52 protein-coding genes, 4 tRNA genes and 1 pseudogene (1 of these 57 running past the window's edge) are annotated in these 57,671 nt (G+C 28.2%); 30 read left to right on the forward strand and 27 right to left on the reverse strand.

Going from position 1 to position 57,671, the window contains the following annotated elements:
- Positions 1 to 482, reverse strand: a 482-nt coding sequence (locus CQA42_RS00005) for a hypothetical protein (RefSeq protein WP_147289237.1), incomplete at its 3' end; no start/stop codon positions are given.
- 113 nt (positions 483 to 595) lie between these two features.
- Between CQA42_RS00005 and CQA42_RS00010 the strand changes: the two genes are divergently transcribed.
- Positions 596 to 1,525, forward strand: a complete 930-nt coding sequence (locus CQA42_RS00010) for an alpha-1,2-fucosyltransferase (protein ID WP_258865508.1) — start codon at positions 596 to 598, stop codon at positions 1,523 to 1,525.
- A gap of 109 nt (positions 1,526 to 1,634) precedes the next feature.
- Here CQA42_RS00010 and CQA42_RS00015 read toward each other — a convergent pair whose 3' ends face one another.
- On the reverse strand, positions 1,635 to 3,071 hold the full coding sequence (locus CQA42_RS00015) for a catalase (protein WP_115582668.1): 1,437 nt from the start codon (positions 3,069 to 3,071) through the stop codon (positions 1,635 to 1,637).
- Between the two features lie 145 nt (positions 3,072 to 3,216).
- Here CQA42_RS00015 and CQA42_RS00020 point away from each other — a divergent pair, with 145 nt between their 5' ends.
- Both CQA42_RS00020 and CQA42_RS00025 read left to right on the forward strand, forming a co-directional pair.
- A complete protein-coding gene (locus tag CQA42_RS00020; protein WP_147289249.1) occupies positions 3,217 to 3,699 on the forward strand; it encodes an ankyrin repeat domain-containing protein in 483 nt (160 codons plus the stop codon).
- 61 nt (positions 3,700 to 3,760) lie between these two features.
- A complete protein-coding gene (locus CQA42_RS00025; protein ID WP_115582670.1) occupies positions 3,761 to 4,090 on the forward strand; it encodes a YnfA family protein in 330 nt (109 codons plus the stop codon).
- A gap of 36 nt (positions 4,091 to 4,126) precedes the next feature.
- Here CQA42_RS00025 and CQA42_RS00030 read toward each other — a convergent pair whose 3' ends face one another.
- Together CQA42_RS00030 and CQA42_RS00035 are read right to left on the reverse strand one after the other, a co-directional pair.
- Positions 4,127 to 5,338: a glycosyltransferase gene (locus tag CQA42_RS00030; RefSeq protein WP_115582671.1), complete on the reverse strand. Its 1,212-nt coding sequence runs from the start codon at positions 5,336 to 5,338 to the stop codon at positions 4,127 to 4,129.
- An 84-nt stretch (positions 5,339 to 5,422) separates the two neighbouring features.
- Positions 5,423 to 6,253 (reverse strand): glycosyltransferase family 2 protein, encoded by an 831-nt coding sequence (locus tag CQA42_RS00035; RefSeq protein ID WP_115582672.1) that lies wholly within the window; start codon positions 6,251 to 6,253, stop codon positions 5,423 to 5,425.
- Positions 6,254 to 6,386: 133 nt separating this feature from the next.
- Here CQA42_RS00035 and CQA42_RS00040 point away from each other — a divergent pair, with 133 nt between their 5' ends.
- The 3 genes from CQA42_RS00040 (at position 6,387) to CQA42_RS00050 (ending at position 10,813) form a co-directional block, all read left to right on the forward strand.
- A complete protein-coding gene (locus CQA42_RS00040; RefSeq protein ID WP_115582673.1) occupies positions 6,387 to 7,700 on the forward strand; it encodes an MATE family efflux transporter in 1,314 nt (437 codons plus the stop codon).
- Positions 7,701 to 7,786: 86 nt separating this feature from the next.
- Positions 7,787 to 9,010, forward strand: coding sequence for an ankyrin repeat domain-containing protein (locus tag CQA42_RS00045; protein ID WP_181881429.1), 1,224 nt, complete (start codon positions 7,787 to 7,789; stop codon positions 9,008 to 9,010).
- Between the two features lie 21 nt (positions 9,011 to 9,031).
- Entirely contained in the window at positions 9,032 to 10,813 is a 1,782-nt protein-coding gene (locus CQA42_RS00050) for a pyruvate/oxaloacetate carboxyltransferase (RefSeq protein WP_115582675.1), read from the forward strand.
- 61 nt (positions 10,814 to 10,874) lie between these two features.
- Here CQA42_RS00050 and CQA42_RS00055 read toward each other — a convergent pair whose 3' ends face one another.
- From CQA42_RS00055 to acnB, 4 genes are all read right to left on the reverse strand, one after another.
- The gene (locus CQA42_RS00055; RefSeq protein ID WP_115582676.1) at positions 10,875 to 11,822 is read right to left on the reverse strand and encodes a hypothetical protein; all 948 of its coding nucleotides are present in this window, start codon (positions 11,820 to 11,822) and stop codon (positions 10,875 to 10,877) included.
- Entirely contained in the window at positions 11,807 to 12,802 is a 996-nt protein-coding gene (locus CQA42_RS00060; RefSeq protein ID WP_115582677.1) for a hypothetical protein, read from the reverse strand. Before CQA42_RS00060 ends, CQA42_RS00055 begins: the two co-directional genes overlap by 16 nt.
- Before the next feature lie 57 nt (positions 12,803 to 12,859).
- Positions 12,860 to 13,972 carry a GGDEF domain-containing protein gene (locus tag CQA42_RS00065; protein WP_115582678.1) on the reverse strand — a complete coding sequence of 371 codons (1,113 nt, stop codon included), beginning with the start codon at positions 13,970 to 13,972 and terminating at the stop codon, positions 12,860 to 12,862.
- Positions 13,973 to 14,042: 70 nt separating this feature from the next.
- Positions 14,043 to 16,574, reverse strand: a complete 2,532-nt coding sequence (gene acnB / locus CQA42_RS00070) for a bifunctional aconitate hydratase 2/2-methylisocitrate dehydratase (RefSeq protein WP_115582679.1) — start codon at positions 16,572 to 16,574, stop codon at positions 14,043 to 14,045.
- A 94-nt stretch (positions 16,575 to 16,668) separates the two neighbouring features.
- Between acnB and cysK the strand changes: the two genes are divergently transcribed.
- From cysK to CQA42_RS00100, 6 genes are read left to right on the forward strand one after another with little or no spacing between them, the layout of a single operon-like run.
- A complete protein-coding gene (gene cysK, locus CQA42_RS00075) occupies positions 16,669 to 17,580 on the forward strand; it encodes a cysteine synthase A (RefSeq protein WP_115582680.1) in 912 nt (303 codons plus the stop codon).
- 50 nt (positions 17,581 to 17,630) lie between these two features.
- Positions 17,631 to 18,353 carry a hydrogenase nickel incorporation protein HypB gene (gene hypB, locus CQA42_RS00080; RefSeq protein ID WP_258865533.1) on the forward strand — a complete coding sequence of 241 codons (723 nt, stop codon included), beginning with the start codon at positions 17,631 to 17,633 and terminating at the stop codon, positions 18,351 to 18,353.
- 10 nt (positions 18,354 to 18,363) lie between these two features.
- Entirely contained in the window at positions 18,364 to 18,609 is a 246-nt protein-coding gene (locus CQA42_RS00085) for a HypC/HybG/HupF family hydrogenase formation chaperone (RefSeq protein WP_115582681.1), read from the forward strand.
- Positions 18,610 to 18,612: 3 nt separating this feature from the next.
- Positions 18,613 to 19,425, forward strand: coding sequence for a glycosyltransferase family 25 protein (locus CQA42_RS00090; RefSeq protein WP_115582682.1), 813 nt, complete (start codon positions 18,613 to 18,615; stop codon positions 19,423 to 19,425).
- 2 nt (positions 19,426 to 19,427) lie between these two features.
- Positions 19,428 to 21,086 carry a DUF4153 domain-containing protein gene (locus CQA42_RS00095; protein WP_115582683.1) on the forward strand — a complete coding sequence of 553 codons (1,659 nt, stop codon included), beginning with the start codon at positions 19,428 to 19,430 and terminating at the stop codon, positions 21,084 to 21,086.
- Positions 21,086 to 22,123, forward strand: coding sequence for an ATP-binding protein (locus tag CQA42_RS00100; RefSeq protein ID WP_115582684.1), 1,038 nt, complete (start codon positions 21,086 to 21,088; stop codon positions 22,121 to 22,123). Before CQA42_RS00095 ends, CQA42_RS00100 begins: the two co-directional genes overlap by 1 nt.
- 33 nt (positions 22,124 to 22,156) lie before the next feature.
- On the opposite strand, the gene CQA42_RS00105 is transcribed toward CQA42_RS00100, so the two are convergent.
- The gene (locus CQA42_RS00105; RefSeq protein WP_115582685.1) at positions 22,157 to 22,798 is read right to left on the reverse strand and encodes a superoxide dismutase; all 642 of its coding nucleotides are present in this window, start codon (positions 22,796 to 22,798) and stop codon (positions 22,157 to 22,159) included.
- Positions 22,799 to 22,836: 38 nt separating this feature from the next.
- Positions 22,837 to 23,364 (reverse strand): LolA-like outer membrane lipoprotein chaperone, encoded by a 528-nt coding sequence (gene lolA / locus CQA42_RS00110; RefSeq protein WP_115582686.1) that lies wholly within the window; start codon positions 23,362 to 23,364, stop codon positions 22,837 to 22,839.
- 89 nt (positions 23,365 to 23,453) lie between these two features.
- On the opposite strand from lolA, the gene secA reads away from it, so the two are divergent.
- From secA to CQA42_RS00140, 6 genes are all read left to right on the forward strand, one after another.
- Positions 23,454 to 26,030, forward strand: coding sequence for a preprotein translocase subunit SecA (secA, locus tag CQA42_RS00115; protein ID WP_115582687.1), 2,577 nt, complete (start codon positions 23,454 to 23,456; stop codon positions 26,028 to 26,030).
- A 9-nt stretch (positions 26,031 to 26,039) separates the two neighbouring features.
- On the forward strand, positions 26,040 to 27,233 hold the full coding sequence (locus CQA42_RS00120) for an ABC transporter permease (protein WP_115582688.1): 1,194 nt from the start codon (positions 26,040 to 26,042) through the stop codon (positions 27,231 to 27,233).
- Positions 27,234 to 27,326: 93 nt separating this feature from the next.
- A tRNA-Gly gene (locus CQA42_RS00125) sits at positions 27,327 to 27,401 on the forward strand.
- Between the two features lie 16 nt (positions 27,402 to 27,417).
- Positions 27,418 to 27,505, forward strand: a tRNA-Leu gene (locus CQA42_RS00130).
- Positions 27,506 to 27,512: 7 nt separating this feature from the next.
- A tRNA-Cys gene (locus tag CQA42_RS00135) sits at positions 27,513 to 27,587 on the forward strand.
- Between the two features lie 18 nt (positions 27,588 to 27,605).
- Positions 27,606 to 27,693 (forward strand) — tRNA-Ser (locus CQA42_RS00140).
- 268 nt (positions 27,694 to 27,961) lie between these two features.
- On the opposite strand, the gene CQA42_RS00145 is transcribed toward CQA42_RS00140, so the two are convergent.
- From CQA42_RS00145 to CQA42_RS00205, 13 genes are read right to left on the reverse strand one after another with little or no spacing between them, the layout of a single operon-like run.
- Positions 27,962 to 28,777 (reverse strand): 3'(2'),5'-bisphosphate nucleotidase CysQ, encoded by an 816-nt coding sequence (locus CQA42_RS00145; protein WP_115582689.1) that lies wholly within the window; start codon positions 28,775 to 28,777, stop codon positions 27,962 to 27,964.
- A complete protein-coding gene (locus CQA42_RS00150) occupies positions 28,774 to 29,520 on the reverse strand; it encodes a sugar phosphate nucleotidyltransferase (RefSeq protein ID WP_115582690.1) in 747 nt (248 codons plus the stop codon). The genes CQA42_RS00145 and CQA42_RS00150 overlap by 4 nt, the downstream gene beginning before the upstream one ends.
- Before the next feature lie 2 nt (positions 29,521 to 29,522).
- Entirely contained in the window at positions 29,523 to 30,113 is a 591-nt protein-coding gene (locus tag CQA42_RS00155; protein WP_115582691.1) for a gamma-glutamyl-CDP-amidate hydrolase, read from the reverse strand.
- The gene (locus CQA42_RS00160) at positions 30,107 to 32,428 is read right to left on the reverse strand and encodes a PEP-utilizing enzyme (RefSeq protein WP_115582692.1); all 2,322 of its coding nucleotides are present in this window, start codon (positions 32,426 to 32,428) and stop codon (positions 30,107 to 30,109) included. The genes CQA42_RS00155 and CQA42_RS00160 overlap by 7 nt, the downstream gene beginning before the upstream one ends.
- Before the next feature lie 10 nt (positions 32,429 to 32,438).
- Positions 32,439 to 33,218 carry a class I SAM-dependent methyltransferase gene (locus CQA42_RS00165; protein WP_115582693.1) on the reverse strand — a complete coding sequence of 260 codons (780 nt, stop codon included), beginning with the start codon at positions 33,216 to 33,218 and terminating at the stop codon, positions 32,439 to 32,441.
- A 20-nt stretch (positions 33,219 to 33,238) separates the two neighbouring features.
- Positions 33,239 to 34,012: a class I SAM-dependent methyltransferase gene (locus tag CQA42_RS00170; protein WP_115582694.1), complete on the reverse strand. Its 774-nt coding sequence runs from the start codon at positions 34,010 to 34,012 to the stop codon at positions 33,239 to 33,241.
- Positions 34,013 to 34,019: 7 nt separating this feature from the next.
- Positions 34,020 to 35,192 (reverse strand): hypothetical protein, encoded by a 1,173-nt coding sequence (locus CQA42_RS00175; protein ID WP_147289238.1) that lies wholly within the window; start codon positions 35,190 to 35,192, stop codon positions 34,020 to 34,022.
- A complete protein-coding gene (locus CQA42_RS00180; protein WP_181881430.1) occupies positions 35,189 to 36,364 on the reverse strand; it encodes a DUF2972 domain-containing protein in 1,176 nt (391 codons plus the stop codon). Before CQA42_RS00180 ends, CQA42_RS00175 begins: the two co-directional genes overlap by 4 nt.
- On the reverse strand, positions 36,357 to 37,487 hold the full coding sequence (locus CQA42_RS00185; protein ID WP_115582697.1) for a DUF2972 domain-containing protein: 1,131 nt from the start codon (positions 37,485 to 37,487) through the stop codon (positions 36,357 to 36,359). The genes CQA42_RS00180 and CQA42_RS00185 overlap by 8 nt, the downstream gene beginning before the upstream one ends.
- A complete protein-coding gene (locus CQA42_RS00190) occupies positions 37,487 to 38,719 on the reverse strand; it encodes a DUF2972 domain-containing protein (protein ID WP_115582698.1) in 1,233 nt (410 codons plus the stop codon). The genes CQA42_RS00185 and CQA42_RS00190 overlap by 1 nt, the downstream gene beginning before the upstream one ends.
- 50 nt (positions 38,720 to 38,769) lie before the next feature.
- Positions 38,770 to 39,843, reverse strand: coding sequence for a DUF2972 domain-containing protein (locus CQA42_RS00195; RefSeq protein WP_115582699.1), 1,074 nt, complete (start codon positions 39,841 to 39,843; stop codon positions 38,770 to 38,772).
- Complete coding sequence (locus CQA42_RS00200; RefSeq protein ID WP_115582700.1) at positions 39,844 to 40,371, reverse strand: adenylyl-sulfate kinase; 528 nt, start codon at positions 40,369 to 40,371, stop codon at positions 39,844 to 39,846.
- Positions 40,368 to 42,074 (reverse strand): ABC transporter ATP-binding protein, encoded by a 1,707-nt coding sequence (locus CQA42_RS00205; protein ID WP_115582701.1) that lies wholly within the window; start codon positions 42,072 to 42,074, stop codon positions 40,368 to 40,370. Before CQA42_RS00205 ends, CQA42_RS00200 begins: the two co-directional genes overlap by 4 nt.
- A 94-nt stretch (positions 42,075 to 42,168) precedes the next feature.
- Here CQA42_RS00205 and CQA42_RS00210 point away from each other — a divergent pair, with 94 nt between their 5' ends.
- Complete coding sequence (locus CQA42_RS00210) at positions 42,169 to 42,678, forward strand: pyridoxamine 5'-phosphate oxidase family protein (RefSeq protein WP_115582702.1); 510 nt, start codon at positions 42,169 to 42,171, stop codon at positions 42,676 to 42,678.
- 1 nt (position 42,679) lies between these two features.
- On the opposite strand, the gene murI is transcribed toward CQA42_RS00210, so the two are convergent.
- The 4 genes from murI to CQA42_RS00230 form a co-directional block, all read right to left on the reverse strand.
- Entirely contained in the window at positions 42,680 to 43,417 is a 738-nt protein-coding gene (gene murI / locus CQA42_RS00215; RefSeq protein WP_115582703.1) for a glutamate racemase, read from the reverse strand.
- Positions 43,418 to 43,425: 8 nt separating this feature from the next.
- A complete protein-coding gene (gene rho / locus CQA42_RS00220; RefSeq protein ID WP_115582704.1) occupies positions 43,426 to 44,742 on the reverse strand; it encodes a transcription termination factor Rho in 1,317 nt (438 codons plus the stop codon).
- 132 nt (positions 44,743 to 44,874) lie between these two features.
- On the reverse strand, positions 44,875 to 45,966 hold the full coding sequence (gene dxr, locus CQA42_RS00225; RefSeq protein ID WP_115582705.1) for a 1-deoxy-D-xylulose-5-phosphate reductoisomerase: 1,092 nt from the start codon (positions 45,964 to 45,966) through the stop codon (positions 44,875 to 44,877).
- Positions 45,967 to 46,746, reverse strand: coding sequence for a phosphatidate cytidylyltransferase (locus tag CQA42_RS00230; protein ID WP_115582706.1), 780 nt, complete (start codon positions 46,744 to 46,746; stop codon positions 45,967 to 45,969).
- Between the two features lie 134 nt (positions 46,747 to 46,880).
- Here CQA42_RS00230 and mnmG point away from each other — a divergent pair, with 134 nt between their 5' ends.
- The 11 genes and pseudogenes from mnmG to CQA42_RS00285 form a co-directional block, all read left to right on the forward strand.
- Positions 46,881 to 48,746, forward strand: a complete 1,866-nt coding sequence (gene mnmG, locus CQA42_RS00235; protein ID WP_115582707.1) for a tRNA uridine-5-carboxymethylaminomethyl(34) synthesis enzyme MnmG — start codon at positions 46,881 to 46,883, stop codon at positions 48,744 to 48,746.
- 3 nt (positions 48,747 to 48,749) lie between these two features.
- Positions 48,750 to 49,400, forward strand: coding sequence for an amino acid ABC transporter permease (locus tag CQA42_RS00240; protein ID WP_115582708.1), 651 nt, complete (start codon positions 48,750 to 48,752; stop codon positions 49,398 to 49,400).
- Positions 49,393 to 50,058: an amino acid ABC transporter permease gene (locus CQA42_RS00245; protein ID WP_115582709.1), complete on the forward strand. Its 666-nt coding sequence runs from the start codon at positions 49,393 to 49,395 to the stop codon at positions 50,056 to 50,058. The genes CQA42_RS00240 and CQA42_RS00245 overlap by 8 nt, the downstream gene beginning before the upstream one ends.
- Positions 50,059 to 50,070: 12 nt before the next feature.
- On the forward strand, positions 50,071 to 50,802 hold the full coding sequence (locus CQA42_RS00250) for an amino acid ABC transporter ATP-binding protein (protein ID WP_115582710.1): 732 nt from the start codon (positions 50,071 to 50,073) through the stop codon (positions 50,800 to 50,802).
- Positions 50,803 to 50,867: 65 nt separating this feature from the next.
- Entirely contained in the window at positions 50,868 to 51,842 is a 975-nt protein-coding gene (locus CQA42_RS00255) for an asparaginase domain-containing protein (protein WP_115582711.1), read from the forward strand.
- A gap of 58 nt (positions 51,843 to 51,900) precedes the next feature.
- Positions 51,901 to 52,932 (forward strand): uroporphyrinogen decarboxylase, encoded by a 1,032-nt coding sequence (hemE, locus tag CQA42_RS00260; protein WP_115582712.1) that lies wholly within the window; start codon positions 51,901 to 51,903, stop codon positions 52,930 to 52,932.
- A 49-nt stretch (positions 52,933 to 52,981) separates the two neighbouring features.
- The gene (locus CQA42_RS00265; RefSeq protein WP_115582713.1) at positions 52,982 to 53,269 is read left to right on the forward strand and encodes a Rod binding protein; all 288 of its coding nucleotides are present in this window, start codon (positions 52,982 to 52,984) and stop codon (positions 53,267 to 53,269) included.
- Positions 53,270 to 53,275: 6 nt separating this feature from the next.
- Entirely contained in the window at positions 53,276 to 54,298 is a 1,023-nt protein-coding gene (locus CQA42_RS00270) for a PAS domain-containing sensor histidine kinase (protein WP_115582714.1), read from the forward strand.
- Between the two features lie 70 nt (positions 54,299 to 54,368).
- Entirely contained in the window at positions 54,369 to 56,846 is a 2,478-nt protein-coding gene (gene gyrA, locus CQA42_RS00275; RefSeq protein WP_115582715.1) for a DNA topoisomerase (ATP-hydrolyzing) subunit A, read from the forward strand.
- A complete protein-coding gene (locus CQA42_RS00280; protein ID WP_115582716.1) occupies positions 56,830 to 57,234 on the forward strand; it encodes a hypothetical protein in 405 nt (134 codons plus the stop codon). The genes gyrA and CQA42_RS00280 overlap by 17 nt, the downstream gene beginning before the upstream one ends.
- Positions 57,231 to 57,671: pseudogene (locus tag CQA42_RS00285) on the forward strand (sigma-54-dependent transcriptional regulator); it runs 848 nt beyond the window's last position. Before CQA42_RS00280 ends, CQA42_RS00285 begins: the two are co-directional and overlap by 4 nt.

The raw sequence follows: 57,671 nt of genomic DNA on the forward strand, positions 1-57,671 counted from the left end.
GCCTTTGTATAGACTAAATTTGCAGGTGCTGCTGTCCCAAAAATATTATTTATTTCTTCTACGATTAAATCTTTTGGTTTTTCAGGTTTCTCTGGTTTATCAGGAGGTGTAACTCCAGTGCTTTTATAAAAGCAACCTGCCCAATTGTTGTTTGTATCACCCTGTCTTGTGCAGCTATTGTCCTTATAAGTTTTTAAATTATAAGCATTACCAATATTGTTGCCATTAGGTTGCCCTGTGCAAGTATAAAATCCTATTGTCTTACATGTTTCATCATTTATTTTATCTTGTTTAAATGATAATTGACTACCACTATTATCCATTACGGTGTTTATATCACCATGCCATATACAATTATAGTATGAAGTATCATTAGTTTTATATGTATCTATACATACCCTAGTTTCATCTCTACCACCACCAGCAGCCCAGATATAGTTTATACAAACTAATAAAATACCAAATAAATTTAATAGTTTCATTTGCACTCCTTATTAAATGGTTTAGTTTTATAAATGAAATATAACAAAATTTAACTTTAATATTTTTATTAATATCATTACTTTTGTTTATAAATACTTAAAGGAAATATTATATGGTAGTAGTAAATCTTATGGGAGGACTTGGCAATCAACTATGCATGTATGCCTATGGCATGTATCTAAAACAAAAATATAATTATGAAGTAGTGCTAGATTCTTCGTGGTTTGATAAATATGGCTTTGATTGTGATAATAAAGAAAAAAGAGAAATGCTATTAAATGAATTTAATATCAAGATTCCAATTATCTCTTTTTCTACCATTGACAAGATAAAGATTCTGCCATGTAATGCCAAACTTAGATATGTGTTTAATGCTATTGCATTTAGGACTTTTTATAAAGGTTTGAATTTGATTAAAAATCAATATATGCCTATTGAAGATACCAAAAAAGCTTTTGATAAAAATATGCTAGATATTAAAGATAATTCATATATTAGTGGTTATTTTACAAGCTATGAGTATTTTAAAGATGTATATTTAGATCTAAAATTTATTGGTAGTTTAGATTCTAAAAACTTACAAATATTAGAGATTATAAAAAATACTAAAGATTCTATAGCTTTGCATATACGAAGAGGTGATTATATCAATATACATGGATATGTAAAGCTTGGTGGGACATATTATAATAGTGCGATTAATTTTATGAATAATAAGCTAAAAGATTGTCATTATTTTATTTTTAGTAATGACATAGATTTTATAAAAAATGATTTTATTAGATATTTAAATAGTGATATAAAATATAGTATCGTTGATATACAAGATAATAATCCAGCTTTTGAGATGTATCTTATGAGCTGTTGTAATCATCAAATAATTGCTAATTCTACTTTTTCATTTTGGGCAGCTTTGTTAAATACAAATAAAAATAAGATTGTAATTACTCCAGATAGATTTGCATATGATAGAAATAAAGATTTTTTTCCAAAAGATTGGATTATCATCAATCATTTATGGGGGGGGGTGGAAAAGAAATAATATTTTGCAGAATCTATGGAATCTTTATTATTTCAAATCTTAGAGTTTTATCTAAAATATTTGCATGTTTGCAAATTGCTTAAAAAGGTGGGATTCCACCTTTTTAGCTTTATAATCCTAATAGTTCTGCTACTCTTTTGCCATAATTTTCATCAGCTTTTTTGAAATGCTCTAGTTGGCGTTTTTTTATTTCAACTGGCACACCTTCCATTGATTCTTTTATATTTTGGCAAAGTACTTCTTTTTGCTCTGCACTCATAAGACGATATAAATCTCCTGCTTGCACGAAATAATTATCTTCGTATTCTCTATGATTATATCTATCCATAGTATCACCATCTTTTATATGCAATGGTGGCTCAATAGCATTTGTATCCTCTGTATAATCATCATAATAGCTTGGATTATAATTTCTCTCTCCGCCAAATTTACCCATTTGCATAAATCCATCTCTATGTGTATTACTTACAGGCGCTATGCTAGCATTTACAGGCAATAAAGAGTGATTTATGCCAAGTCTATATCTTTGTGTATCACCATAGCTAAATAGCCTTCCTTGAAGCATTTTATCAGGGCTATATCCAATACCTGGCACGATATTTGCTGGATTGAATGCTGCTTGTTCTACTTCTGCAAAATAATTTTCTGGATTTTTATTTAGTTCTAAGATTCCAACTTCAATAAGTGGATAATCTTTGTGACTCCATATTTTTGTCAAATCAAATGGATTGAAGCGATAAGTTTCTGCGTCTTTTTCAGGCATAACTTGAATGCAGAATCTCCATTTTGGAAAATTACCTTTTTCTATATTGTCAAACAAATCTTTTTGATGAGATTCTCTATCTTTTGCGACAATCGCTTCAGCTTCTCTATTTGTTAGATTATGAATTCCTTGCATTGATTTGAAGTGGAATTTCACCCAGAATCTCTCGTTTTTTGCATTGATGAAGCTATAAGTATGACTTCCAAATCCATGCATTTCTCTATAACTTCTTGGGATTCCTCTATCACTATGAAGAATTGTTACTTGATGAAGTGATTCAGGATGTAAGCTCCAAAAATCCCACGCAGCAGTAGCAGATCTTAAGTTTGTCTTTGGATCTCTTTTTTGAGTGTGGATAAAATCAGGGAATTTAACAGCATCTTTTATAAAAAATACTGGTGTATTATTACCAACTAAATCCCAGTTTCCTTCATTTGTGTAAAATTTAAGTGCAAAGCCTCTTACATCTCTTTCTGCATCAGCTGCTCCTCTTTCACCTGCAACTGTTGAAAACCTCAAAAATACTTTTGTTTTTTTGCCAACTTTATTAAAAATATCTGCTTTTGAATATTGTGTAATATCATTTGTAATTGTAAGTTCTCCATATGCACCGCTTCCTTTTGCATGTACAACGCGTTCTGGAATCCGTTCTCTATCAAAATGTGCTAATTTTTCTAAAAGCCAAGTATCTTGAATAAGTGTTGGTCCTCTTTTGCCTGCTGTAATTGAATTTTGATTATCACCTATTGGCGTGCCTGTTGCTGTAGTAAATTTTTTACTCATTCATTCTCCTTTATTTTGTGATTATGAAGTTATAATTATTACATAATTTTCATAATAAATAAAAATTATTAACTAATAATTTCTATTTATTGAATAAAATTATTTTAGTATGTAGAATCTAAACAATATAATAAATAAGGAATTGATTATGAAAATTAATGCAGAAGAAGAGCAAAAATTAGAAGAATTATGCGCTCTTGCCTTTGATTTTGCAAGAGAAAATGATATTGCTTCAATAAGTACTTTGATTCAATATGGGTTAAATGTCGATCTAGCAAATCATAAAGGAAATACACTACTTATGCTTGCTGCTTATAATAACTCACTTGATGTAGCAGAATTATTGCTAAAAAATGGTGCATCGGTTGATAAAAAAAATGACAAAGCACAAACTCCACTTGCTGGCGTGGTTTTTAAAGGATATATTGATATGACAAAGTTGTTATTAAAATATGGTGCAAATCCAAATGAAGATAATGGTATGGGGCTTACACCGATAAATTGTGCAATTATGTTTAGACGAAAAGAAATTTTAGATTTGTTACTAAAACACACAGATAAAAAATTATCATTTTTACAAAAAATTGGTTTTTTTATAATGCATAAATTTATCAAGCCTAAATCTTAATAATTTTTATAGCTTTGATTGCAAAATCTTTTATACAATTTTGCAATATAAAGGAATATTTATGTTAAGAGATATTTTTATTTTTTTTGTAGCAGCATTTTTTGAGATTCTTGGTTGTTTTAGCTTTTGGCTTGTATTTAAAGCAAATAAAACATATCTATGGCTTATTCTTGGAATTATTTGTGTAATTATATTTGCTTATCTTTTGACAAAAGTAGAGCTTGCATTTGCAGGGCGAGCCTATGCTATTTATGGTGGAATCTATATTGCTTCATCATTGTTATGGCTATATATCATAGAAAAACAAAGTTTAACTTATTATGATATATTGGGAAGTTTATGCGTATTTATTGGCGTATGTATTATTCTTTTTGGTGCAAAAAATATTTGAATATTTTAATAATGTTTATTTAAAAGCTAAATTTCTTTATCTTTTAGAGCTATAAATTTTTGCTGCTTTGTAAAACTCATATACGCCTTTGTCATAAAGCATTCTTGCAATAAGTAAGAATCTTATTTCATCATCTTGTGGTAGATTTTTTAAATATTCTTCTTGGGCTTTATTATTTGGTTTAAAATCTGTATTTTTTATAAAATCTATCTTAAAATATTCTAAGTCTATGCCTTCGCTTGGTAGAATAAAAGCTTTGTGAGATTCTATGATATTTAGATTGATAAATTCATCTCTATCATCTTTATTTAAAAACCAAACTTCTTTTGTATCTTTTAGTGCGATTTTATATAGTTTTACTACAAATCTTTTAAATATAGATTTTATTATGCCTTTTGGGATAAATACATATCCAAGTCCAGTTGTGATTGCAATATTTGGAATTTTTAATCTATTTGTTATAAATGAGCTATAAATAATTGGCTTTATTGTGTAATTTATGACAATGCTTGGATTTATTTTTATGATATGATTTTTTAATTCTCTTATAAATCTTAATTCTTTTAGTGGATTTAAACTTTTTGGGTCAATAAAAATATCATAACATTTAAAATTATTATCAATTAGATATTTTGTCGTATTATCAAATGGTGCGATTATGTGGATATCAAATCCTAAATCTCGTATAAATTGCAGAGTTTTTAATCTAAAATTAAACATCCCAAAACATGAATTTGACACAAAAATAATATTTTTATTTTTTAAATTACATAGGTATTTATCTAAGATTCTGTTTTTATAAATCTCATTTATTATTTTTATATCATATTTTTTAGATTCTATTAAGGCATTTAAAGCAAGGGCATTTCTATCTAGAGTGCTAAATTTTATCATAGCTTTATATAATAATCTTTCATCTTTTGGTTTGATTAAAATCCCATTACTACCGATGTTTATATCATCATTATCTATATTATTTATTTTTACTAATTCTTTACAGCCATTGTTTATTGTTGTAATAATTGGTGTTTTTAGAGCTAAAGATTCTAATAACACCCTAGGAATCCCCTCTTTATAATAACTTGGAAGCACGATACAATCAGCATATTTTATAAATTCTCTTACATCGCTATTTTCACCTAAATATGTTATGATGCCTTCATTATGCCATTTTTGAATTTGCTGTTTTGGAATTGCACTTGGATTTTTAGAATCTATTTTACCAAGCAGATAGAATCTTAGCTTCATTGCCAGATTCCAAAATTTAAGGTTTTGAGAGGTTTTTGATTAGTTTTGTATAAGTAAAGATGGTTTAATAGGATTAGTAGATAACTAGCTGCCCCCCCCCTCAGTTTTAGAAATCATATATTTTATATATTTTATAAAATTAATTTCTTTTATTTTTTTAAGTGGTTTAATGAAAATAAATAGCGGAGAAATGGCTAAATGATTTTCTTTCCAAGCCCTAAAACATTCTACATTTGCTTCATAGATATTTTTTAAGTTTTGATTTGATACGCCACCTATTTTCATTTTTACAAAATTATCATTTATGTAAAGATTATTTATATTATGTTTTACAAGAAGTCTAAGCATTAGCTCATAATCCCCAGCTATTTTATATGATAAGTCAAATTTACCATATTTATTAAATATCTCTTTTCTTGCATAAAATGTTGGGTGTGCAGGATGGAATCCTTTTTTAAAATCTTTTTTACTAATATTTCGTCCTTGCAATTTTCTTATTATTTGATATCTAGAATCTATATATTCCAAATTAGCACTAATAGTTTCTACTTTTTTATTTCCAGGTTTGTTAAATGCCCAATTTATTATGCTTAAAATATTATTGTTTGAAAAAAAATCATCAGAATTTAGAAATCCTATCAAATCACCGCTAGATAGCTCAATACCTCTATTAAATGCATCATATATTCCTAAATCTTTTTTGCTTGATATTATTAGTTTTATATTTTTTGCTTCATATATTGGTTTGTAAGATTCTATTATTTTAAGAGTATTATCATTGCTTTTTCCATCTACTATAATATGCTCTATATTTAAATAGTTTTGACTAGAGACAGAATCTAGCGTCTGCTTAATTGTAGCTTGTGAATTAAATGTAGCAGTAATAACTGATATTTTATAATTAATAAAATCCAACCCCTAATACCCCAAAAAAACTAAAAATAGATTACAAATATTAGCATAAATTTATATTTTATTTATCTTAATTAAGATACAATCTGCTCTTATCTTTCATATTTACAATGTTTACAATTCCCTAGGAGATTTAATGTCAAAACAATTATCATTAAAAGCTCTTGCTGTGCCAATTTTTTTAGAGATGTTTTTGCGATATCTCTCACTTATGGTAAATACCTACATGGTTTCTAAACATTCAGCTTATTTAGTGGGTTCTATGGGTGCAGGTAACCAAATATTAGATTTGTTTATTACAATATTTAGTTTTCTTAGTGTTGGTTGTAGTGTGGTTATGGCTCAAGCTCTTGGTGCTAGGGATTATGTCTTAGTAAATAAAGCAATTCATCAAAGTTTATTTTTAAATGCGCTTCTTGGATTTGCATGCGCTTTGCTTATCGTGTTATTTGGAGATATTTTACTATCAGTATTAAATGTCCCAAAAGGACAATTTGAACAAGCTTCTATTTATTTGCATATGCTTGGAATCTGCTTATTTTTTGATTCTATAGGTATAGTGCTTGCTGCTATTGTTAGGATTTATAATCTAGCCTATTTTGTAGCACTTACTTCACTTGTGATGAATTTCATATCAGTTGGACTAAATTATTATACATTAAATCACACAGATTGGGAGCTTTGGGGAGTAGGACTTGCGACTATTATAGGTAGGATTGGTGCTATTTTTATTTTATTACTTGTGCTTTATTTTAAATTGCATATAAAAATCATATTTAGCCAATTATTTAATCTTCAAAAGAGTGTTTTAAAAAAGATTCTAAATATCGGCTCATTTTCTGCAGGAGAGAATCTAATCTGGATTATTCAATATATGATAGCTTTGTCTTTTGTATATACTCTTGGTGAAGAAAATGCAAGTGTGCAAACAATTTACTTTCAAATCTCAATGTTTATAATGCTTACAGGTCAAGCAATAAGTCTTGCAAATGAAATTATCATAGGAAAATTAGTTGGTGCTAAGTTTTCAAATGTTGCATATAAACATACTTGGGTAGCTCTATATTTTAGCCTCATTGTTACTTTGTGTGTAGTATTGAGTGTGTTTTTTGGTAAAGAGTTTATTATGGATAGACTTGGAATAGAATCTATTTTTAGAGAAATAATGCTTCCATTGTTTACTATTTCAATTATTTTAGAGTTAGGAAGGACATTTAATATTGTCATGGTAAATTCACTTCGTGCAAGTGGTGATGCAAAATTTCCTTTTATAACAGGTATAATTTTCATGCTTGGCGTTAGTCTTCCTGTTGGTTATATATTGTGTTTTAATTTTAATCTTGGAATTATTGGTGTTTGGATAGGATTCTGTTCTGATGAGTGGCTTAGAGGACTATGCAATGCTTATAGATGGAAGTCTCGTAAATGGCAAAATAAAGCATTGGTATAGTGTAAAAATACTTAAATATTTATATATGGATTATGCTTTAATAAGCTATAATCGTTATGTAAATTCATTATTTTGGAGATGAAGATTTGGGAGCTTTAGGGCAAGATTTCATTAAGGCTGTTAATGATGATAAACCATCTATTGTAAAATACCTTTTAGATGGTGGTATTAATGTTGATTGTTGTGATAATGATGGCTGCACTGCATTGATGTGGGCTGCTAAGGGTGGCAATTTAAATATGGTCAATTTACTACTAGAAAATAATGCAGATATAAATTTTCTAGCAAATAATGGCTATTCTGTTTTAATGTTTGCTGCACTTGGTGGCAATATAGCTGTTGTAGAGAGATTGCTTGATTTCAATATAGATGTAAATAAACAAGATAAATATGGCTGGAGTGCATTAATGGGTGCTGCTAGTGAAGGGTATTTAGATATTGTTAAGTTACTTATTGAAAATGGTGCTGATGTAAATGCAAAAAGAGATGATGGCACTACTGCACTTATGCTTGCTAGTTCATTTAATCATCTTGCTATAGTAAAGTGTTTGCATAAAAATGGTGCTGATATAAATGCTGCTGATGAAAATTCTTGGAATTCACTCATGTGGGCTAGTTCGTTTAACCATATTGATATTATTAAATATTTAGTTAGTAGTGGGATTGATATAAATGCAACTAGAAATGATGGATATACTGCATTAATGAGTGCTTCATTTAAAGGGCATTTAGATGTTGTAAAGTTTTTATTAGATTCTGGTGCTGATGTAAATGCAACTAAAAATGATGGATATACTGCATTAATGAGTGCTTCATTTAAAGGGCATTTAGATGTTGTAAAGTTTTTATTAGATTCTGGTGCAAGCATCGTTCCGCGATTAAATGATGTTTGGAACGCATTTATTTGGGCTGCTGAAAAAGGACATTTGGATATTGTTAAATTATTATTGCAGTATGGTGCTAATATTGATGATATTGATAATGATGGTTGTTCGGCACTTATGCTCGCAGCTGGTGAAGGGCATTTAGATGTTGTAAAGTTTCTAATTAAAAATAATGCTTTTGTTAATGCTAGGGATTATAACCATACAACAGTATTAATGAAAGCTGTAAATAGCGGAAACATAGATGTTGTTTATTATCTTTTAGAGCATGGCGCTGATATTAATGCAGTTGATAGTCTTGGTAATAATGCACTAAGTGTAGCACTTTTAAATAATAATAAAGATATAGCACAATTTTTAAAGAGAGAGGCTCATAAATTAGAAGAATTAAATCGCAAAAAGATAGAAAGAGGAAATTTTTATTGATGGCTAAGATAGGAGAATAAAATGATAAAAATAACAGAAAATTCACTGCGTGATGGACATCAATCTTTGCTTGCAACTAGAGTGAGGACAGAGGATTTAATAGAAGCTGCAAAGATATTTGAAGATATTGGTTTTTATAGTGTAGAAGTTTGGGGTGGGGCTACTTATGATACTTGCCTTAGGTTTTTAAAAGAAGATCCATTTGAGAGACTAAAGATTCTAAAAGGTATATTTAAAAAAACTCCACTTCAAATGCTTCTTCGTGGTCAAAATCTTGTTGGTTATAGGCATTATGCAGATGATGTTGTAAAAGAATTTATCAAATTATCAAGCGATGGTGGAATAGATATTTTTAGAATCTTTGATGCATTAAATGATTCTAAAAATCTAAAAACAGCAATATATGAAGTAAAAAAGCAAGGCAAGATTGTTCAAGGTGCAATTAGCTATACGACCTCTCCTGTGCATACTATAAAAGGATTTGTAGAATATGCAAAAGAGCTAGTTAGCATGGGAAGTGATAGTATTGTTATAAAGGATATGGCAGGACTTATTACACCATTTAATGCTTATGAGCTTGTATCCGCACTAAAAGATTGTCTTGATGTTCCTATTGTATTTCATACTCATAGCACTGCTGGATTTGGATTTGCCTCACATTTAAAAGCTGTTGAGGCTGGAGCTGATATATTAGATCTTAGCAATTCAGCACTTGCTAGCGGCACTTCTCATCCTTGTACTCAATCAATGGTAGCAACCCTAAAGGGGACAAAATGGGATACAAAGCTAGATATAAAAAAGATGGAGCAAGCAGCAGAAGTATTAAGACGTGTTCGTAAAAAATATAAAAAATATGAATCTTCATATAGTTTGATTGATACTAGAGTGCTTGTAAATCAAATACCTGGTGGAATGATTTCAAATATGGCAAATCAGCTAAAAGAGCAAAATGCACTTTCACGAATGGATGAAGTGATGGAGGAGATTCCAAATGTTAGAGCAGATTTTGGGTATCCACCGCTTGTTACGCCAAGCTCACAGATTATTGGCACACAAGCTGTGTTAAATGTGCTTTCTGGCGAGCGATATAAATCTATAAGTAAAGAAGCAAAGAATCTAGCTAGAGGATTTTATGGAAAAACTCCAGCAAAAATTAGTAATGAAATAATTTCTAAGCTAAAAGAAATTGGCGAAGAATTTATAGAAGTGCGACCAGCAGATTTATTAAAAGATGAGTTAAAAATCGCAAGAGAGGAGAGTAAAGATTTTGCTTTTAGTCCAACAGATGTGATTTCTTATGCGATGTTTGATAATGTAGCAAAAGAATTTTTAATAGAGCGAAATTCAAACAATCTTAAACCAGAGAGTATAGAGAGTTTTGAAAATATTAATGAGAAATTAAATAAAGATTTCAATATCACTGTTAATGGCGAACAATATAATATTAAAATAGAAGGTAGCGGTATTACAAATAATGGAATTAAGCCATTTTTTGTTAGACTTGATGGTGAGTTAAAAGAAGTATTTGTTGAACAAAGTATTGATACTGCAATATCTAATACAACATCTAAAGCAAATATATCTTTGCAGTCAGGACATATAATCCCAAGTATGCCAGGTAGAATTATAAAAATAAATTATTCCATAGGTGATAAAGTAAAAAAAGGTGATGTAGTAGCGATAATAGAAGCTATGAAAATGGAAAATGAAGTAATATCAAATATCAATGGAGTAGTAAAAGAAATATATGTGGATATTAATTCACAAATATCAAATGATAAACCAATTATGCTAATCCAATAAAGCTTTCTAAGATTTATTATTATCCCATTAAGCGAGATATATAAATCTTATAAGAGCTAAATTACCACATAACCTTTATATTAAACATACCTGTGTTACTTATTGATTTATCGCCAAAGCTTCCTATATAATCCAAATTCAAACTAATAGTGTTATTTATATACCAATCTATTCCAAGTCTTAAATATCCTAGAATCGTATCTGCGCCAATATCAAAAGTATCATATCCACCTATAATAATTTTTGCTTGTGGTTTTGTAAATAGATATTTTGTGCCAATTCCAGCATTTACTCCAAATCTGCTAGCAAATATTTTATTATAAAAAAGATAGATATCACTATAAACTAACATGATAAAATTTTTCATATATATTTCATTTGTGAAATTAATCTCATTATTTTGCAATCCTGTAGTATTTATACCAAGCTCCAAGTTTAGATTGCCTGCATTATCAAAATTAAAGGTTTTTCCAAGATATGCATTTGCACCAAAACCAAGTGAATTTGGACTTTGTTCTTGATTGTTTAATGCAGCTTTATTTAATAAATAAAATACATCTCCAAATATCTTAAAATAAAGTCCATATACCATATCTAGCTTATAATGCAATCCTAGCAGTGTTGTTATTGTAGATATGTCTGTCTCAAATGCATCTTTTTTGCCACTTAAATTTCCATAGCTAAAGGCTGTATGGATTCCAAGTGTATTATTAGAATCTACACCAAAGTTCAATCCGCTTACAAATCCATAATTAAAACCACTTAGCCCAAATCCATTATTTTGTGTAAGTATATTGTGTGAAATAAATGGAGTAAAAAAGAAATTATTAGCTGTATTATTATTTTGGGTTCTAGCTCTACTATTTTGTCTTGTTTGTGATAGTTTTAATCTAAGATTCTCTCTTTCATTTTTATAATAGAATCTTTCATATTCTCTAAAATCTACTGCTAGATATGAATTATCTGCATTATTAGATGAAAGAGTGGATTTACCTATACCCCCCCCCATCCACTTATAGAATTGCTTGTAAAAATAAATACAGATTGCAATAGATTATTTATAGATTGAATATTGCTTTTATAGATTGCATTTCCTACACTTGAGCTTGTATCAACTCCGATTCTAAAATAAGTTCCATTTCGTTCTAAATAATATATTGGGCTTTGAGTGCTAAGATGTGAAAACAAGTCTGACACACTGCCACCATCTTTGTATGTCAAATCATATTTATTACCATCTTGTTTTGTGATGAGTTTATCTATAGAATAATTATTGTTTAGATTAAAACTGCTACCAACACTTAGGATAAATTTAGAATCTTTATTTATGGTTATATAATGATTGCTGCTTCCATTTGTATAAATTACTAAATGAGAAGTATCATTACTCCAAGTAGAATAACCATTAAAGCTATTAAAAGTATTAGAATCTTGATTTATATGTAGATGATAATTTCCCAAAGTTGCTTTTATGCTATTGGCTCCATTAGTACCACAAAAAGTTGCATAATTACCACTACCACTACCGCTACATTGCACTTGATTTACAAGATAAATATTACCGTAGTTATTTAGTAGTCCTATTTCTGAATTTCCACCGCTACTTTGTTTTATTCCTTGTATATTGCCATTATTTGTTAGTGTAGTTATTTTTGTGTTACTATCACTTAAGCTTATATATCCATTGATATTGCCATTATTTATCAAGGTTGTAATAGTTACATTAGTTTTAATATCAAAAGCATCATATCCTGTGCTTGTTGTAGGATTTATTGTTGCATTATTTATAATAGTTGTGTAGGATTTATTTATATCTATACCATCATTTACATCAGCATTTATTGTGCAAGTATCACCACTGCAATTTGGAAGTGTGCTAATATCTGTGCTATTATTTGCTGCTGCTAAAGGATTTAATGTAAAAGAAAGAGTTGTTATTTTTATCAAACTGCTGAAATTAAAGATACTATTTAGATTTGATATTTTCATAATATGCCTTGATAAGAATTTACCTTATATCCTTGATATTTGATATAAATTTTTTATTTAATTTTGCTGAGCACATCCTACACGATTTCTACCATTTCTTTTTGCTATATATAATCCTTCATCAGCTTTTTTTAGTAGATCTATATAATTTTGCATTGTATCATCTCTTGCTGCTACGCCAATACTTACACTTGCGCTAAAACATTGTTTTGTAAAGGTTAATCTAATTTGTTCTACTTGTTTTCTTATGTGTTCTGCGAGTTTTAATGTATGTAATAGATTTGTGCTATGTGATAATATTACAAATTCATCACCACCTAATCTACATATAAAATCATCATTTCTAATTGCATTTTTTATAGTATTTGCAACTATCTGCAATATTTCATCTCCAGATTTATGCCCTTCTGTATCATTTATATGTTTAAAATTATCTGCATCTATCATAATACAAGTTATCGTGGTATTATTATCATGCACTTTTTTCCACTCATTTTTTAGATATGCCAAAGCAGCTCTTCTATTTCCTAACTTTGTTAAATTATCAGTTAGTGCCATAGTTTTTAATATATTATTTGATTGTTCTAATTCTTTTGTTCTTAATTTTACTCGTTCTTCTAGGGATTTATTTAGCATTATTAGTTTGTTATTCATATTTATTGTTCTCATAAATAGCTGATTTATAGCAAACAATAATGGACCTATGTCTTTTTCTGTATCATTATAAATAGTTTCATATGCTGTTTTTGGATCTTGACCTTCTTGTATTGCTTTGATTTGTCTTGCTAGGACTTTATCTGTTCCAAGAATATGAATAAAGAGCCAATTTGATAAAAAGTGAAATAATTCCTCATAGCTTATAAAATTATTTTGTATATTTTCAAATAGTTGTGTTCCCTCTTTTATAAACATCTCATGAGCTCTTTTATGATAATTTGCATGCCTTGGATCTACATTTGCTTTTTCCATCTCTTTTTCTTCATCTTTAAAATGCTCATCAGCATATTTAGTGATTTTATTAAATATGTCGTTTAATTCTTCTTGAGATAACTTATTATTTTCCTGAATGCTTGTCCCAAAATCATTAATCAAATTCACCAAATTCTTATGTTGGTTATCAATTAAATCTATATTAGTTTCATAGTTTTCATTCCATTGAAATATAAGCACCGCTTACCCTCCATACTAAAGCACAATATCTTTAGTGTATAAACAATTTAAAAAATATATTATAACGCAATCATAAAGTAAAATTGTCTATAAGATTAAAGTTTAGATATGAATAAATACTATTATTTTTTAATTTTTTATCAACAATATCCAAATATTCATCTTTCGTAGGTATTTTACCTAGTATTGCACATACTGCTGCTAGCTCAGCACTACCTAAATATACTTTTGCACCTTTACCCATTCTATTATCAAAATTTCTTGTGCTTGTAGAAAATACTGCTGCATTATCTTTTACTCTTGCTTGATTTCCCATACATAGGCTACAACCCGGAGCCTCTATCCTAGCTCCTGCTGCACCAAATATCGCAAAATAACCTTCTTTTGTTAGTTGCTTTTCATCCATTTTTGTAGGTGGTGCTATCCAGATTCTAGTAGGTAACTGCCCTTCATTGTTTATTATTTCACCAAATGCTCTAAATAATCCTATATTTGTCATGCAACTACCAAGAAATATTTCATCAATTTTCTTTATTCTCTCATTTGATGCTAGTATTTCGCTTAATGTTGCTACATCATCAGGATCATTTGGACAAGCAAGAATTGGCTCTGTTATTTCATTTAGATTTATTTCTATGATTTCTTCGTATTCTGCATCAGAATCTGGCTCTAATAAAATTGGATTATCAATCCATTCTTGCATCTTTTTTGCTCTTTTTCTTAATGTTGCTACATCTTTATATCCATCTTTTATCATCGCCTCAATTAATGCAATATTTGATTTTAAATATTCAATGATTGGCTCTTTGTTAAGTCTCACGCTACAAGCAGCAGCACTTCGCTCAGCACTAGCATCGCTTAATTCAAATGCTTGTTCTACTTTTAGATTTGGCAATCCTTCTATTTCTAAGATTTTGCCATTAAAAATATTTTTCTTATTTTTTTTCTCTACGCTCAATAATCCTTTTTTGATAGCAAAATATGGTATAGCATTTACTAAATCTCTTAATGTAATACCTTTGTTTATCTCTCCTTTGAATCTTATTAGGACTGATTTAGGCACATCAAGTGGCATTATTCCATTTACTGCTGCGAATGCTACCAATCCACTACCTGCTGGAAAACTAATGCCTATTGGGAATCTAGTATGAGAATCTCCACCTGTGCCAAGTGTATCTGGTAATACAAATCTATTAAGCCAAGAGTGTATTACACCATCTTTTGGTCTAAGTGCCACTCCACCTCTATTTGTGATAAAATCAGGCAATGTAGCTTGAAGTGAAACATCTGCTGATTTTGGATATGCAGCAGTATGACAAAAACTTTGCATAACAAATGGGCTTAAAAATTTTAATGCTGCCATTTCTTTTATTTCATCTCTTGTCATTGCTCCCGTTGTATCTTGTGAGCCAACTGTTGTTGTCATTGGTTCGCAGTATTCACCTGCTCTTACACCTTCTTTTCCACATGCACGACCAATAATTTTTTGTGCTAGAGTGTAACCTTTGTTTGATTCTTTTGGTGGAGTTGGTTTTTTAAATATTTCTTCAGGAGCTAATCCTAAAAATGCTCTAGCTTTTGCAGTTAGTTTTCTACCAATGATTAGATTTATCCTACCGCCTGCGCGCATTTCATCAAATATTGTTACAGGCATTAGTGTAAATTTTGCAATCTCTTTGTTATCTTTTTTGATAATCCCATCATAAGGATATATTTCTATTGTATCACCTTCTTGCATTTGTGATACATCAGTTATTATTGGCAAACAACCGCTATCTTGGGCAGTATTAAAAAATATTGGTGCTATAACATTTCCTATCACAACACCACCGCTTTTTTTATTTGGAATAAATGGTATCTCATCGCCAAAATGCCACATTATAGAATTACAAGCAGATTTTCTTGAGCTTCCTGTGCCTACTACATCGCCTACATATGCAACTTTGCCTTTTTTCTTAATAGAATCTAATCTTTCTTTTGAATTTTGTATTCTATTTTTTAGCATGGCTTGTGCATGAAGTGGTATATCACTTCTTGTAAAAGCATCACTAGCAGGGCTTAAATCATCTGTATTTGTTTCACCATCAATTTTTAAAACTGATACTTCTATTTTTTTATCTAGTGGTTTTTTACTCAAAAACCATTCTGCATTTGCCCAAGATTCTATGATTTCTTTTGCAAATTTATTACTTTTACTTAGTGTGGCTATCGTATCAAAATTATCATACACAAATATTAAATGTTTTAATACATTTGCAGAATCTTGTGCTAATTCATCATTTTTCAAAGCATAAATTAAAGGCTCTATATTGTATCCTCCAACCATAGTCCCTAGAATCTTTATTGCTTCTTTTTTACAAATAGATTCTACTTTTATTTTGTCTTTTATGATGTCTCCTAAAAATTCAGCTTTTATTTTTGCACTATCATCAACACCTGGTGATACTCTATTTAAAAGCAAATCTTTTGCAAAATCTATATCTTGATTTTTCTTTAGTAATTCAATAACGCTTTTTGTATCTTCTACATTAAGTGGCAATGGCGGGACATTGTCTTTTGCTCTTATTTCAATTTGTTTTGCATAATTGTTTTTAAAATCCATTTATTTCTCCTGCTTTTAACTTAATTGTAATCTCTGTTTTACTTGTTTATGTTACAATATAAACCTTTACAAAAAAATTTATTAAAGGATATATATGAAAATTTTTCAAAATGTAACTGAATTAATAGGCAATACTCCGATTTTAAAAATCAACAATATAAATACACAAGCAAATATATATGTAAAATGTGAATTTATGAATCCAAGTGGTTCTATAAAAGATAGAATAGCTTATGCTATGATAAAAGATGCATTAGATACAGGATTGATTACAAAAGATAGCACAATAATAGAACCAACAAGTGGAAATGCAGGTGTTGGACTAGCTAGTGTTTGTGCGACTTTAGGTATCAAGCTAATTATAACAATGCCAGAATCTATGAGTATAGAAAGAAGGAAAATTATTAGTATTTTTGGTGCGAAATTGGAGCTAACTCCAAAAGAAAAAGGAATGAAAGGTGCAATTGAAAGAGCAAATGAGCTAAAAAAAGAAATACCAAATAGTGTGATTTTGGATCAGTTTTCAAATAAAGCAAATCCAAAAATTCACAAAGAGACTACTGCAAAAGAGATAATAGAATCTTTTGGTGATACAAATATCGATATATTTGTCGCAGGAGTTGGCACAGGTGGAAGTATTAGTGGTGTTGGTGAGGTATTAAAACAAAAATATCCAACTTTAGAGATTTTTGCAATAGAACCACAAGAAAGCCCTGTTTTAAGTGGTGGAAATCCTGGAGCGCATAAGATTCAAGGAATTGGAGCTGGATTTATCCCAAATACACTAAATACAAAAATATATAATGATGTAATAAAAGTAGATGTAAATAATGCTTATGATTGTGCTAGAGAATTGGCAGCAAAAGAGGGATTACTTGTTGGAATCTCATCTGGTGCGAATTTTTATGTAGCAAAACAATTAGCAAAAAAATATCCAAATAAAAATATTTTAACTATGCTAAATGATACAGGCGAGCGATATTTAAGCACAGAGCTATTTTTGTAATATAATTTTTGTATAATCTATATAGATTCTACAAAAATTATATACTCTATATAAAATATCTATTAAAATGTATTTGGAGTTTGTATTTGGATAAAAAATTATATGAAGTATCACAAAAAATTTTAAGTAAAAATGACATAAAAGCAAATGAATTACGAGAGATTTATAAAGAAAAGAATCTTTATGTAATAAATTTGATGAGTAGTCCAGGTAGTGGAAAAACTACATTGCTAGAGCAGTTTGCTATCAATAAATATTTTAGTTTTGCAGTCATTGAAGGTGACTTAGAGACAAATAGAGATAGTATGCGTTTGCAAAAAAGAGGTATTGAAGCATATCAAATTACAACAGGTGATGCTTGTCATTTAGAAGCAGCTATGATTGAGCGGGCTTATAGTGCTTTGGAATCTAGTAGAAAATTAGAGAATATAGATTTTTTATTTATTGAAAATGTTGGGAATCTAGTCTGTCCTGCTAGCTATGATCTTGGTGCAAATATAAATATCGTGCTTTTATCTACTCCTGAAGGCGATGATAAGATACTAAAATATCCTACTATGTTTATGATTGCAGATATTGTTTTAATAACAAAAAGTGATATTATGGAATATTTTGATTTTAGTATTGAAAATATCAAATCAAATATAAACAAAATCAATCCAAAATCAAAGCTATTTGTAGTAAGCAATAAAGATAAAGATTCTCTAAATAAAATAGCGGATTATTTAATATATTGTAAAACTAATAATATCATTTCAAAACATCAATATTAAAAGGAAAAATATGTGCCTTGCTATACCTTCAAAAGTAGTTGAAATAAATAAAGAAACAAATATTGCCATTGTCGATACTATGGGTGTAAGAAGAGAAGCTAGCCTTGATTTGATGCAAGAGACTTTAGAGATTGGTGATTTTGTATTGCTTCATATTGGATATATTATGAGCAAGATTGATGAAGAAAGTGCTATTCAATCTTTAAAAATATATGATGAACTAATAAAAGATATGGAAGAAGATGAAGAGTATTGATGTATGCTAATTTTTATTATTAATATAAAATATTCCATTGATAGAAAAAAATCAATGGAACAAAAGATTAAGGATCTTGCAAAAAATACGACTTATGAGGTATTTTTAGAATCTAATTTGCTAAATAAAAATATACAAGATTCTAAAGAATCTAAAAATAACAAAAGATTCTGCTTTTATTTTTTTGATGCAATTGATGCAAAAGATATAGAATCTAAAAAACTAATAATCAAAAATTATAATGCAACTTTGAGTAAATTTGTGCGAGGAAAAGAGCTTGGTTTTGGTGAGTTAGCTTGTTTTGCTTCACATTATGCTTTGTGGGAAAAATGCGTCTCTTTAGGTGAAAATATCATAATCTTAGAAGATGATATTAGCTTTGAAGATGATTTTTTAGATTCTATTATTAAAATAGAAAATTCAAAATTTGAATATGTGCGACTTTATTATTTATTTGATAGGAAAATTTGGCATTTAAGAGATGATTTTTATATAAGCTATCAAAATTTATCTGGCACACAAGGCTATTTTGTCTCTCCACATGCAGCATTGAAGTTTATTTTACACTCTAAGATTTGGTTTCATTGTGTAGATAACTATATGGATATGTTTTTTATAAATAAAGTTCAAAATATTATTTATAAGCCATTTTGTATAAGTGAAGATGAGGTTTATACTAAAAATTCTACAATCTTAGGAAGGAAAAAAATCCAAATAAAGTGGATATACAAGCTAACTCGCGAGATTTCTAGATTTTTTTTATTTAGTATTTATAAAAATTTGTATTTATTTTTTTACAAAATAAGAGGAGTTTAAATATGTTGAAACGGATTTATGATTTTATAAAAAGTGTTGATATTTATTATAAAAATGCTTTTAGAGTGTATTTTCTTGGCACGATTTTATCTATCATTGGTGGGTTGTTTTTAAGTATTTATATTTTATTTTATGATGGTTATAAATGGGAGCTAGAGATTTTTAGATTTTTATTATTAAATTTATTTCTTATTTTTATGGCTCTAAATTTAGAGAGTATTAATTTTTTAAAAGACAATAAACTACTTAGGTATTTGCTTATTTGTATTATTCTTATTGCATCTGGAATCTTTGTATATGATATCATTCCTATTGATAATAGCTCTATGGATATAAAAACATTGCAATACATTGCGATTTTGCTTGCATCAATTGCATTATTTGTATCTTTTAATTTGAGATTTAATTTTTATAGTTTTTTTGATTTTGTAGGAAGTGCATTTTTTGCTTTTGGTATTTTTATACTTTTTTTGATACTTTTTGTTATATCTTGTATTAGTATAGATTTTTTATTTAGAGTTAGTTTTGATGAAATATATTATGTTTGTTGCGTGTGTGTTGCAACTATATTTTTTGTATTTTTTATTGGAAAAGTTTCATCATTAAATCATTATTTAGCAACAAATATAGAATCTATAAGCAAAATAACAGATAAAAGAATAAATAATCTATTTCTTATTTTTAGTATTTTTTCATATTTTTATGCTTCTATTTTGATTCTCTATTTTGCATTATTATTTTTTGGGATTCTATCTCCGCAATATAGTGCAATCCATCTAATCATCTGGTTTAGTTTCTTTAGTATTACGCTTTTTTGGTTAAATCAATCTTTGGGCTCAAAATATCTAGGCAAACTTTTTGTAACATTGTTGTTTTTATTAAATATCATTGCTTTGTATTCGATTATAATTAGAATCTATGAATATGGATTTACTCCAAGTAGATATTTTGTCCTTATCTCTTGTATATTCTTGTTTGTAAGTATTATTTTGTCACTATTTGGACGCAATTATTTAAAGATAGTGTTTTATTTATTTGCCATATTATGTATTTTTTCTACATTTGGTAGTTTGAATGCGATTAAAGTATCCATAGATTCCCAGCTTCGTGCATTAAAAAGTCTAGAAATGACAAAAGAGAATCATGATCGGATTTCAAGTATATATTCGTTTTTAATTTATTATTTAGATGAAGATGAGCTTGCAGATTATAAGACTTTTTTAAATTCATATGATGATTTACATAATAAAGATAATAAAACATATCGATATTATTCTCGTATGCCACAAGTTATTAGTGTTTATGGATTTGATTTGTTTGTAGAAGGAGTTGAGCTAGATACAAAGACTTCTGTGCTAAAAGGTGGAAATATCAGCTTTGATCTAAAAAATGATAGCTTGATAATTAGTAGAAATGAAATATTTATAAAGATTGATAATTTTTATGATTTTATGAAAAAAGAAATGGATAAAATACTTAATGAACCATGTAAGATTTGCCCACTTGTAGTAGAAGTCAAAAATGGCAATAAAAAATTAAAACTCTATATAGATTATATTATCTATGATGATGAAAAGAAAATAATTTATAAAATAGGTTTTAATGCCCTATTAAAGTTAGATTCTAAAGCAAATAATCCATCAACAACAAAAGCATTATAATGCTTTTAGAATCTTCAAATATAAAAAAGCGACAATTCTTACATCTCTTCCCAAGGAGATTTGGGATAAAAGGAAGCAAGATTCATATTTATGGTCCGCCAAAAAGTGGTAAAACTTGTATTGCACTTCATCATATAAAAGATATTAAAAATTCATTTTATATTGATTGTAATGATTTTAGAAATAAAGATGAGCTAATAAAAAGCTATTTGCTAAAAATTTCTATGGAAAAAAAGATTGATTGTCTAGTGCTTGATAATATGGATTTTGCAAAATTTTTTCTTCCAGCAATAGAAAATATCATCACTATTAATGAATATAAAACTAAAAATTTGGATTTTGCAAATAAAGCTATTTTGCCACTTAGCTTTGAGGAATACATCAGTTTTGATACGCAGAATCTTGATATAAATCATTTATTTGATAGTTTTTTAAATTATGGGAATCTACCTGTAACACTAAATATCAAGGATAATAATAAGCTTGATTTTAAACAGCAAATGCTCTTAGTGATATTTAAAAAATATATTCACATTTTTATACTTCTTTGTCAATTTCAAGGTATGCAAATGACGATAAATCAAATATATTCATTGCTAAAAAAAGACTTTAAAATATCAAAAGATAAAATATATTTTTTGATGCAAGATTGGCAAGATAGGGGGCTAATATATTTTGTGCCACATTATCATAATGAAAAATTAGCAAAAAAAATATTTTTATGGGATTTTAGTTTGAAATCTTTTGTAAGCTATGAACGAAATATTCTTTGCTGTGTTGAAAATATGATTTTTTTAGAATTATTAAAAACAGAATCCAATATATACTATTCAAATAAAATAAACCTAATATGCAATAAAAAAGGATATATTATTTCACTTTTTAGCACACTTGAAAATATAAAAGAATATCTTTTAAATATAGATTTTATGGATTTAGATATTTTTGTTATTACACTTAATTTAGAAGGTGAAATAAATATAAAAAATAAAACTATAAAAATATTAAATTTTATAAATTTTGCTCTTGGAGAATAAACTTTGCATAGATTCTAAGGAATCTTAGAATCTTTATATTTGCTCTTTGTGTATATCATCCATATAAAATTTTACAGAATTCATACCTTCTTTTAATGCCCATTCATAGGCTTGTGATACAAATTCCCAATTTATATGTTTATAGAATTCTTCTAAATATTTTGCTCTTAAATTTTTATAATCAATATAATAAGCATGCTCCCATACATCAACAACAAGTATTGGAATCTTATTAGATTCAAGTGGAGTATTTGCATTTGAAGTTTGTAATATTTCTAGTTTTTTATCATGATTTAGCACGACCCAGCACCAACCAGAGCCAAATAATGTAGTTGCACTTTGGATAAAAGATTCTCTAAATTTTTCAATACTACCAAAATCTTTATTGATCGCAGATTCTAGCTCATTGCTGATTTTTGTGCTTTTTGGGGAGATACAATCAAAATAAAAATCATGATTATAAATTTGTGCTGCATTATTATAGATTCCACCTTGTGAATTCATGACTATATCATATAGCGATTTTTTTTCAAATGGTGAATCTTTTATTAGATTGTTTAGATTATTTACATAAGTTTGATGATGTTTTAAATGATGATATTCTATTGTCTTATCGCTTATAAACTCTCCATTAAACGCATTTTTGTCATATGGTAAATTTCGTAAATTAAACATAAAAACTCCTTATAAAATTTATATTATACAACTTATTGCTAAAATGTATTGGATTTTGAGTAGATGATATCTGTTCCTTTTGGTGCATTAAACACAAAAATACTATCATCAATATTTGTATTTATTTTTATATTGCTTAGTATTATTTCATTTTTGTTATCTAAAGTATCTGTATATTCTATTTTTTTTGGCATATCATTGGAATCTAAATATATAAAAAAAGTAATATTATTTGCATGGCTTATAATCTTATCTCCATCTTGTTTGGCATTGTTTAATATATCTACAAGTCCTATTCCACTTGTAAATATGATTGCTTGATTTAAGTTTGGCTCATATACTATGGTTTGTTTTTCATCTATAAATACTTCTTTTTCAAATGGTTTTGTATATTTATAATATGATTTATAACCCTTCGTTGTGACTGAATTTCCACTATATTCTATTTTATTATTATCGCTAGTTGTTATTATTTGCACAAAATCTGCTTTGATATTATTTATACTTTTTAAATCAAAAGAAAAACATATATTTATAATAAAAAACAAATAAACTAAGATTCTCATAATCCACCTTTATTAGAGATTAAGTCTAGATTTTAGCATAAAATGATAGAATCCAACATCTATTAAATAAATACGATTCAAGGCTTTCAATGATACAAAATATATTTAATAAACTTCTTGGCACTAGAAACCAAAGAATGCTAAATAAATACAAACAAAAACTAAATGCAATTAATAATCTAGAATCTAAATATCAAAATTTTAGTGATGATGAGCTAAAGGCTGCATTTAACACTTTAAAAGAAAATACTAAAAACAAATTTGATGAAATAGGACAAGGAGCGCTAGATTCTGTCTTGATAGAATCTTTTGCAATCACTAGAGAAGCATCAAAAAGAGTGCTAAATATGCGACATTTTGATGTGCAGCTTATTGGTGGTATGGTGCTACATGAAGGGAAAATTGCAGAGATGAAAACAGGTGAAGGTAAAACTCTTGTAGCAACTCTTGCAGTAATCCTAAATGCAATGATTGGTAAAAGCGTGCATGTAGTAACCGTAAATGACTATCTAGCAAGAAGAGATGCCACTGAAATGGGTGCATTGTATGAATTTTTAGGTTATAGTGTTGGTATCATTACAGGCGATGAACGAGATGAAGAAAGCAAACTAAAACAATATAGCTGTGATATTATCTATGGCACAAATAATGAATTTGGATTTGACTATCTTAGGGATAATATGAAGTTTTCGTTATCAAATCAATTCCAAAAAGATCATTTTTTTGCAATCGTTGATGAGGTGGATTCTATCCTTATTGATGAAGCTAGGACGCCACTTATTATATCTGGACCTGCAAATAGAAAGCTAGAAAATTATGGCTTAGCAAATAGCGTAGCTCAAAAAATGACAAAAGATATAGATTTTAGTATTGATGAAAAAAATCGAACCATATTGATAGCAGAATCTGGTATCAAAAAAGCTGAAGAAATATTTAAAGTAGATAATCTCTATAATATAGAAAATGCGTTTTTAGCTCATCATCTTGATCAAGCATTAAAAGCAAATTTCTTGTTTCAAAAAGACAAAGATTATATCGTGCGGGATGGTGAAGTAATAATTGTAGATGAATTTACAGGAAGACTTAGCGAGGGTAGGAGATTTAGCGATGGATTGCACCAAGCAATAGAGGCTAAAGAATTGGTAGATATAAAAGAAGAAACCCAAACTCTAGCGGATATTACATTTCAAAATTATTTTAGAATGTATGAAAAATTATCAGGAATGACAGGAACAGCACAAACTGAAGCTAGCGAATTTTTACAAATTTATAAATTAGATGTTGTTAGTATTCCTACAAATGTGCCAAATATAAGAAAAGATTATAATGATTTGATATTTAAGAGTGAAGCAGAAAAGTTTGATGCAGTTTGTAAAAAAATAGTAGAACTTCATAAAAGTGGAATCCCAGTATTAATCGGGACAGCAAGTATAGAAAAAAGTGAAAAATTACATGAATTACTAAAAAAACAAAGAATCCCGCATACCGTTTTAAATGCAAAGCAGCATACAAAAGAAGCAGAAATTATCAAAGATGCAGGTAAAATTGGTGCTGTAACAATAGCTACAAACATGGCAGGTCGTGGTGTTGATATAAAAATAGATAAAGAAGTAGCAGATCTTGGTGGATTATTTATCATTGGGACAGAGAGACATGAAAGTAGAAGAATAGATAATCAGCTAAGAGGTAGAAGTGGAAGACAAGGTGATCCTGGTGCTAGTCAGTTTTATTTAAGTCTTGAAGATAATCTACTTAGAATCTTTGGTAGTGATAAAATAAAAGGTATTATGGAAAAACTAGGATTAAAAGATGGCGAGCATATAGAATCTTCTTTTGTAACAAGATCTATTGAAAATGCACAAAAGAAAGTAGAATCTTTGCATTTTGAAACTAGAAAACATATATTAGAATATGATGATGTTGCAAATGAGCAAAGAAAAATAATATATCAATTTAGAAACAAACTTCTTGATGAAAATTATGATTTATCACAAAAAATAAAAGAAGATAGAGAATTTAGCATTCAAAATGTATTTTTAAATCTTGATTTTATGCAAGATAATAATATTGATAAAGTTGGTATTTCAAATAAGATTCTAGAAGATTTTGGAAGCAAGATTGTATTTGAAGATTCTACAGATGATATTTCTTTATTGCAAGAACAAGCAAATATTGCACTTACAAATGATTATGAAGCAAAAATGAAACCTCTTACAGACACTCAAAGAAAAGATATTGAAAGAATAGTATATTTGCAGGTATTAGATAATGCTTGGAGAGAGCATTTATACACTATGGATAATTTAAAAACTGGTATTGGACTAAGAGGATACAATCAAAAAGATCCATTGATTGAATATAAAAAAGAGAGTTATAATTTATTTTTAGAGTTTAAAGATAATCTAAAAATTGAAAGCTCAAAAATGATCCATATGATAAAGCTAAGAGAGCAGAGTAGAGATGATGAAGAGCAAGCAAAAGCGATGCTAAAACATCTCGAAGAAGAAAATAATGATGATATATCTTTCAATAAAGATGGAAACAATGATGAGATAAAAAAAAGCACAAAAGTAGCTAGAAATGATCCTTGTCCTTGTGGAAGCGGCAAAAAATATAAATTATGCCATGGTAAAAGCGGACCTAAAAAAGGCATATTAGCTAATTAAGGTGTATTATTGTTACCTAGATTCTTAGTTTTTAAATATCTTCGTTTTGATAAAACTCAACCATTTATATCAATAACAGCAATACTGGCTTTTCTTGGTGTTGGTATTGGTGTGATGGTGTTAATCGTGGCTATGGCGATTATGGAAGGTATGATAAAACATTTTGAAGATAGATTATTTACTATGAATTATCCACTTACTATCTTTCAAAAAGGATATGGTGCAGTAAATAATACATTGCTTTTAAATCTTACAGAGCAATTTAAAAATTTACAATTTAGCCCATATATAAAATCTCAAGGTGCTATTAAAATTGGTGATACACTAAATGCTGGTATTATATATGGTATAGATTTTAATAAAGAAATGAGTATAAATAAAATCTTAAGAGAATCTTATCATAATGAAAATTTTAATAGTGATAGTATAATCATAGGTAAAAGGCTGCTTGATGAAACTTCTATCGATATAAATACTAGGGTTACATTGATTTTTACTCAAATGCAAGCAGGCGGAATGGGGCTAATACCTAGTATGAAAAGATTTAATATAGATGGATATTTTAATTCTGGGCTTCATGCATATGATAATAGCTATATGTATATTAATATTAAAACATTACAAACTATCAAAAACTATCCACTAGATATATATGATGGAATCCATATATATTCAAATAATCCAATGAAAGATATTATAAAACTAAGAGAATATTTACCTCATGATGTAGGTATCGTTGGTTGGTGGGAGCAAAATGGTAATTTTTTTAGTGCAATAGCGATGGAAAAAAGAGCTTTATTTATAGTATTAATGTTAATTATTATAATGGCTTCATTAAATATTATTAGTTCTCTTATGATGGTTATTATGACAAGAAGAAGAGAGATAGCTCTTTTGTTATCACTTGGTATGGGAAAAAAAGATATACAAAAAACATTTTTTTATTTAGGAAATGTTATAGGAATTAGTGGTGTGTTTTTTGGCGTTTTATTAGCATTTATTTTGCTTTATTTATTGCAAGTATTTCCTATCATATCTCTCCCTGCTGATGTTTATGGTAGCTCAAAATTACCATTGCATATATCATTTATAGATATTTCTTTAACGATAGTTGGTGCTATTATAGTTGTCCTTTTGTCATCATATTATCCATCCATAAAAGCATCAAAAATCAATCCTTTATCCACATTAAGAAGTGAGTAGCTTATAATTAATATGGATATTTTTATATTATCATTGTATTTCTACTTTTTTTCGCTATAATTCATACTTTATTTCTTGTCTTTATACTTTTATGCGGGAATAGCTCAGTGGTAGAGCACAACCTTGCCAAGGTTGGGGCCGCGGGTTCGATCCCCGTTTCCCGCTCCAAATATAAAATAATGTTGCCCGGGTGGTGGAATTGGTAGACACAAGGGACTTAAAATCCCTCGGATATTGCTTCCGTGCCGGTTCAAGTCCGGCCTCGGGCACCATATTTATGGCGACATAGCCAAGTGGTAAGGCATGGGCCTGCAAAGCCTTGATTCCCCAGTTCGAATCTGGGTGTCGCCTCCAAAATAATAGAATCTTACTCGGGAGATGGCTGAGTGGTTGAAAGCGGCGGTCTTGAAAACCGTTGAGGGTAACACCTCCGGGGGTTCGAATCCCTCTCTCCCGGCCACTCTTTTTTACTTCAAATATTTATAATAGTTTTTAAAAGATTTTTAATTATTTATAGATTCTCATATAAAATAAAATTTTTAGCGGGTGTTAGATTAAAATAGTCAAAAATCCTATTTGAAATAATAAAAAGCAATGCAATGCTAAAAGATTTATAAGGCAGTCTGCCTTGTATTTTAGTTTTTTGATATAAAAATGAGTGAGTTTAAATAAATTACAATCTTGCTTTAAGAAAGATATAGCTTTTTTATCTTCTTTCTAAATGAAACCTACAATCTTTCTAATATAATTTTATCTTCCATAAAATCATTATAAATTTCTTTATTTATTTGTGATTTAGAAAACGCAATGAAGTAATTATTTTTTACATCTTGTTTATTGTATAAAAGTTGTTTTTTTGTATTAAAATCAAGTATTATTCCGCCACTTTCTCTTAAAATAATATCACTTGCTGCGATATCCCACTCTTTTGTCCCATTAAATCGTGGATAAATATCGGCTTTTCCTTCTGCAATAGAACATATTTTTAGTGATGAACCAAGTGTTTGTTTTATTAATTTATATTTTTTTATAAAATTATCTACATTTTTTGTGCTATGGAATCTACTATCAAGTGCTATTATAGCTGTTGTATCTTTTTGACTATAAATCCTTATTGCATTATCAATGATATTAGAATCTTCTAATACATAAGCTCCATTTTTTTCCAATGCAAAATACATTTTTTTTAATGCTGGTGCATATACTACACCAAGTATTGGTATATTGTGCTTTAATAAAGCTATATTGATTGTCCATTCATTATTTTTTGATATAAAATCTTTTGTCCCATCTAGCGGGTCTATAAGCCATAAATATTCTTCATTTTTTCTTTTACTATAATCTAATATATCTTCTTCAGAATTAATTTTAAAAGAACTAATAGCTTGCAAATTATGAGTAATTATTCTATTAGATTCTATATCAGCTTTTGTTAATGGAGAATCATCATCTTTTTTTATAAAACTTGTATCGCCATAGTATTTTAATACTATTTCTCCTGCCCTAAAGGCTATATTGATTACATTATTTAGCAAATCTTTCATAGTTTTGTTTCCAAATCCGCAATAGAATCTATCTCTATCCAGCCTCTATTGATAAAAACTGGCTCTATATTATTAAATGTATTTATTATTTCTTGCAAAAAACTAGTCATATACATATTATAAAAATCCTTTCCATCATAGATTCTGCTTTTATCCAAACTATCATAAAAATCAATCATTGTTGTTATGAAATTATGTGATATTTTAAATAACCCTATATATTGTCCTTCTATTTCATCAATAGAATCTACTTTTTTGCCTATTTCTATGATTTTATTATTTTTGATTTTTAAACTTTCTGCATCACTTAATACATCTTCAAATCTATCATTCCACAACTCTTTCCAATTTTTATCAACAATAACACCAAAATCACCATCATAGTTTTTTAATTTTTTTATAATTTCACTTTTGTATATAATATCTGCATATGTGATTATTAAATCTTGTTTATCTTTTGCACAAGATTCTAGAAATTCTCTTGCACAAAACATAGTCCATACCATATTTGTATTTTCAAATCTATCATTGATATAAAATTTATTAATATTTATATATTGCTTTAAAACATTAGATAAATATCCGCCAATAATACCTATATCAGTGATATTATTTTCTTTTAATGCCTCTAGCTCATAATCAATAATTGATTTATTATTATATTTCACCATACATTTTGGAATATCATTTGTTAGTGGTGCAAGTCTCGTGCCTTTTCCTGCTGCTAATATTAAAGCTCTCATTTCTATCCTTTTATATTTTGTAAAAAAGATTCTAAAATATCTCTACTTGGAATACTTAATATTTTTTCTCGCTCGATATGCCACATCATTCCAAAAATAGGAAATTTTTTATGTTTAAAAGATTCTATTGTATCATCATCTGCTTTTGCTGTGATTTCCAAAGTATTTCCTAATTTTGTAATACAATAATTATGAAACGAATTGACTTTGTATGTTTGATTTTTAAATTTTATTGTATGTTGTTTATTTACATGGTTTGGCATTTTTTGTAATGTAGATTTAAAATAATACGCCAGAATCTGAGCACCTCTACATACACCAAGTATCGGGATATTAGATTTTATGCAATATTTAATGATATTTTTTTCATATTTATCTCTTAATATGCTTAGATTATTTGGATTTAGATGTGATAAGTCATTTCCACCACTAAATATAACACCATTGATATTATATTTTTCTATAGGTTTTGTATAACTAAGCGGTATAAAATCAGTATCACTTAATAATTCTCCCCACTCTAGGCTCAAAGCTTCCCTAATTTCATAATAAGTGCTATTTTGTTCTAATCTTTGAGTGATACCTATCATAATATAAATACTTGATTATTAAGTGAATCTATTGTTAGTTTATTTGCATTTTTGTATGTTTTAAATCTATCTTCACCTACACCAATTACTGCTGGCAGCGATAATTCAGAACATCGTATCGCCATATGTGAATTTGCTCCACCATAGCATGTTATTAGACCTGCAATATTTTTGGTAAATAGATAATCATATCCTGGGTCTGCAGAATCTATCAAAACAATTTTATTTTCTAACTCTACATCACTTTCTAATGCAATTTTTGCTGTAATGATTTTTTGTGTAATAAAATTTGGTTGTGATTGCAGACTACTAAAATACAATATATCATTGCTATTTATTATCAATGGAGGCAGCTTTATTGCTTGTGTGACTTTATATTCTTCTTTATGTCTTTGTATTTCATTTCTAAATTTTTTGCTAGGAGGATCTTTGTATATTGTTGATTGCAAAGATAATATATTATTAATATCAAGGTGTGATAAATCCTCTTTGCTGATATTTAGCTCTTTCCCAAAAAGAGCGATAAAATCAAGTGTGCTTGATAGTAATTTTGTAAATTTAAATTTTGCTAACTCTCTTCCTTCTATTACGATTCTAAAAAAATCAAATAATTCTTTTGCACTTATTTGGATTCCATTTTGCATAAGGATTGTGTCTAATTCACTTTCTTTTTGCTTACTTAGCCTAAAAATATTATCTTGTTTTATAGTAGTATTATTTGTTGTGTTTGAGAAATAAATATCAAATGCCTCTTTATAACAAGGAGAAAGAATATTATAGCTTCCAGCACGTAAATGTCCATATTTGTCTAAAAATTCTTCTTTTTTGATACTATTATTTTGCATTTTCATCATATCAATTGATAATTCTTTATTAATTGTTTTTAGAGATAATAAAAATTGATTTTTTTCTAATACACTAAAAAACCCAATATCAACTAATGAATTTATCATTTGCATTGCTACAAATGCAGCCCTTGCGATTCCTGCAAATGGAAGTGTCCCAAATCTCTTGCAATCTTCAATAAGCCAATATATTTTATCTATAATATTTAGATTAGATTGCATTATAGAATCAAATCTACTCTCAAGCAATGCTATTTTGTTTAGATCTTTTAAATATAGACCACTTTTGGAATCTAAAATATTATTTGTAAGCGTTAATAAGCTAAATTCGATTCGCTTTAGCTCATTTTGATTAAAGCCATGTTTTTTTAATATCTGCAATTTATTTGGTAGATTAAAATCATAACATGAAAAAACTATATCAAATTCAATTTTATCATGTAAGTGTGGCTTGGATTCTAATGCTTTTAGATAATAATTCACTAGCTTATTTGCTATTGTTTCATCTAGTTTTTTTGGTATAAACGAATTAAATGATAATCTTACATCAATGTAGGGCACGCCCAAAAATGAATACATCAATGGGTGAGATCTTAGATTTCTATATCCATAATTATCCCTTTGATACGCCCAAATATTATCAGTCACTAATTCTTTATATAAAGATAAAGCAAGTCTTTTTGGTTTTAGTCCTATTATCTCTGCTGGATTCCAATCTGGCATAACACCAAAAATCGTTTTATCACCTAATATATGCGGATGTCGTAATGATAGATTATCTATTTGTGTTTGCAATCGCTTTAAGATTCCACTATTTATTGCATTAAAATAGTTATTTTTATTTTTCATTACAAGTGGGCGGACTTGTAAAATATATAAATCACCATTTTTTGTAAATGCAAATTCTACATCTAGGGCATTATTATCAAAAATAGATTCTAATTCTAATAGTGTTTTAATAATTTTATTTATTTTCTTATTTTTTGATTTATGTTCTCTAAAAACTATGATATTTGTTAGATTTGAAGTTTGACCACTTGTTACACTATCGCTACTACCGCTTTCATCATAGCTTATACAAAAATATGGTGCATAATTATCTTTATCTACACTAAATGCAACGCCGCATATATCGATAGATTCTAACATCGGCTGCACTAAAATGTAATTATCTTTACAACCCCACCCCATGGAGGATTTTACTTTTCTTAGTGCATCTTTTAGTGCTTTTGTATCATTTGTATTGATATTTGGTATGCTCAAAAATGCCCCAGCATTAGAGGTAGAATCTGTATCTTCATTGCTTGCAGAGCTTCTTAATATTACCTTATTGCCTAATTTTTGTATATTACTAATTATATTTTTATTATCAATATCATCTACCATTACCAAAGGGAGAATCTTTGCATTTTTAATAATTGTAGATAGATTTTTTAGATTCTCTCCTTTGTTTATAAATGATAATTTTTTCAAAAAATCCCCTTTAATTTACTTTTTTTGCACTCCAGCATCTAGTAGTGTATTTTATATTAAAGCTACTTGGAAGCCTATGTTTCATCTGGTATGCAATTTTTTCAAATAATTCATTTCCACTTTTTTGCTCTAAATCCCAATATGGGTTTTTCACGCTTTTCCATGCATTGATATAGTTTTCAACACTTTGATGAAAATAAAAATCTTGCTCTATATATATTATATTATCAAATAGATCTTTTCTGCTTTCAATTATTGGACGTTGGTCTTCTCTACGGACACCTCTAGTGTAGTTTGGCACTAAATCCATTATAATTTCTTCTGCGATTTCTTGAATAGGATCATTTAAATCTCTATGATTCCACATGCAAGAAAAATATCCATCATCTTTTAGGATTCTATGTGTTTCTTGCAATGCCAAATCTCTATCCATAACATTAAAACTACTTCCAAAAGTAACCCAATCAAAAGCTTTATTTTCTAATGTGCTTTCAATACCAATTGCTCTTACCCATTTTATATTTTGATTCTTTGTTCGTTCAATTCCAATTTCTCTCATCGCATCATTTGGCTCTACCGATGTAACTTCACAGCCCCGCTCTAATAGCATTATGCTTAAATTACCAGTTCCAGCACCAATATCTGCTACTTTTATTTTAGAATTCCCCCCCCCCATTTTGCTAACAAGATATGCAAGCATATCAATACAACTAGGTGCATAATTTGGTCTATATTCATAAAATTTAGCGTGTTTTGTGTAATCCCAATTTTGTTCTACTATTTTTTTCATATTTTTATTTCCTTTCTTTTTTAATTATTAACCTTTTTGGCACTCCAAGCTCGAATCTTATATGGTATCTCAATAATATCTAGATTCTGTATTTTATCTTTTATCATAGCCATTATTTTATTCCATCTTTCTTCCCCTGCTTGTGCTTGTATATCATTTACTGATTGCCATGCCCCTAAATATCTTTCTTTACTCATCATCTCAATATAATCACATTCCATAAAGAAACAATCTATAAAATCATTTGTTGATACTAGAATCTCCTCCCATTTTTTTGTATTTTGTGAGCCAGAACTAACTCTATTTAATTCTGGAATAATATTTTTTATCTCCTCTTCTATTTGATAAAATATAGAATCTTTTATTATATTTCTAGGATTCCATATCGCTGTGAAATATCCTCCATTTTTTAAGATTCTTCTAAATTCTGGCAATGATTTTGTATGGTCAGTCCAATGAAATGATGATGCCATTATCACCCAATCAAATTCATTTGCTTTCATTGTTGTATTTTCACCATCACCTTTAAACCATTTTATATTTGTATTTTTTGTATATTCTATGCCTTCATTTCTCATCGCATCATTTGGTTCTACTGCACTGACATTAAAACCAAAATTTGATAGCATTTTTGTAAGCTTTCCTGTTCCTGCGCCAACTTCGCATATTTTGAAATCTTTTATATCTTTGTTAAATGTATTTACACATAAAAATAACTTTTCTAATAACATGGCACTATATGCAGGTCTATTGATATAATATTTTGCTACTTGTGTGAAATCACCTTGTTTCATGTTTTCTTTATTCTCCTTTGAAATGATTTAAAAATCTTTTTGTATATGTAAAGCTATCAAATATCATCGGGGCTTCTTTTTTGATATAAAAAAGTTCATCATCAATATCTTTTGCTAATTGTTTTGAGAATGCAAGCAAATCATTTTTATCATCCAATAAAAAATCAATAATTTCATCTTCATTAAACATAAGATTATTGTGTTTTTCTATCATCAAGAGAGCATAATCTATATATTTATAAGCTTCTATGAGAGCTTTAGAAACTAATTCTTCTTTTGTATCTTTTGTGAATGATACTAAACAAAGAGGATAATCTTGGTAATTATCAATAATTATGTCATCTTTTAAAATATAATAATCTTTATTTATACAATCTTGTTTTTTTGCTACATTGCCATTCATATCTATTTCTTTTAAACTTTTATTAGTTAGTCTTGATACAGTTGATATTGCAAATTCCCCCCCCCCATCTATGCTAAAAATATGAGGAAAACATCTAGGAAAAATAGAGCCTTTTATTACACTCTCACTGCTGCAAATTTCTTTTGTGTTATTGTAAGGGAGTTTAAATCGCTTTATAAAATTATTTAGTGTAGTTGGCATTTCACTTTCTCCTATATCTTTCATTGTTAGATATGTAATATCTAGTTTTAAATGATCTATTAGTTTTCTTTGTGAGCTAAAATAAAACATTAAATGTGAAATACCTTTTATAATTTCAATTAATTTATCTTGTGCATCTTTTTTATTATTTATCTTTGAAATACTATGAAACATAGTGACATTTATATTGCTTTTTATGACAGAAATAGGATCTCGAACTATTTGATATACAGGGACTTTTTTGGTGCATGTTTGTAGAATCTTGTGGCTTTGATTATTTAGTGGGGCTTTATCTAAAACCATACCGCTAAAATTTCTATAAAATATAAATGGTCTTACTATTTCATAACTCCATATTTCTTCTGGTCTTGCTCCTATCTTTTTTAGATAATGAAACATCGCAGTCATTCCTAGTCCATGTCCGCCAAGGAGAATATAGTCATAATTTTGTGGATGAGGCAATAGATTGCAAGAGCTAATAACTTGCTTTGCAAACGGCAATCTATCAAAAAAAGCGTGGATTCTACCGCCTTTTAGCAATTTGAAAGCTGATTTTATTTTTCTTATTATTATCAAGATTCTATCTCCAAAAATTTCTTGTATTCTAACCAATTTTGAAATATATGTGAAGATTTTTCTTTTATTATGCTTGTTTCATGCTCTAGGAATGACTTGATTTTTTTATATACATTTGGGTTATGTTTGAAGTATCTAAATAATATTTCTATATCTATTTTATATTTATTGTAGATATTTTCAATTTTTATAACTTCATAAAGATATTGTTCTACTTTTTTGTTTATCTCATTTAACAAATTATCATTAATTTGTATTTTTTCTTTGCTTGAGATATTTAACTTCCTATTTTTGAATTTTTTTGATATATAATTTTTGGTTATATAGAATCTAGAATCAAGTTTATTATATATATTTTTTTGTATATCAAATACACTAAAATCATCATCAAATGGCGATACCATAAACTCTATACCATCAATATAAAATAAATGCGGGAATGATCTTGTAAATATATCATTAACATTGATATAAACTGCATTATCATCTGATGCCTTAATATTAATGTGTTTTGCTATATCATGCATTGTTGATTTTGCAATTTCTCCTTTTAGCATAGCTGTATCTATGAATTTTATATCCGTGATTTTATCTTTTATCATATTTACATTGCTAGTAAAGCCAATTACTGAAAACATGAATCTATCATCATTTATGATATTAATACAATCTTTTAAATCATTAATTTTATTTTTTGTTATATTTGTATAGATTGTATGATTTATCGCAGATACTATTGCTAATATAGGATCTCTTACTAGGCAAATAGCTGGAGCTTGTTTTTTAAAATGTCTATTTAAATACTCTTGTATATCTTTATTATAACCATCTAGTGTAACTCCCCAAGCTCCATATCCATATCCTCTAAATAGCTCCCAATATATTCTTAGTGCTCTTTTATTATCAAGATATTCTTTATGCAGGGCTATAAGTGTTAGTGGTAAGATATTGTTATGTTTCTTGATGTATGGGGGGGTAGTGCATTTAGATATATAATACAATAAAGAATGATAGCCAACTCCATGCGTCCCAACTAGAAAGAAGCTATAACTCTGTGGTATTGGTAATATATCATCTAGTGATGCTGGAATTATTCTTAATAATATAGATCTTATTATTAATTTGTATTCATTATTTTTTATACGATTGATTAGTGTATTTATTTTATTCATCATTCACCTTTAAGAATTTTGTATAGTAAGTCCAAGATTCTACAATATTTGGTGCATATTTTTTTACATTAGATATTTCATAATCTAGTAATTTTCTAAATTTTTTATATAGTATTTGATCGTTTTTAAAATATTCCAATACATCATTTTCATCAATCTTTGATTGGTCATAGATTTTAAATTTATCACTTAAATCTTTTAGATACTTAATTGCATATGAATTAATAGAATCTTTTATTTCTTTGTTTATATGTTTTATTTTTATATTTTTTCCAATTAGACATATTGCAATTTTACGTTTTAAATTTATATCATCAATGATATTAATGATTTGGAATCTCTTATGCAATGTATTTTCAAATGGAAGTATTTTTATATTAAAGATTTTGCCATTTATATCTATATCAAAATCTTTTTCTATATTTAATGCCAAAGAATCTGCTATTTTTCTAGTGAAAAATTCTTTATCTATATCTATTTTATTAATGCCAATTTTGCTGCAGCATTTTTTAATCGTATTATAAGCATTTTGTTTTGATAGATCATTCATATCAATATATATTAGCTCTTTTGTGATATGTTTAAATTGATTTGGAGATGTTGTAAAGATGAAGTGATGAGGCATATCATCATAAGCTTTTAGATATGATAATAATGTATTTTTTATTAATACCTCATTCCCCCCCCCCATACCATTTACAATATTATCTGCTAACATCATATTTATTCCACCTCTAATGATACTAATAGGATCCCTAACCAAGCAAAATACAGGAACTTTTTTGTTTAGTTTTGAAATAAAATATAATCCACCATTGCAGTGATTTATATCTCTATCACATACAATCCCATAAATCTTTCTATAGCTAAAAAAGCAAGTCCTATCAATTGCAGCAATATCAAATTTTCTCATTGGATATGCATTTACGATATTCATAAAATGCCAAAATGCATTTCTTCCAGTTCCATGTGATGCTAGCATTATGTATCTATATCTTTGTGGTTTTAGTGTATTGCTCCAAAGTGATATTTTTTTCCCTAAGAATCCTGCAATAATCTTATCCCACCAACCATACTCAATGCATATTCTAATAGTATTTATTTTCTTTTTTATGATATTCATTACATTGCCTTAAATTTTTTATAATAAATCCAAGATTCTACAATATTTGGCGCATAATCTTTTACTATAGATATTTCATCTCTAAATACTGCTTTATATTGTTTTTTTAGCTCTTGATTATTGTTTAGATAATCTATTATTTGCTCTTCATTGATTAGGTTGTTTTTCATATCTTTTATTATTTGAAGTATTGTGTTGTAATATGAATTTAGATGAAATGTTATTAAATCTATTAAATTTTTATCATAATTTTTCACATCATTATTGCTATATACTTGCAATCCATACAAAAGCTTTTCTTTGAAAAATATATCACTTACATTAATCATATTTTTTTCTTTTAAAAATACTTGTTGTGTGGTTGAAAATATGAGATTCCCCCCCCCATCAATATTAATTGTAAGTGGGATTAATGTATTTACATCACCATATAATTTATGGGTAAAAAAATCTTTATTTGTTGGGTTTTTGAAGTTTAGCTTTTTAGATAATTTTTGCATTGTATTATAAGCATTTTGGTTTGATAGATCATTCATATCAATAAATATTAGCTCACTAATTTTATTTTTTAAGATTCTATACAATGATGAAAACAGCACGATTTCTTTTATTTTATTGTCATTTTTATAGCTTGTGGTGGATATCAAATAAGCCAATAAATCTAAGCTAGGCTTTTTAGATTCTACTATTTCTCCATTTTTAAAATCTCTATAGCAGATTCTGTGATTTATAGAATCTAGAGCATTTTTGGTTATTTTATAAGCATTATTTTTTCTTATTATTTTTGTGTGCAATTCTAATGTGCTATTTTTACTTATTGTTCTTAAATTTATATGGGATTTTAAAATACTAATAGGATCTCTTACTAAGATGATGGCTGGAATCTTTTGAGTGATTTTTTCTATTATTTTATTTTCGCCCTCTACATTGAGTTCAGCAAAAGTTATACCACATATTTGCTTTTTTGGTTTGAATAATAAATGCGTCAAATACATATAACATCGTTTATAATAGCCTTCAAATGCATAATACCAATTTACCCTAACATTGCAATATTGTAAAAATAATAAAAACGCATTTCTTCCTAATCCATGCGAACCAATGATAATAAAGTCAGCTTTTTTTGGAAACTTGATATGGAAAATATCCATCACTTTTATAATAACTTTATAAAAATACTTATCAATGCATTTTTTAAATGGCTTTAAAATAAATTTTAAGATTCCTCTCATATATCCCCTTTTTTTGAGTAAAAGGTAAATTCTACACTTTTTTAAACAAATTAAAAAGATTCTAAAAAATTATTATAATATTTCCATGATTGTATGATTTTTGGTGTATTTTCTTTTATCGTTGTTAATTCATAATCTAAATATTTTTTTATATATTTTTTCATTTCTATATTATTATTAAAATATTCAAGTATGATTTTTTCAAATCCTCCATTATCGCAAAAATCTTTTAGTATATAAAATTTATTTTCATTATCTTTAGAATCTATATAAAAATGCTTGTGAATATTCATAGAGGAATAGTTTGCATCAAAATCATTTATTTTATTATTAAAATTTATATCAAGAATATTTGCTATATTTTTCATTGTATCAAATGATTTTAGTGGTGTGCTTATATCGTTTGTATCTATGAAATACAGACTTTTTGTTGCATTTGTTAATTGTAAATTTAGTGAAGTAAAACAAAAAAATGGAATGATTTTGCTTTTTGTGATTGTTTGGGTTAGGAAAGTGATTATTTCATTGATAGTGTTATATATTTCATTTTTTAATACATTATCAAGATATGTGATCTCTTGCTGCCCCCCCCTATTTAGTGCGATAGTATTTGTTTTTATTCCATATACTAATTTTGGCATTAAAGCATTATGAGTATGTGTCCTAAAAATACTAATAGGATCTCTAACTAGGCATAATATTGGCACTTTATGATTTAATTTTGATAATATATTTTTTCTTGTATTATCAATATATGCTTTTTCTATACTAAGTCCATAAAATTTGCCTTTGTAATTTTGCGCTTGTTTTCTTGCGAGTAATACATAATCACTTCTAGCAAACATATTATCCAAAGTCATAGGATTTGCCCCTAGATTCTGCATATATTTGATAAACGCTACAAACCCAACTCCATGGCTACCAGCAATGATATAAGAATAATCTTGTGGCATACTAAAGAATCTCGTCCAATGGCTAGATACAAAAATATTATATTTAAATTGATGATTATTATAGAATCCACCTTGTATATGTGGTAAAAACCATGTCAAGATTCTTTTAAAAATATATTTAAATTCTTTATTTTTAATATGTTGAAATAATCTTTTTATCTTTGTATTCATTTATTTTACCCATTGTATTTTTTGAGTTTTAATATATTTTAATATTTGCTTTGCTTTTAAATCCGCATTATTTTGCACATTATTATCTATAGTGATATTTGGTGTTGGAATATCGTATTTTATATCAATACCAATTACATCTTTTACCCTGCCTTCTATTGCACCAGTATATAATCCTTTTTGATCTCTTTTTATCAATTCTTCCATATTGCATTCAATATATACTTCAAGATAATTTTTAAATATATTTCTATTGTTTTTATATACTTCATTAAATAATGAAATTGTTGATGCAATCACTACAATATCTTGTTGTGATAATAAACTACAAAGCCTAGCTCTATTAAAAGCTACCTCTATCCTAGAATCTTTATCAAATTTATTATTACTAAAAATTTCTCTAAATCCATCACCATCTAAATATACTATATTTGGTATTTCTTGTTTTATGATATTGTATAGTTCTTTTGATATGGTGCTTTTACCGCTTCCAGATAGTCCATTTATCCATATAACAAGTCCGCTCATTTTACCTCTATTTTAATTGGGCATCGCTCAATTGTGCTTAATCTATGTGCTATGATAAGCAATGTTTTATCTTTTGATACATCATATATTTCATCCATTATTTGAGATTCTGTATCATTATCCAATGCACTTGTTGCCTCATCAAGCACTAATATTTCTGGATTATTATACAAAGCTCTAGCTATTGCAATCCTTTGCTTTTGCCCACCACTTAGTTTTATTCCACCATCACCTACAATGGTATTTATTCCTTGATTTTTTTCTAAAAAATCCCAAATTCTTGCTTTTTTACATACTTCAATAATCTTATCTTTATCTATTTTGTCATTTAATACAATATTTTCTGCAACACTCCCATCAAATAAAAATACACTTTGTGGAATATAGCCAATTTTTTTTCTCCAAGACCTAAGATTTGAATTATCAAGTAATTTACCATCAATCCTCATCTCACCACTTTTTGGTTTATATATCCCAATGATTAAATCAACCAATGTGCTTTTTCCTGCTCCACTTTTGCCAATAAATGCTATTTTATCGCCTTTATTTATCACTAGATTAAAATCTTTTATAATAGGTTTATTTGTTAGATATTCAAATGTTATATTTTTTAATTCTACTTTTTCATTAAATTCTATTTTTTCATTATCTTCAGCTTCTGTATGATATATCATATCTTCATATACAATATCTAAGCCTCTTTTGTGGAATCTAGACATATTATAACTTGCTAGAATCTTATTTACAGAAGGCAAGATTCTATATAATGCTAGTGCATACATTGATATTATTGGTATTACAGCTGCTGCGTCATTATATTTTATTAGTATATATACAACAGATGCTGTTAATACGCAAAATCCTATTGTCTCAAGTATAAATTTTGGAAGTGGCAGTAAGGTTTGGGTGATAATTTCTGTGCTTACTTTTTCTAAAGAGGCTTTGTTGAATGCTTCAAGGACATTTCCTTGCTCTCCTTTTAGTTTTATAATCTTAAAATTTCCAAGCGTTTTTGTGATGATTTTTAAAAATTGCTCGCTTAGTTCTGCTTGCATCTCGCCTTTTTTTCGTATTGTTTTTGATATAGTTTTTGTAATAAGCAAGACATTTATCCCAAGTATAAATGTAAGCACAATAGTCATTTTCCAGCTAATTATCAATAGCAGTGAATACATAAGTGTTATTGTGATGATTTCTGAAGCCATTAATAAAATTTGTTGTATAAATTGCGATGCTTGCATGGCTTCAGTCGTGATATTTCGCCTAATTGTATCTGCATTTTTATTTGTAAAATCCAAATAGCTAAGCTCTGTTGTTTTACAAAATAATCTATATGCAAAAAAATGATATTTTTTGAATGCAAATCTATTTAGTGCGTAGGAATAAGCGATATTTGCAATTGCTCTAAAAACATAAAATACAATCATTGTAAAGCCAAACCATACAATGAATTCTGTTGTATTGCTAGCATTTAAAAAATCATATAAATATTTAGATACTTTATTTTCAAAAATCATATTTGGATTTGATGCAAATGTGATAAATGGCATAATGATACTAATCCCGATTGTTTCAATGATTGAGATACTAAGTGTAGCAAAAAGTAAAAATATCAATATGACTTTATCACGCCTTGACATCAAATATCGAATTTTTGTTAAATCGCTTATATTTGAATATGATTTTATTTTATTTTTTTTCATTATTTATTTTGGATTACCTTCTGTAAAATAAGTTTAAGATTCTACTTTAAATTTATAAATCTTTTATTAGAATCTAGAGCAAAAGGAGATTACCATGTTGCATGATTTTGAAGCATTAGATTATGAGATAAAAGAATTTAGAGATTCTTGTAAAACAATTAATATTGCAAGCCTTAGCCCAAATGGTGAAGTTGTAATTAGCTATGCACCTTATATAGAATCTAGTGGTAAATATTATATTTATATAAGCGAGATTACACCACATTTTGGTAGCATAAAAGCAAATCCAAATAATATAGAAATTATGTTTATTCAAGATGAAAGTAAAGCAAATAATATTTTTGCAAGAGTGCGACTAATTTATAGAGCAAAAGCATCATTTATAAAAAGAGATAGCAAGCAGTTTGATTTGATTTTTGATGAATTCCAAAAGAAAAATAATAATATTAGTGAAATAGAAATTCTTCGCAATATGAGTGATTTTCATCTAATTAGATTTGAGTTTAGCAAAGGTAGATTTATAAAAGGTTTTGGTAAAGCTTATGAAATAGATAGAAAAATAATTAGCCATATAAATCCAAAAAATCCACATAAATTTAAATAGCTTATAGCCATTTTTTTGCAATATCTTCTATAAATTTTTTATTAGATGAAGCAAAATATTTGATTTTTGGAATATTAGATTGTGCTTTTATATCATGCTTTTTTATTAGATATTGCACTATTGCATCCCCAGAATGGATTAATAGCGGTTTGTTATCAAAATATCTTTTTATTTCATCTTGAATGAGAGGAAAATGTGTGCAACCAAGTATGATCGCATCTGGTATTTGCTGTTCTTTAAAATAAAATCTAATTATAGAATCTAGCACCTCCCCACTTGTAATTCCTTCTTCTATAGCAGATACAAAAAGTCCTGTTTGGAGGCTTTGTATATTTTTATATCCTAGTTTTAAAAGTTTTGTTTCATATGCTTTACTTTTTATTGTAGCTTTTGTAGCAATGATTAATATATTTTTATTTTTATCTTGCACATTATTGCTTAGTGCTAAGATTCCAGGTTCAACTACACCAATAACAGGAATCTTAGATATTTTTTGCATATCTTTTAGCGCATAAGCACTTGCTGTGTTGCAAGCAACTATTAATATATCAATATTGTGTTTATTAAAAAAATCTAGAGCTTCAAGTGAGAATCTAATAATTGTATCTTTATCTTTTGTGCCATAAGGCACTCTAGCAGTATCACCATAATAAATAATTTCATTAAATAATCTTGCATCAACTATGCTTTTTAATACACTAAGCCCACCAATGCCACTATCAAAAACACCAGCTTTCATTTTTAAAACTATTCTTGCTCATTCATTTTATTTAAAAATTCATCATTACTTTTGCTATCTTTCATTTTTGAATATATTAGATTTAGGGCTTCAATATCACCTAATTGTTGCATAAAGTTTCGCAAAATCCATACTTTTTGTAGTTTTTCACTACCAAGGAGTAATTCATCTTTTCTAGTGCCAGATTTTAAAATATCAAATGCAGGATAGATTCTCCTATCAGCAATAGCTCTAGCAAGCACAATCTCGCTATTTCCTGTGCCTTTGAATTCTTCAAAAATAACTTCATCCATTCTTGAGCCTGTATCGATTAAAGCTGTTGCAATAATCGTTAGACTTCCACCTTGCTCGATATTTCTAGCACTTCCAAAAAATCTTTTTGGCTTTTGCAATGCATTTGCATCAACGCCGCCGCTTAATACCTTTCCACTTGATGGAGTTACTGTGTTATAAGCTCTTGCAAGTCTTGTAATAGAATCTAGTAATATAACTACATCTTTTCCAAGCTCAACGCGTCTTTTTGCTTTTTCTATCACAAGTTCAGCGACTTTTACATGATTTGAAGCTGGCAAGTCAAAAGTAGAGCTATAAACCTCACCTTTTACGCTTCTTTGCATGTCAGTAACTTCTTCAGGTCTCTCATCAACTAGCAAAACCATTAGTTCAACTTCTTTGTGATTTTCTGAAATCCCATGTGCTAATTCTTTCATCAATTCTGTTTTACCAGTCCTTGGTGGTGCAACAATCAATGCTCTTTGTCCCTTACCAATAGGTGAAAATAAATCTAGGATTCTGCCTGTGACTTTTGTGCTATTATATTCGAGTTTTATTTGTTCGCTTGGAAATAATGGTGTTAGATTGTCAAATAAGGGGCGATTTTTTGCTTCTTCAGGTGAGAGATGATTGATTGCTTCTATTTTTAATAATGCATAATATCGCTCTTGATCTTTTGGAGGACGAACTTGTCCTGTTACTAAGTCACCATTTCTAAGAGCAAATTTTCTAATTTGAGTAAGCGATACATAGGTGTCATTTTGTGAATCTGAAAAGTTGTCATCAATACCACGAAGAAATCCATAATTTTCATTTGTTATGTCTAAGATTCCAGAAAAGAGTATATATCCTGCTTGACTAACTTGAGTTTTTAGTATTTCAAACATCAAATCTTGTCGCCTATATTCTTGTGGATTCTCAACCCCTAGTTTTTTTGCTATATCTATTAATTTTGTTAAAGTCATAGCTTTTAATTCTTCGATTTTGTAGGCATTTGCAGGTGTATGAGTTTTTTTATGATTTTCTTTTTGTAAATCTTTTTCACTTGCCATTTTTATTCCTTAAGATTTTTATAGATTTTTATTTTGCTTTTAAATATTTTTGTGTGATTTGCAAACTCATTTTTTTGCAGTTAAATTTTGCAGTTAAATTTTTGTTATTCTAGCTAAGAGGATTTCTAAAAGTCAATTAAAGCTATAAAAATCTATTACTTCTTTATTTATATAAAAAACATCTTCTATATTTTTTATATATTTTATTTGTCCTTCAAACTTTTCTATTGCTTTGTATATATTTGTGTTTATATCACCAAATCTTATTTTATTTGCTAAAAACTTATATACTAAAATCTCATTTACTGCATTTAGAATAATACCTAGCTTTGGATTTTTTAAAAGTGTATCTTTTAGATTCCATAAAGGATATCTATTTGTATCAATTTTTGTTAGATTAAAAGTAAAATTGCTTAAGTCTATTTCTTTTATAGATTCTATATTTTTTGCCCTCTTGCCAAGCATTGCATAAGATATAGGTAGCTTCATATCGCTATATCCTAAATGCGCAAATATCGCATTGTCATTTGTTTGGATTAATGCGTGGATAATTGAATTTCGTTCTATTAAAGCATCTATATTATCTGTATGAAATAAATATTTTGCCTCTAGTATTTCAAATAATTTATTTACCATTGTTGCACTATCTATTGTGATTTTTTTTCCCATATTCCAATTTGGGTGATTTAGTGCATTTTGTGGTGTTTGGGTAGATATAGTATTTATATCTACATCTCTTAATGCCCCACCACTTGCAGTTATAATCATTTTTTTAATATTTTGTTTGTCTTTTATAAGCTCTTGTAATGCAAAATGTTCGCTATCAAGCGGTATAATATTTGTAGTATCGATAAATTCTCCACCAACAACAAGACTTTCTTTGTTTGCTAGGGCTAGAATCTTATCTTTTTTTATCACTTCTAGGCTTGGTTTCAGCCCGCTAAATCCAACTATAGCATTTATGACTATATCGCTTTTTGTTTCATTTATGGCTTCTAAGATTCCATCTTCACCAAAATATACTTTTTGATTTTTATCTATAGCTAGTTTGTCTTTTTGTGATAAATCTCTTAGGGCTACGATTTTTGGATTGAATTGTTTTATTTGTTTATTTAAAAGATCTACATTGCTTCCAGCAGCAAGCATTTCTATTTTTATATCATTATCTTTAGCGATTTTAAGCGCATTTGTTCCTATACTGCCTGTTGAACCTAGAATTACCATCTAAATCCAATCAAGTAAAAATAACATCACTACACTACTAAATAACAATCCATCAACTCTATCTAGCATACCACCATGACCAGGAAGTATATTTCCGCTATCTTTTACATTTGCATTTCTTTTTAACATACTCTCATATAAGTCACCAAAAATCGATATTGCTGCAATACATAATGTAATAAAAAATGCTGATATAAAATCTTTTATCATCATACCAACTACACAACCAACTAATGTTGCAACGATAAATCCAATCAATGCGCCTTCTAGCGTTTTCTTTGGTGATAATGGTGATAATGGTGATTTTCCAAATATTTTACCACCAAAATATGCCCCAGTATCAGCAATAGCAACTGTTACAATAAGCCAAATGATTGTTTTTACTCCAAAACTAGTATAAATATCAAAAAAGCAAAGAAATGGAATTGTAGGATAGATTATTACCAAATAATCTTTTGATTTTGTATTTTGTTTAAATGTATTATAAGATACCATAATAACTATTGCTACAAGTGCTGCAGTGATTGGATTGTTATGAAAATATGCAATGATCCAAAGTATAGTTGCAATTACATATAGATTTGTTCTATTTTCTAAACCATATAATTTTATTGCTTCATAAAATGCTATATAAAAGCAGAATCCAATAGTAAGCCACGCTAGAAATTTAATATTTAATATAAAAATTAATACAATTATTCCTATAATCACTATACCTGTATAATATCTAGATATATTTGAATTATTATTTGGAATTAGTTTTGAAAAAAAGCTCTGCATAAAATCTCCAAGTTTAAGCTTAAGGTGCAATATATGCTAAAAAATATAGAATTAATGTTTGCAAATTTAGCAAAATTATCTTTAAAGAAATTAATATTCATTTAAAAGCAGTTTATTTACTAAAGGTTTATTATTTGGAAAATATTGATGTATTAGTAGTTGGTGGCGGTCATGCAGGTATTGAAGCAAGTTATGCTGCAGCAAAAATGGGACTTAGAGTTCATTTGCTTACGATTTTGGTAGAAAATATTGGTCTTGCAAGTTGCAATCCAGCAATAGGAGGGCTAGCTAAAGGGCATTTAGTCAAAGAAATCGATGCACTTGGTGGATTGATGGGAATAATCACAGATAATTGTGGGATTCAATATAGAATCTTAAATGCCTCAAAAGGCTATGCTGTGCGTGGAAGTAGAGCTCAAATTGATATGGATAGTTATAGAATCTATGCAAGAAATGCTTTATTTAAAATAGAAAATTTGAGTATATCGCAAGAATTAGTAGAAGAATTGCTAATAGAATCTAATCAAATTTATGGCATAAAAACTAATATTGGTAAAATTTATAAAGCAAAGAAAGTGATTCTTACAACAGGAACTTTTTTAAATGGTGTTGTTCATATCGGCAAATCAATATCTAAAAATGGCAGGATAGGCGAGAGTAGTGCAATCAAATTAGGAGAGAATCTATCAAAACTTGGATTTGAAGTAGGTAGATTAAAAACAGGCACTTGCCCTAGAATAGATGGGAAAAGCATTGATTTTTCAAATTTAGAGATTCATAATGGTGATTTTCCACCGCCAAATTTTAGTTTTAGGACATCAAAAGATTCTTTTAATCCTACACAATATCCTTGTTATATTACTTATACAAATAAACAAACACATAAAATAATAAGTGATAATTTTCATTTAGCACCACTTTTTAGTGGGCAAATAAGCGGTATTGGACCTAGATATTGTCCTAGTATTGAAGATAAAGTTTATAGATTTAGTTCAAAAGATAGGCATCAATTATTTTTAGAGCCACAAACAAAAGAATGTAGCGAATATTATGTAAATGGACTATCAACATCACTACCATTTGATATTCAAGAAAAAGTAATACACTCTATTAGTGGATTAGAAAATGCAAGGATTACAAGATATGGCTACGCAATAGAATATGATTATGTAATGCCAACAGAGCTAAAACATACATTAGAGACTAAAAAGATTGCAAATCTATATTTTGCGGGACAAATAAATGGAACTACAGGATATGAAGAAGCAGCAGCACAAGGAATTATGGCAGGTATTAATGCGGCTTTGAGTATAAAAGGTGAGAGCGAATTTATCTTAAAACGAAGTGAAGGATATATCGGTGTAATGATAGATGATTTGGTCACAAAAGGGACAGATGAACCATATAGAGTATTTACATCTAGGGCAGAATATAGACTTTTATTAAGAGAAGATAATGCAACTTTTAGGCTTTCAAAATATGGATATAAATTTGGGTTATTAGATGATATTTCTAGTATTTTAAAAGATGAGAGTAATATAAAAAATGGTATTTTATTTTTAGAAAATAAAAATTATACACCAACAAAAGAATTTTTAAAATTTCTAGATAGTATAGATGAAATAAAAATTAATGATATAACAAATGGAATCCAGCTTGTAGCAAGAGATAGTTTTGATATAGAAAAATTAAAAAAGTTAGATTCTATGTTTTGTGATATGAGTGATATTGCACTAGAACAAATAAAAATAGAATGCAAATATTATCACTACATAAAAAAGCAAAGTGCTGAAATCTCAAAACTAGATTCTACTCTTGATATAAAAATACCAGCTAATTTTATATTTGATGATATTCCAGGGCTAAGCCTTGAGGTGGTTGAAAAACTAAACAAATTTAGACCAAATTCACTTAGAGAAGCTTCTCTTATTAGTGGTATTACGCCAGCTAGTATAGATGTATTGCATTTGTATATTTATTTAAGAAGTCAAGGTAAATAAATAATGGATTTTAATTTTATATATAGCAATATACATGTTTATTATGAAGCATTATTATTAACATTAAAAATTTCATTTTTTGGAATCTTATTTTCAAGTATTATTGGGCTTTCTTTGGCGTTTATTTTGTATTTTAATATTAAAATTTTTAAAACTATAGTTAATATTTATATTGAAATATCTAGGAATACGCCGCTGCTCATTCAGCTTGTATTTTTGTATTATGGATTGCCAAAGATTCTAGATTTTAAGCTTGAAGCAGATACTACAGCAATAATTGGGCTTACATTTCTTGGTGCTAGTTATATGTGTGAGACTTTTAGAAGTTCATTGCAAAGTATTGAAAAAATTCAAATAGAATCTGCTCTAAGTCTTGGGCTAAATAAGATTGAGATAATGAAATATATTTTATTGCCACTTGCTTTTAGCATATCAATTCCTTCATTTAGCGCAAATATTATATTTTTGATAAAAGAGACAAGTGTAGTAACAGTCATCGCATTGGCTGATTTGATGTATGTAACAAATAATATTATAGGGAATTATTATAAGACTAATGAAGCATTATTTTTATTGGTTAGTGCGTATTTGGTAGTTTTACTTCCTATATCATTGTTTTTTTCATATTTAGAAAAAAGGCTTAGATATGTTTGAGATTTTAAATGATGGAGCTAATCTAAGTAGAATCCTAACAGGATTAGGCATAACGATAAAAATCGCATTTATCTCTATCTTTTTTTCTATGATTTTTGGAATTATTTTTGGCGTGCTTATGGTATCAAAAAATATCATTCTTTCTTTGTTTTTTAGATTCTATCTTGAGTTTATTAGGATTATGCCACCAATTGTTTTATTGTTTTTAGTTTTCTTTGGTTTGCCACAAATTAGTAGTATTAGCTTAGATTCTACTACAAGTGCTATTATAGTTTTTGTTCTTTGGGGTAGCATTGAGATGGCAGATTTGGTGCGTGGGGCGATACTCTCTCTCCCAAAACATCAAGTAGAATCTTCACTTGCACTTGGTATGAGTCCATTGATGATAAGCAGATATATAATCCTTCCTCAAGTTTTTATAAGATTATTGCCACTTGCTATAAATCTATCAAGTAGAATTATAAAGACTACTTCTATAGCTCCATTAATTGGTGTTGTAGAGGTATTAAAAACAGGGCAGCAAATAATAGAATATTCCATACTAAAGATTCCAGATGCACCATTTTGGATTTATGGGCTTATTTTTATTTTGTATTTTATTATTTGTTATCCATTATCATGGCTTAGCTCGTATTTAGAGAAAAAATATCAATATTAGTTTGGAGTTGCAATGAGTTTATTGGAAATTAAAAATTTAGTAAAAAAATATGATGATCACTTAGTTTTAAATAATATAAGTTTTAATGTAAATAAAAGTGATGTGATTGTAATTTTAGGCGCTAGTGGCTGTGGTAAAAGCACGCTTCTTAGATGTATAAATGGATTAGAATCTACAAATAGTGGCGAGATAATCTTTAATGGAAAGATTATAAATAATCAAACAACAAATTGGACTTTTGTGCGACAAAAAATCGGCATGGTTTTTCAAAGCTATGAGTTATTCCCACATATGAGTGTGATTGATAATATCACCTTAGCACCGCTAAAAGTCCAAAAAAGACAAAAAGATGAAGTGCTAGATAAAGCATTTAGTTTATTAAAACGATTTAATTTAATAGATAAAAAAGATTCTATGCCAAAATCTCTTAGCGGTGGGCAAAAACAAAGAGTTGCAATCATTCGTGCATTGTGTATGAATCCAGAAATATTACTATTTGATGAGGTTACTGCATCACTTGATCCAGAGATGGCGTATGAGGTATCAAGCGTTATTTTGGAGCTTGCAAAAGACGGAATGACTATGATTATAGTTACACATGAAATGAAATTTGCTAGAAAAATTGCAAGTGAGATTATATTTTTTGATAATGGAATTATTGCAGAAAAATCAAATCCAAATGATTTTTTTAATAATCCAAAAACAACTCGTGCAAAGAAATTTTTAAGTATTTTTAATATGTAGCAAAATTTTATATTTTGTTACAATACATACATTTTGCCATGCAATTTTTTATATAAGGTTTGTTTTTGTTTAGGATATTAATAATTAGCCTTGGTGGAACTATAGGTATGAATAGGGATAATGTATTCAAAGCTGGAATCCCGCATAATGATGCAGATACATTTATCACTAGATTAAATGAGCTAAATCATATAGATTTAAATATCAAACTAGAATCTAAGAGTTTTTGTAATTTGCCAAGTGGAAGTTTGGATTTTAAGATTCTAAGTGAAGTGTTAGAATATGCAAAAAATAGCATTGATAATGGAGTAAACTCCATCATCATTACGCAAGGAACAGATACGATAGAAGAGAGCAGTTTCTTTTTTAATCTTTTTTGGGATAGAAAAGAGAGTGTGATTTTTTGTGGTGCTATGCGAATGGATGGAGAATTTGCATATGATGGATTGTGGAATCTAAACTCAAGCATTCTACTTGCTTGCAATCCAAATAGTATAAATAGAGGGGTTTTAGTCGTATCTGGGGATAGAATCTTTTCTGCAAATTGGATAAAAAAGGTTTATTCTACTTTTATTGATGCATTTGATGGATTACATTTAGAGGGAGTTGTATTGGAAAATAAACCTATGTTTTTTGCAAATCCACTAAAAAGAATCACATATAAATTACCAAAAAATGATAAGAAAATTTTATTTTTAGAGCAGAATCTAAGTGAAAATAATGAGATTTTAAATATGTGGGAAAATTTTGATGGTATTGTGATAAATGGCTTTGGCTCTGGGCATGTTAGTGCAAAAAGCATGGATTTGATAAGAAAAGTAAAGATTCCAATCATAGTCACTTCAAGAGTTGTTTTTGGATTTTGCACAAAAGAAACATATGGATACAATGGAAGTGAGATTGATTTGCAAAATAGCGGAGTGATAATAAATAGAATCTTAGATTCTAAAAAAGCTAGAATCTTATTTTGGTGTATTTTAGGAAATAACTTAGATTTGAGCGAATTTGAAAGATTTGAAAATAGCCTTATTTTAAGCTAATGTTTGTTTTTGGATAGAATCTAAAAATATTTAAAAGATTTAATTTGTAGGAGAAATAATGATTTTTATTGATGCATGTAAAAGAAAAGAGACACCATATACTCCAATTTGGCTTATGAGGCAAGCTGGACGATATCTAAGCGAATATAAAGAAGTGCGTGCAAAAGTCGGTGATTTTTTAGATTTGTGTAGAAATGTAGAATTTGCAAGCAAAGTAACGCTTCAGCCTATTGATATTTTGGATTGCGATGCAGCAATTTTATTTAGTGATATTTTAGTTGTTCCACTTGAAATGGGCTTAGGGCTTGATTTTGTAAAAAATGAAGGTCCAAAATTTAGACAATGTATAAGAAATGAAAATGATATGAAAATATTACAAAATGAGGCATATAAAAAGCTTTCATATGTATATGATACGATTTCTTTAACTAGGTCAAAATTATCTAAAGATAAGGCACTTATTGGATTTTGTGGTGCACCTTGGACGCTTGCTACATATATGATTGAAGGTCAAGGTAGCAAAACTTATACACATTCTAAAAAAATGCTATATTCAAATCCAAATCTATTACATAAAATCTTACAATCCCTAAGTGATGAATTAAAATTATATTTAGAATCTCAAATCAAAGCTGGTGTAAATGCTGTGATGATATTTGATTCATGGGCTGGAGCATTAGAGAGGGATGCATATTTTGCTTTTGGTTTTAAATATATAAATGATATTGCAAAATATATAAAATCAAAATATCCACAGATTCCAATTATTGTATTTCCAAAGGGTGTTGGTGGATTTTTAGGTGCATTTAAAAATATAGAAACTAATTTTGATGTATTTGGTATTGATTGGGGTATTGATTTAGAATATGCTAAAAATATTTTAGGACAAAATTTTGTATTACAAGGGAATCTAGAGCCTTGTAGAATCTATGATTTTGATGCGATGGAGTGTGGGGTAGATAATATAATAAAAATTATGGGCAAACAAAGCGGACATATTTTTAATCTTGGGCATGGAATGCTTCCTGATTTACCAAGAGAAAATGCTATAAAATTAATTCAAATGGTAAGAGAAAAATCAAAACGATAAATGGAATGTATTTTGCTTTGCTAAATTAAAGTCCAAAAATAGGATTAATATGCAAATAAATACAGCAATCTATGATAAACCTGTGCAAAATATCAATTCAAATTCTGATGATATAAAGCTAAGAGAACAAACAGATTCATTTGAAGCATTGATATTAAAAATAGTGCTTGATACATCACTAAATATGGAAAATCATCTATATCCAAAAGAAGCAGGAAATGAAATATATCAATCAATGTATAAAGATAGCATTTCACAAAGTTTAAGCGGCTCTTTTGGGTATAGTGATTTATTGTTTAATTATTTAAAAGAATTGCAAGAAAATCAAAAAGACTAAAATATTATGGATAGCTTTGAAGATATTTTTAAATCTATTTCATCAAATATACATACAAAAGACCAAAAAGAACATATACTAAGTATTTTAGATGAATTTATCAATCAAACTTACAAAGCAGAAAAAGAATTTAATGATCTAAAAGAAGTCTTTAGCTTAGTATTAGAATCTATTCCAAATCCAATATGGGTGATAAATGAAGATAACAGCTATTTTTACTATAACTCATATGCAAAAAAAATTGATGATATATTAAAAAAATATCCACAAGAATTAAATGAATGTGAGATTCTATTTGAAAAAGAATATTATCTCATGCAAAGAAGCAAAAAACACAACAAAACACTAATCACAGCTACAAATATAACAAATGAAAAAAGAAAAGAGCGACTTGCTTCAATGGGGCAAATATCAGCTCATCTTGCGCATGAGATTAGAAATCCAATAGGTGCTATTGCTTTGATGCTCTCAAGTTTATCTAAAAATATAGATTCTAAACATAGTATATATATTTTAGAGATGAAAAAAGCACTATGGAGGGTAGAGCGGCTTATAAATACTACATTATTATTTTGTAAAGGTGTAAAAGCTATAAGTCAAAAATATGATAGCTCTCTTATAAAATCTAATATTGAAGATTCTGTAGTTTATTTTGAATATAGCAAAAATATCGATTTTATCTATGATATAAGAGTAGATAGTATTTGGTGTGATTTGGAACTATTAGAATTATTATTGCAGAATCTAATATCAAATGCGATTGAAGCGATAGAAGAATGCGATGAAATAGAAAATGGCATCATAAAAATAGAATTTTTCATAAAAGATAATAAACAGATTCTAAAAGTATATGACAATGGAGTATTAGCAAGCGATATTGATAATCTCTTTGAGGCATTTAAAACTACAAAGATTAAAGGAAATGGCTTAGGTTTGGCATTTTGTAAGCAAATTGCGGAAGCCCACAATGGAATTATTACCTATAATGATAAAGGTAAAAAGTATTTTTTAGTTTCACTAGGTTTATAGTTTTGCTTATTTTTAGATTTTTTAAAGTAGAATCTTAGCCTTAAAATTAGAAGATTTATAGAGGAAATTAATGGATGATTTGATAAGTAATACTGATATTATTGATGTTAGTATTGAGGATTCTATAACTGAGAGTTATCTTGATTATTCAATGAGTGTTATTGTAGGGCGAGCATTACCAGATGCAAAAGATGGATTAAAACCCGTTCATCGTAGAATCTTATATGCAATGCACGAACTTGGAGTTACTTCAAATACCGCATACAAAAAATCCGCAAGAATTGTTGGTGATGTAATAGGTAAATATCACCCGCATGGTGATATAGCTGTTTATGATGCATTAGTTAGAATGGCTCAAGATTTTTCTATGAGATTAGAATTAGTCGATGGTCAAGGAAACTTTGGTAGCATTGATGGTGATAGTGCTGCTGCTATGAGATATACAGAAGCTAGAATGACTAAAGCTAGTGAAGAAATAATGAGGGATATAGAAAAAGATACGGTTGATTTTGTCCCAAATTATGATGATACTCTCAAAGAACCAGATGTTATGCCAACTAGAATCCCAAACTTGCTTATCAATGGCTCAAGTGGTATTGCTGTTGGTATGGCTACAAATATTCCACCTCATAGGATTGATGAAGTAATTGATGCTTTGATTTATCTAATAGATAATAATAAAGCAGAACTTAGCAAAATAATGGATTTTATAAAAGGTCCAGATTTTCCAACAGGTGGAATTATATTTGGCAAAAGTGGCATTATTGAAGCTTATAGTAATGGAAAAGGAAAGATTAGGATTCGTGCAAAAACACATGTCGAAAAAACAAAGCAAAGAGATGTGATTGTCATTGATGAAGTGCCATATCAAGTAAATAAAGCAAAATTAGTAGAGCAAATAAGCCAACTTGCAAAAGGCAAGATAGTTGATGGAATCTATGAAGTAAGAGATGAGAGCGATAGAGATGGTATTAGGGTCGTAATAGAGTTAAAAAAAGATGCTATGAGCGAGATTGTATTAAATCATCTTTTCAAAACAACTACGATGGAAGTTACTTTTGGAATAATCCTGCTTGCTATAAACAATAAAGAGCCAAAAATATTTACATTGCTTGAATTGTTGCATTTATTTTTAAATCATAGAAGAACAATTGTAATTAGACGAAGTTTGTTTGAGCTTGAAAAGGCAAGAGCAAGAGCACATATTTTAGAGGGTTTAAAAATCGCACTTGATAATATTGATGAAGTAATTAGTTTAATTAGAAATTCAAAAGATACACAAGTTGCAAAAGATGAATTAATAGAGCGATTTTCTTTAAGTGAGATTCAAGCAAAAGCGATCTTAGAGATGAGATTGCAAAGACTAACAGGTTTAGAGAGAGATAAAATCGATGAAGAATATAAACAATTATTAGAAGAAATAGAAAGGCTTAGTGCTATATTAAAAAGCCAAGATAAATTAAATGAAATAATAAAAGAAGAATTAATTGCTATAAAAGATAAATTTAGCAGCCAAAGAAGAACACAAATAGAAGATGATTATGACTCTATTGACGCAGAAGATCTAATCCCAAATGAGAGTGTAGTAGTAACAATGAGTCATAGAGGTTATGTAAAAAGAGTGCAACTAAAAACATATGAAAAACAAAATAGAGGTGGAAAAGGAAAGATTAGCGGAAATACTCATGATGATGATTTCATAGAATCTTTCTTTGTTGCTGATACACACGATACGATAATGTTTATTACAAATAATGGACAGCTATATTGGCTAAAAGTTTATAAGATTCCAGAGGCAAGCAGAACAGCTATAGGAAAAGCAGTAGTAAATCTAATCAATAAAGAGCAAAATGAAAAAATTATGGCAACCATCACTACTAAAGATTTTAATGATGATAAATCTTTGGTATTTTTTACAAAAAAAGGTATTGTAAAAAGAACAAAACTAAGTGAATACAAAAATATTAGACAAAATGGTATTCGTGCAATCAACCTTGATGATGGTGATGAGTTAATAAGTGTGCATATTGCTACACCAAGCACACAAAGTGTATTGATTGCTACATATAATGGAATTGCAATAAGATTCCCTCTTAGTGATTTAAGAGAGATAGGAAGAGTAAGTAGAGGTGTTACAGGTATCAAATTTAAAATCAAAAATGATTTTGTAGTCGGTGCTGTGATGATTGAAGATGATGAAGATAAGTTATTTAGCTTAAGTGAGCTTGGTGTAGGCAAGCAAACTCTAGCTAAAGAATATAGACTTCAAAGTCGTGGCGGAAAAGGTATCATTGCTATGAAGCTTACATCAAAAACAGGAAATATGGTAAATGTATTGAATTTTAATAATGCAGGACTTGATTTGATGGTTTTAACTGGAAGTGGAAAAATGATAAGAGTAGATACTGATAAGATTCGTGATACAAGTAGAAATACAAGTGGTGTGAAGTTTATTACTCTAAATGATAAAGATAAAGTTGTGCATTTATCGCAATGTCCAAAAGAAGAAAAGGATTTGCAAGATTTAGCAGATGAGAATAATATTTAAGCTATTGTTATTAGTAGCAATAGCACAAAGTAATGATGAGTTTATCGTATCATATAAAGCAATTATAAAAAATCAAATATTATTTGGAGAAGAATACAATGTAGTAAAATCACTTACAATAAGTGATAAATATACCATTGTTGGTAGATGTGATTTTATCCCAGATGAAATAGAAGCAGAATCTAATTTAATAGAGATTCTAAGAAATAATAAGGAAATGGTGCTTGATTGCTTGCATAAAAATATTAGTGCAAAAATAAGTGATAATGTAAAATTTATCGATAATGCAATAAATTTTAAAACAAAATTTGAGTTTAAACCTCATAGAATCTTAGCTTTTTTTGATGGAAACAAAGTAGATATAAAATTTATAGAGAAATTAAAATGAATGTAGTAATTGTTGATGATGATATAAATATACGGAAATCGCTTGAATTATCACTTGGTAATTATGATGAATTTAATATTAAATCTTATAAAAATGCCAAAGACGCATTAAAAAGTATAAATGAAGATAATTGCGACATAATCATTACTGATATTAATATGCCAAATATAAACGGTATTGAATTTTTAAAAAAATTAGATGGTAAATTTGAGGCGATAATCATTACAGGATATGCATCACTTGGAGTTGCACTAGAGGCAATTAGACTTGGAGTAAAAGATTTTTTTATCAAAACCGAACTTGATATTGATTTATTGGTGCAGGCAATAAAACGCACACAAAAAGAACAAAAAATAAAATCAAAAATCAAACCAACTAAAATAAAAAATGAAATTAATCTTTGTGGCAAGAATCTAGATTCTATAAAAAATATAGCA

It is taken from the genome of Helicobacter sp. MIT 99-5507, assembly GCF_003364295.1.
Lineage (GTDB): Bacteria > Campylobacterota > Campylobacteria > Campylobacterales > Helicobacteraceae > NHYM01.

What these genes read in the sequence shown, in the direction of transcription:
- CQA42_RS00010 (WP_258865508.1), top strand. Translation starts at nt 596, where the DNA reads ATGGTAGTAGTAAATCTTATGGGAGGACTTGGCAATCAACTATGCATG.
- CQA42_RS00015 (WP_115582668.1), bottom strand. Translation starts at nt 3,071, where the DNA reads ATGAGTAAAAAATTTACTACAGCAACAGGCACGCCAATAGGTGATAAT.
- CQA42_RS00025 (WP_115582670.1), top strand. Translation starts at nt 3,761, where the DNA reads ATGTTAAGAGATATTTTTATTTTTTTTGTAGCAGCATTTTTTGAGATT.
- CQA42_RS00030 (WP_115582671.1), bottom strand. Translation starts at nt 5,338, where the DNA reads ATGAAGCTAAGATTCTATCTGCTTGGTAAAATAGATTCTAAAAATCCA.
- CQA42_RS00040 (WP_115582673.1), top strand. Translation starts at nt 6,387, where the DNA reads ATGTCAAAACAATTATCATTAAAAGCTCTTGCTGTGCCAATTTTTTTA.
- CQA42_RS00050 (WP_115582675.1), top strand. Translation starts at nt 9,032, where the DNA reads ATGATAAAAATAACAGAAAATTCACTGCGTGATGGACATCAATCTTTG.
- CQA42_RS00055 (WP_115582676.1), bottom strand. Translation starts at nt 11,822, where the DNA reads ATGGGGGGGGGTATAGGTAAATCCACTCTTTCATCTAATAATGCAGAT.
- CQA42_RS00060 (WP_115582677.1), bottom strand. Translation starts at nt 12,802, where the DNA reads ATGAAAATATCAAATCTAAATAGTATCTTTAATTTCAGCAGTTTGATA.
- acnB (WP_115582679.1), bottom strand. Translation starts at nt 16,574, where the DNA reads ATGGATTTTAAAAACAATTATGCAAAACAAATTGAAATAAGAGCAAAA.
- cysK (WP_115582680.1), top strand. Translation starts at nt 16,669, where the DNA reads ATGAAAATTTTTCAAAATGTAACTGAATTAATAGGCAATACTCCGATT.
- CQA42_RS00085 (WP_115582681.1), top strand. Translation starts at nt 18,364, where the DNA reads ATGTGCCTTGCTATACCTTCAAAAGTAGTTGAAATAAATAAAGAAACA.
- CQA42_RS00090 (WP_115582682.1), top strand. Translation starts at nt 18,613, where the DNA reads ATGCTAATTTTTATTATTAATATAAAATATTCCATTGATAGAAAAAAA.
- CQA42_RS00095 (WP_115582683.1), top strand. Translation starts at nt 19,428, where the DNA reads ATGTTGAAACGGATTTATGATTTTATAAAAAGTGTTGATATTTATTAT.
- CQA42_RS00100 (WP_115582684.1), top strand. Translation starts at nt 21,086, where the DNA reads ATGCTTTTAGAATCTTCAAATATAAAAAAGCGACAATTCTTACATCTC.
- CQA42_RS00105 (WP_115582685.1), bottom strand. Translation starts at nt 22,798, where the DNA reads ATGTTTAATTTACGAAATTTACCATATGACAAAAATGCGTTTAATGGA.
- lolA (WP_115582686.1), bottom strand. Translation starts at nt 23,364, where the DNA reads ATGAGAATCTTAGTTTATTTGTTTTTTATTATAAATATATGTTTTTCT.
- secA (WP_115582687.1), top strand. Translation starts at nt 23,454, where the DNA reads ATGATACAAAATATATTTAATAAACTTCTTGGCACTAGAAACCAAAGA.
- CQA42_RS00145 (WP_115582689.1), bottom strand. Translation starts at nt 28,777, where the DNA reads ATGAAAGATTTGCTAAATAATGTAATCAATATAGCCTTTAGGGCAGGA.
- CQA42_RS00150 (WP_115582690.1), bottom strand. Translation starts at nt 29,520, where the DNA reads ATGAGAGCTTTAATATTAGCAGCAGGAAAAGGCACGAGACTTGCACCA.
- CQA42_RS00165 (WP_115582693.1), bottom strand. Translation starts at nt 33,218, where the DNA reads ATGAAAAAAATAGTAGAACAAAATTGGGATTACACAAAACACGCTAAA.
- CQA42_RS00170 (WP_115582694.1), bottom strand. Translation starts at nt 34,012, where the DNA reads ATGAAACAAGGTGATTTCACACAAGTAGCAAAATATTATATCAATAGA.
- CQA42_RS00180 (WP_181881430.1), bottom strand. Translation starts at nt 36,364, where the DNA reads ATGAATAAAATAAATACACTAATCAATCGTATAAAAAATAATGAATAC.
- CQA42_RS00185 (WP_115582697.1), bottom strand. Translation starts at nt 37,487, where the DNA reads ATGAATATCATAAAAAAGAAAATAAATACTATTAGAATATGCATTGAG.
- CQA42_RS00190 (WP_115582698.1), bottom strand. Translation starts at nt 38,719, where the DNA reads ATGAGAGGAATCTTAAAATTTATTTTAAAGCCATTTAAAAAATGCATT.
- CQA42_RS00195 (WP_115582699.1), bottom strand. Translation starts at nt 39,843, where the DNA reads ATGAATACAAAGATAAAAAGATTATTTCAACATATTAAAAATAAAGAA.
- CQA42_RS00200 (WP_115582700.1), bottom strand. Translation starts at nt 40,371, where the DNA reads ATGAGCGGACTTGTTATATGGATAAATGGACTATCTGGAAGCGGTAAA.
- CQA42_RS00205 (WP_115582701.1), bottom strand. Translation starts at nt 42,074, where the DNA reads ATGAAAAAAAATAAAATAAAATCATATTCAAATATAAGCGATTTAACA.
- CQA42_RS00210 (WP_115582702.1), top strand. Translation starts at nt 42,169, where the DNA reads ATGTTGCATGATTTTGAAGCATTAGATTATGAGATAAAAGAATTTAGA.
- murI (WP_115582703.1), bottom strand. Translation starts at nt 43,417, where the DNA reads ATGAAAGCTGGTGTTTTTGATAGTGGCATTGGTGGGCTTAGTGTATTA.
- rho (WP_115582704.1), bottom strand. Translation starts at nt 44,742, where the DNA reads ATGGCAAGTGAAAAAGATTTACAAAAAGAAAATCATAAAAAAACTCAT.
- dxr (WP_115582705.1), bottom strand. Translation starts at nt 45,966, where the DNA reads ATGGTAATTCTAGGTTCAACAGGCAGTATAGGAACAAATGCGCTTAAA.
- CQA42_RS00230 (WP_115582706.1), bottom strand. Translation starts at nt 46,746, where the DNA reads ATGCAGAGCTTTTTTTCAAAACTAATTCCAAATAATAATTCAAATATA.
- CQA42_RS00240 (WP_115582708.1), top strand. Translation starts at nt 48,750, where the DNA reads ATGGATTTTAATTTTATATATAGCAATATACATGTTTATTATGAAGCA.
- CQA42_RS00245 (WP_115582709.1), top strand. Translation starts at nt 49,393, where the DNA reads ATGTTTGAGATTTTAAATGATGGAGCTAATCTAAGTAGAATCCTAACA.
- CQA42_RS00250 (WP_115582710.1), top strand. Translation starts at nt 50,071, where the DNA reads ATGAGTTTATTGGAAATTAAAAATTTAGTAAAAAAATATGATGATCAC.
- hemE (WP_115582712.1), top strand. Translation starts at nt 51,901, where the DNA reads ATGATTTTTATTGATGCATGTAAAAGAAAAGAGACACCATATACTCCA.
- CQA42_RS00265 (WP_115582713.1), top strand. Translation starts at nt 52,982, where the DNA reads ATGCAAATAAATACAGCAATCTATGATAAACCTGTGCAAAATATCAAT.
- CQA42_RS00270 (WP_115582714.1), top strand. Translation starts at nt 53,276, where the DNA reads ATGGATAGCTTTGAAGATATTTTTAAATCTATTTCATCAAATATACAT.
- gyrA (WP_115582715.1), top strand. Translation starts at nt 54,369, where the DNA reads ATGGATGATTTGATAAGTAATACTGATATTATTGATGTTAGTATTGAG.
- CQA42_RS00280 (WP_115582716.1), top strand. Translation starts at nt 56,830, where the DNA reads ATGAGAATAATATTTAAGCTATTGTTATTAGTAGCAATAGCACAAAGT.